The sequence below is a fragment of the Flexivirga alba genome (genome assembly GCF_042661025.1).
Taxonomy (GTDB): Bacteria; Actinomycetota; Actinomycetes; order Actinomycetales; family Dermatophilaceae; genus Flexivirga; species Flexivirga alba.
This window is the reverse complement of the sequence record NZ_JBHSWH010000001.1, coordinates 397,781-452,729: the sequence shown is the minus strand read 5'-3', so window position 1 is coordinate 452,729 and position 54,949 is coordinate 397,781. Positions and strand designations below refer to the sequence as shown.

Sequence of the window (54,949 nt, the reverse complement as noted above, 5' to 3'; positions counted from 1 at the left end):
CGACGGGTGAACAGCAGCCCGACACCGGCGACCAGGGCTAACAATCCGATGAGGCCTCCGCCGGAGGTCCATCCTGTGTCGTCGTGGGCCGCGTTGATGCCTGCCCAGGCGCCGCCGGCGAAGACCGCGACGACGAGATAATGCGGCAGGGCGAGCAGCCACCACTTCACCAGCACCAGGCCGCGCGAGAGCGACTCGGGGTAGGCGACCTCAAGACGCGCGGGGTAGTCCGGGACGTCCTTAAGAGTAAACGGCGGGTAGTGGTCCGTGCCGAGCGCGCTGTAGCTGTAGAACCCCAAGCGCCAGGTCCAGCGCAACACGCCGACGTTGAAATTGAACAGCGGTCGCGGGTAGCGGCGGGTGAACAGGATCGCGAAGAACGCGACCGCGCTCACGACCGCGAACCCGATCCAGAGAAAGAACAGCACGACGAGGTGCGGGACCGCCAGCAGCCACTTCACCAGCCAGAGCCCGCGGCTGAGGTGGGGCGAGAGCTCGCCCGTGAGCCGAAGCGGATACGGGGGTGCGCTGGCATCCATGAGGAACCTCTTTTGCCGACCCAAGCAGGGGCCGGGTGCTGTCGCCGCGAGGCCGTTGAGTGACCCGGTGACGACTCGTACAATACACGCTATTATTGTCGCGTCATGATTTTCGTGAAAATCATCAGGAGAGCGATCCCGCGTGACTATCCCGGAGCCCGAGAACAAGGCCAGACCGTGGGCCTTTCTCACCAACCACGCGCATGTGCTGCTGTGCATCGCGCGCGACCCTCAGATCCGGGCCCGCGACATCGCCGATCAGATCGGCATCACCGAGCGGGCCGCGCAGCGGATCCTCGCCGACCTGATCACCGCCGGCTACGTCACGCGCACCAAGGTGGGACGCCGCAACCACTACACGATTGACCTCCGCGGCCACCTGCGCCACCCCATGCACCGTGACCTATCGGTCGGGACCCTGCTCCAAGTCCTGAACACAGATCCGGCTGCGGGACCCGGTTGATCCGTCAACCATGTCCCACAATGGGATCGGAACATTCGGAGCCTAGGACTCGGGTAGGTGCTCACGTCGGGCTCTACTCGCGCCGACGTCTCCGAAGTAGTGCGCGAACACGTCGTGCACGCTTTGCGCGTCTACTGGCGATCCTTGCTCGACGAGGACTGTGACCTCGGGGTCGTACTCGTCGGCTGGAGCACCGGCACCGAGCAAACCAACGGGATCTTCGCCATTCACAACAGCGCGGACGGCCAGGAAGTACGCAGATGGCATCGATGCAGGATCGCTGACATCGACCGGTTGTGCCAACAACGTCCGATTGCTCGGCTCCGTCTCGATCAACGACCGCCTGAATTCGCCGATGGCTATTCGGGGAGTTGGGCCGACGCGACGACGCGTCGTAGTTTCCGGTGCAGCGCAGCCCACCTGGTGCCCTCGTGGGCGAGGTCGTCGACGGCTGAGTCGGGTGCGGTAATCGCTGCCGCGCGCTCATAGATGGTCAGCTGACGCTCGAGCCAGCCCGGTCGCTCTGCGATGACATCTACTCGTAGGCCGGTGGACTCCAGTAACTCGCCCACGTTCGGTGGGAAGCGTGCTGGGGCGTCCTGGCGACCTTCCCACGTTGTGAGGACGAACCGGCCTCCGGGGCGCAACACTCGCGCTGCTTCCACGATGAGCGCGCGTGGGTCGTCCAGTAGCTGCACCACGTCGACACTGACCACGGCGTGCGCACTGTCCGCGGGTAGCCCAGTCGCCGCAACATCGGCGACGAAAAAGGCGGCGGTGGCGTGTGGAAAGAGCTGTCGCCGGCACCGGGCGTCGGTGATGGCGACAGTCGAGGAATCGATTCCGACCAGGCCACAGCAACTGTCGGCGGCGAGCCACAAACCTGGTCCTCCGCGTCCACAGCCCAGGTCGACCAGTGTTTGCCCTGCGTGCAGCTGCAGCAGGTCGGCCAGTTCGCGCATCCCGGACATCGGCACGAACGAGAAGGGTCCAATTTCGGGCGGTAGTCCATCGCCGAAGAGTTTTGTCGAACCCTTCTCGTCAATGGGACGGGGCACACTCGTCGTCAGGGGTGCCACCACCAGTGGCGCGTAGGTTGATGCAGGTGCGCCCTGTTGTCACCTCAGCGGCCCAGCCAGGCCACGCCAACGAGGACGCTGTCGCCCTCGGACCAGGAGTAGCGGTGCTGGTCGATGGCGCCGGGCTTCCGGCGCACCTGCGCAGCGGGTGCACCCACACGGTGAGCTGGTATGCCCACGCGTTGGCCGACACCTTCCGCGACACTCTCTCCCACGCAGACACCGACACTCGCACCGCCTTGGCGCGGGCACTCCGGCAAGTCGCGGCACGCCATGGGCCAGGCTGCGACCTGGACCGTGGGTCGCCCAGTGGCACCGTCGCCGCCTGGCGGATCGGCGCCGACGCCGTGGAGTACCTCGTGCTTGGCGACGCGTCCATCATCCTCACCGGCCCCGGCGGGGACGTCAGCGAAGTCACCGACGATCGGCTCGCCACTGTCACCGAACCGATCATCGCCAGCCGCGTGAGACATCGGGTCGCACGAGGTCTGGCAACAGCACCGAATGACCTGCGCGAGGCGCGCCGGGCCGCCGTGGAGATGACCCGCAACAAGGCGGCCGGGTTCTGGTGCTGCCACCACGAACCGGCGGCCGCCGGGCATGCGATCGTGCGGACACTTGCTCGCGCCCAGGTGGCTTCTCTCGTCGCCGCTTCCGATGGCGCCACTCGCGGTTATCAGCTGCTGGGCATCCATACGGTTCAGGATGTCGCACGACTGGCCGCCAACGGCGCCGGGAAGACTGTGATCGGCGCCATCCGGGCCGAGGAACAACGAACCCGCCTGCTGACCGATCAAGGGATGAAGAAGCACGACGACGCAACCCTCGTGGCAATAACCGTTACGGCCACCAGCCGGTGAGACCAGCCGGCCAGTCACCTCGGTCACCCCTTATGACGGTCTGACATTACCCGGCCATGATCACTATGTTGTGTTCGTGACGTCAGGTGATTCTCAGATGACAGCTGGTTCCAGCGGCGGGGATTCGAGTCAGCCATGGACGGATCTTGCTTCTGACTACGAGCAGGCACGAGCCAGGGAGGATTCGCTGGACCGGCTCGTCGAGTGGCCGGCGCAGCGCGACTTGCTGGGTGATGTCGCTGGACTGTCGGTGCTGGATGCTGGTTGTGGCAACGGCGGCAAGGCCGCCGAACTGGTCGTAGAGGGCGGCGCGGTCGCGTCGGTCGGGGTCGATATCAGCGGCAACTTCATCACTGCACCACCAACAGGCCTGGACCTCATCCAGGGTGACCTTTCCGACTTGGCCTCGGTCCCCGGGCTTGCTGATCGCCGATTCGATCGCATTTTGTTCCTGCAGTCGTTCGGGTACGCGAAGGATTCTGTCGGAGCGCTGCGAACGGCACGGTCGATGCTCGCCGACGATGGGTTCATCCTGCTGACCCGGACTCAACCGATCCGATACGCGATCGAGCGCGCCGAGAAAAATGGAAGCTCACTGGGCGAGGAGTATTTCTCCACGGGATCGTTCTCATACCAACACAAGGGTTGGAACGAGGAAGCCAAGCTCACGAAGCGGCCGTACACCATGTCGGACCTGATCAACATCTTCAGCGCAGCGGGCTTATGGATCGAGACTGCGGTTGAACCCCAGATGGCAGACGAACTCCGCCAGCAATATCCGCACAAGCAAGCAGTGCTGAACAAGTACCTCGGCATCCTCATGTTCAAACTCAGACCATTACCGGACTGAGCCTCTTGAGATCGGCCCGCTGCTTCTACACCGTCGGCCAAGTGCCTGGGACGCGGCCGTGCTACGGCACACGAGGCGACCACCTCGACAACGCCTCGCCGGTCATTCAGGCGCTCCAGCATCCGGGACTCTTAGTCTGCGGAGACGCTCACTGAGCCATGCGCTGCCGCTGATCGGTTTCACGCGGCTATTGACACTGAACAGCAGTTGGCGGGACTGCACCGCATTGGCTGAATTCGATGTTCATCAGGGTGCGTGAGATGGGTGATCTGGTGGGTGGTGGGTGTCCTGGTGGGGCGGGCGGTCTGCTGCTGGCGGTGAGTCCGCCGGTCAGGGTGTAGGTTTCGCCGGCGTCACCACCGACGAGGTGGTCGGGGTGTTCTTTGTCGTAGTTGCAGCGTTCGCAGAGGCCTTGGCCGTTGCGTTCGCTGGTCGCCCCGCCTTTCGCATGGGAGGTGATGTGGTCGGTGTGGGCGATGGGTGCGTCGCAGTAGGGGGTGCGGCAGGTCCGGTCCCGTAACCGGATGAAGTCAGCCAGGAGTCCGGTGTAGCACCGGGAGGCGGACTCCATGCCGATGAGGTCGCCGGTGCCGGGGTAGGCGAATAGTCGCCGTATCCGGGCCGCTTTGTCGGGGTGGTCGGTGATCCATTCGCGGGCCAGGTCGGCCGGGATCGGCCCGTACCCGGGTACCTCGGCGCGGGTGTCGCCGGTCAACGCGTCCAAGGGCAGGATGAGGTTGATGTTCACGCCCGTCCCGTCGGCTGGTGTGCGGCCGGTGACGCGCTCGACAAGGGTGTCGGCCATGACCTGCCCGCGAGGATGCTCGGTCGTCGCGGTGGCGTCGGCTTGGGCTTTGAGTGCCGCGAAACACGCCACCCCGTCCTTGACCGGCAGCAGTGCGGTCAGCCAGGTCATGCAGTCCGGGGCGGGTCGCAGACTGACCCGTCGTTCGGATTCGGCGTGGGCGCGGCGGGCGGTGGCCGCGGCCGGGTCGGCCTGGTAGGCGGCGGCGTGGGCTGCGGCGATCAGTCGCCGGTGGGACACGGTCCCCAGGTCGCCGGCGATCGCGGTGTCGACGCGGCCCCGGTCTTCGCGGGTCAGGTAGGCGGTGGCGGCGACCAGGTCGGTGGCGTCGCGTTCGGTGATCACCCCGGCGGCAAGCGCCGCGAAGGTGCAGGGCATTTCTTCGACGACGGCGTGTGCCAGGCCCAGCAGTCGGGAGCCCAGGTGCGGGGCGGACCGGCGGGCCAGCGCGATGTCGGAGCCGACTTTGCGGGCGGTGGTGGCGCGGTTGATCCCGCGGGGCAGGTCCCGTTGTCGTTGTTGGTGGTGGGCTTGGACGGTGATGCGGGCTTGGCGGGCGGTGATGGCGTTCTTGGCTTCCTCCAACGCCCGCGCTTCGGTCAGCAGGTCTTCCAGGGTGTCGGCGGTGATGGCTTCGTCGAGCCGGTCGTGGAAGGCACGCACCGCCGACGCATTGAACGCGCACTCAGCACGTTCAATCGTATCGGTTCTTGTGTCGTCCATGTGTTCGAGTATACCCGAATTCCAAGCAACTGCAACACTTTTCGGGAACGAGTGTTATCCACATCCCCTCTCGATGCGCCGGATTGCGAGAGGGATGTGGATAACTCGACAGGTCAGTTCTTAGGCGTCAGCCCGAGCAGTTCGAGAGCCTGGGCGAGCGATGCCTCCGGGGTCTGGTGGGCGTGCACGACGACGCCGGCCTCGTCCGGTTGCAGCGGCTCCAGAGCCTCCAGCTGAGACGGAAGCAGCGACGGCGGCATGTAGTGACCGGTCCGTTTGGCGAGCCGCTCCTCCAGCACCTTCTGCGGAACGTCGAGGTAGACGAAGCGCACGTTGTCGCGGCCCTCGCGCAGCAGGTCGCGGTAGGTCCGCTTCAAGGCGGAGCAGGTGACGACAGCGCTGCGACCGTCGCGCTCGTGCTCGTCGATCCAGGTGCCGATCGCGTGCAGCCACGGCCAGCGGTCCTCGTCGGTGAGTGGCACGCCCGACGCCATCTTGTCGACGTTGGCCTGCGAGTGGAAGTCGTCCCCTTCGGCATACAGCCAGCCCATCGCGTTGGCGATGCCCTCGGCCAGAGTGGTCTTCCCGGAGCCGGAAACCCCCATCACGATCAGGAACTGGGCTGGGCTGTCGGCGTCGCTCATTCGGACACTCTAACCAGGGTGGGTTTCGATACGGCCGCTCGTTCCTCGCGGCCTACTCAACCACCTTGGAGCGGTCGCTCGTTCCTCGCGGCCTACTCAACCACCTTGGAGCGGTCGCTCGTTCCTCGCGGCCTACTCAACCACCTTGGACGGCCGCTCGTTCCTCGCGGCCTACTCAACCACCTTGGAACAGTCGCTCGTTCCTCGCGGCCTACGGGGCCAGCTAGGACGGAAGCCGAAAGCGTTTACGCGGGAGCGGCTCGACCAAGCCGTCCTCGATCAGCGAGACGAGGCAGCGATCCCGCTGGCCGCCGTCGTGCCAGACGATGTCGAGGTCGGCGCGCGGCACCGGGCCGGGTGCGTCGCGCAGCACGGCCAGCAACTTGCCACGCACCTGGCGATCGGTGCCGTGCCACTTCTGCGCCTTCTTACGTGGCCCGTCGTGCTCCGGACGACCAGCGAGCACCCACGCGCAGCGGGAGGCCGCCGGACAGCTGGCGCAATCCGGAGTGGCCGCCTTGCAGACGAGCGCCCCCAGCTCCATGACGGCGACGTTCCACCGTGCCGCACGCTCGTCGTCCACCGGCAGCAGGCTCTCGGCGAGCCGGGTCTCCGCGGCGCTCAGGCTCGGCGCCGGGTGTCCGTCACCGCTCACCAGCCTGGCCTCGACCCGGCGCACGTTGACGTCCACGACCGTCGCGCGGATGCCGAACGCGAACGCCGCAACAGCCGCCGCGGTGTAGCTGCCGATGCCCGGAAGTGCCTGCAACTGCTGCAAATTCGCTGGTATGGCGCCAGCGTGCTCGCCAGTGATCGCGGTGGCCGCACCGTGCAGGCGCAGCGCCCGGCGCGGGTAGCCGAGGCGCCCCCATTCACGCACTGCGTCGCCGGGTGCGGCAGTCGCAAGTGCGGAAGGCGTCGGCCAGAGCTGCATCCATCGGCGCCATACCGGCTCGACCCGGGCGACCGGAGTCTGCTGGAGCATCACCTCCGAGACGAGCACCGCCCAGGGCCGGTCAACCTCGGGCCACGGCCACTCGTCGGCCGGCACGCGCCAAGGCAGATCGCGAGCGTTCTCGTCATACCAGCGCAGGATCGTGTCGTGCAGGGCCTCGACTTCTGCCATATGTGGGGTGCTCAGACGTAGCGCTCGAGGATGCTGCTCTCGGCCAGGCGGGACAGACCCTCGCGCACGGCACGGGCCCGACTCTCGCCAACTCCTCGACCGCCATCAGGTCGTCGAAGTCAGCGGCGAGCAGCTTCTGCAAGGTGCCGAAGTGGTCGACGAGCCGGTCGACGATCGCGCCGGGAAGCCGTGGGACCTTGGTCAGCAGGCGGTAGCCGCGCGGGCTGACCGACTGGTCGAGCATCTCGCCGATGGCTGAGAAGCCCGCAGCGCGAGCACCGGCCGACAGGTCAAGCAGCTCGGTGGCGGTCATCTCGCCGAGCCGGCTGATGGCGTCCTCGACGTTCATGTCGGAGCGGTTGGAATCGACGTAGTCGCGCACCACCAGCTCACGGTCGTCCCGCAGCCCGCCCACCAGCTCATCCAGCTGCAGCGAGATCAGCCGGCCGTCGGTGCCGAGCTCGATGACGTATTCGCTGATCTCCTCGCTGATCCGGCGAACCATCTCCAGTCGCTGCAGCACACTCGCGACGTCGCGGACGGTGACCAGATCTTCGATCTCCAGCGCCGACAGCGTGCCGGTCACTTCGTCCAGCCGTGACTTGTAGCGTTCGAGGGTCTGCAACGCCTGGTTGGCGCGCGACATGATGGCGTTGGAGCCCTCGATCACGTGGCGCACGCCTCCGACATACAGCGCGATGATGTGCATCGACTGGCTCACCGAGACGACCGGGAAGTTGGTCTGCTTGGCGACGCGTTCGGCCGTGCGGTGCCGGGTGCCGGACTCCTTGGTCTCGATGCTCGGGTCGGGCATCAGCTGCGTCCCGGCGCGCAGGATGCGGGACACGTCGCTGTTGACGACGATCGCGCCGTCCATCTTCGCCAGCTCCCGCAGCCGGGTCGCGGTGAACTCGATGTCGATGGGGAAACCACCGGACGACATGTCTTCGATGACCGCGTCGTGGCCGATGACGATGAGTGCGCCAGTGCGCCCGCGCAGGATCCGCTCAAGGGCATCGCGCAGGTCGGTGCCGGGGGCGACGGCTGCGAGGGTCTCGCGGAGGATGACTTCGGGGGTGCGACTCACCACGTCAGTGTAGGTGTGGCCGATCCTGCCGGGCTGCCACGACGCGTGCGCGCCACCTGTCGAATCGGTGTGTTTCAGCTGTTCACGTTGTCTGTCGCGCCTCTTCCCTCGGCTGCGCGCCTCGCTCGCGCCTCGCTCGTGCCTCGCTCGTGTGCTCGCCTCGATCGGCGCTCACTGGTATGGCGATGGCGCGGGTCGCCGCGTGCACGTCACGCACCTCGATCACGCGCATCCCCGCCGGGGCGGTCTCGGTGCCCATCGAGCCGGCCGGCACGATCGCCCGCTTGAAGCCGATGCGGGCGGCCTCGGCGAGTCGGCGCGGCACGCCGCCGACACCGCGCACATCGCCGGCCAGGCCTACCTCGCCGACCGCGAGGGTGCCCAGAGGCATCGGGCAGCCGTCCTTGGCCGAGGCCAGCGCGAGGGCGATCGCCAGGTCGGCAGCCGGCTCGGAGAGCTTTGCACCGCCGACCGTCGAGACGTAGCAGTCGTCGTCACGCAACCGGACGCCCGCCCGGCGGTCGAGCACGGCCAGGATCATGGCGGTCCGAGCGTTGTCGACGCCGTTGGTGGTGCGCCGCGCCGAGCCGCCGTTGCCCGGCACGAGCAGCGCCTGCACCTCGGTGACCAGCGGCCGGCGGCCCTCCAGGGTGACCGTCACACAGGTGCCGGGGACCGGCTCGTCCATCCGGGACAGGAAGAGTCCGCTGGGGTCGGGCAGGCCGGTGATGCCCATGTCGGTCAGGTCGAAGCAACCGACCTCGTCGGTCGGGCCGTAGCGGTTCTTGACGGCGCGGACCAGCCGCAGGCGGGAGTGTCGCTCGCCCTCGAACTGCAGGACGACGTCGACCAGATGCTCCAGCACGCGAGGCCCAGCGATCGAGCCGTCCTTGGTGACGTGGCCGACCAGCAGGGTGCCGATGCCCTGCCGCTTGGCGACCTGGATGATCGCGGCCGCGACCTCGCGCACCTGGCTGACGTTGCCCGGAGCGCCGTCGACCTCCGCCGACGCGATGGTCTGCACGGAGTCGATGATCAGCAGGTCCGGCTGCAACTTGTCGATCTGCGCCAGCACGGTGCCCAGGTCGGTCTCGCTGGCGAGGTAGAGGTCGCGCGCCAGCGCTTCGATGCGCTCACCACGCAGCCGCACCTGGGCCGCTGACTCCTCACCGCTGACATAGAGGACGGTCTGACCGTCACGCGCGGCGCGGGCCGCAACGTCGAGCAACAGAGTGGACTTGCCGATGCCCGGCTCGCCGGCGACCAGCACCACTCCGCCGGTCACCAGGCCGCCGCCGAGCACCCGGTCGAATTCACCCACGCCGGTTGGGCGGTGCTGCGCCCGGCTCGCGTCGACCTCGCCGATCGGCAGCGCCGGCCGCTCGATGGTCACCGCCGGAGCGGTGCGCACCGACTGCTGACCGACTTCGGTCACCGTGCCCCACGCCTGACACTCGCCACACCGGCCGGCCCACTTGATCGCCTGCCAACCGCACTCCGTGCAGCGGAACGTCGCGGCCGGTGCCTTCTTACGTGTGCTGCTCGCCATACGCCGGACTCTAGAGGTGGCCTCCGACATACGGCTCAAGGTGTTCGGGTAGCTTAGCCTCGCCTAACTCACCCTAAGGATGTTCATGTCCCTTTCCAAGACCCTGGTCCTCGGCCTCATCGCCGGCGCGACCATCCTGCTCGGTATGCCGCTGGGCCGCCTGCGCTCGCCGGCGCTCGCCACCCGATCCCTGCTCAACGCCATCGCCGTGGGCGTGCTGCTGTTCTTGTTCTGGGACGTGTTGTCCGGGGCGTGGGAGCCGATCGATGCCGCGCTCGTCGACGTGCATGCCGGCAAGGGTGGAGTCGGCTCGGCGATCGGCTACGGCGTGCTCTTCGCCGGTGGTCTCGCAGTCGGCCTGCTCGCGCTCGTCGGCTACGAGAGGTGGATGGGCCGCAAGGCACAGTCCACCGAACACGGGCTGCATCCGATGCAGCTGGCGACGCTGATCGCGGTCGGCATCGGCCTGCACAACTTCGCCGAAGGACTGGCGATCGGCCAGGCAGCGGCCACCGGCGAGATCGCCATGGCCACCCTGCTGGTCGTCGGCTTCGCCTTGCACAACGCGACCGAGGGGTTCGGCATCACGGCACCGCTGGCCGCCGATGTCGACGAGACCGGCCGGCGCCGGCTGCCGACGTGGGGCCGGCTGCTGCTGCTCGCACTGATCGGTGGCGGACCGACGTTCGTCGGCACCTGGGTGGGGCACAGCTTCACCAGTGCCGCGGTGAGCGTCATCTTCCTCACCCTTGCTGCCGGTTCGATCCTGTATGTCGTCATCCAGCTCATCGGGGTCGCCGCCCGCACCCGCCGCACGGACCTGCTCGCCTACGGCGTGTTGATCGGACTCGCCGCCGGGTTCCTCACCGACGCGATCGTCTCCGCCGGCGGCGCGTGATTCGTCAGTACCTGCGCCAGCGCACGAAGACCGCGTAATCGACACCGGTGCGCTCGTGTTCGGCGAGGATCCGGTCTGCGTGCTCCGGCGTGAATTCGATCTGCACGACGGCCTCGAAGTCGGCGCGGGTCGCGAACTCCCACCGCATCGCGACCGGCGCCGAGGTGAAACCGACTCGCCGCCAGAAGCGCTCCACGCCCACCGGGTCGTATGACGGCAGCGCTCGCCGGAACCACGACCCGAAAGTGGACTGCGACGCGTCGTTGTCGATGACGAAGGCGACGCCGCCGGGGCGCATCACCCGCTCGAGTTCGGCAAGGCCCGGCTCGCAGCCGGCACCGAAGAAGTACGCCCAGCGTGCGTGTGCGACGTCGATCGGATCTGCTTGCACCGGAAGGGCTTCCGCGCCGCCGGCACGCACCTCGACGGATGCCTCGATGCCGTCGCGCAGCACCCGGTCCTGTGCCGCCGCGACCAACGGCGGATGTGGCTCGACACCGATCACCGACCGCGCGGTGCGCGCGAAGAACGGAAGGTGGAAGCCGGATCCGCAGCCGACGTCGAGCACGTCGGCGTCCTGCCAGTCGCGCACCTGTCGCATCGCCGCCCAGATGGCGCCGTCCGGGTCCACACCGCGGTTCTCGGTCTCGTAGGTGTCCGGAGAGTTCCAGATGTTCGGGGACGGGATCGCCGGGAACGGCGAATCCGCTTGCGTCACTTGGCTTTCCGCGACTTCGTCTGTGCCTCGGCCGCCTCTTCGGCCAGCAGCGTCGCGGGGTGCACGTAGAGCGGCAACAGCGCCCGCCCGCCCGGGCCGGCCTGCCGCAGCGCCGTCGCCTGCATGAGATGCGCCTCGCAGCGGCGGGCCAACTCGTCATACGCGCTGTCGCCCATCAGGTGCCGCAGCTCGCCCTCGTTGGAGATGTAGACCGGCGAACTACCCACGTGCGCCTCAGGATTGCCCGAGCAGTACCAGTCGAGGTCGTGCCCGCCGGGGCCCCAGCCGCGGCGGTCGTACTCGCCGATCGAGATCTCCAGGTATGACGTCTCGTCCGGCTGTTCCACCGTGCGGTAGGTGCGTCGGAGTGGCAGCTGCCAGCAGACGTCCGGCTTGATCGTGTGTGGCGGGACGCCGGTCAGTATGGCGTGCTGGTGCAGGGCGCATCCGGCGCCGGCAGGGAAGCCGGGACGGTTGTGGAAGATGCAGGCGCCGTCGACCACCCGCGTCTTCCAGTCACCGTCCTCCTTCTCGCGCCAGCCGTCCTTGGAGTGGCCCTCGTCGTAGTACTGCCACTCGTCGGCGCCGAGCTCCCGGACCGCGGCCTTGACGTTCTTGAGATCGTCCTTGTCGGAGAAGTGCGCCCCGAGGGTGCAACAGCCGACGTCCGGGGCGTCCTCGTAAATGCCCTGGCAGCCGGCGCCGAAGATGCAGGTCCACGATGACGTCAGCCACGTCAGGTCGCAACGGAAGCGTTCTTCGGCGTCGTCCGGGTTGTCGAACTCGACCCAGGTCCGGGGAGTTTCCAGCGCTGTCTCGACCACGGCGCCATCGTAGGTCGGAAAGTTACCGGTAGCGTTACAGCCATGCGGCTCGGTGTGATCGACGTGGGATCCAACACGGTCCACCTGCTTGTGGTCGATGCACACCCCGGTGCCCATCCACTGCCGGCAACCTCCCACAAGCGCGAGTTGCGCCTGTCGGAGCACACGCTCGCGGACGGCTCGATCTCGCCGGACGGGATCGCGCAGCTGACGACCTTCGTGCACGAGTGCCTGTCCATCGCGGACGACCAGGGCTGCGAGGACCTGCTTGCCTTCGCCACCTCCGCGATCCGCGAGGCGCCCAACGGCGACGACGTGCTCTCACAGGTGCATGCGGCCACCGAGGTGAAGCTGGAGGTCCTGTCGGGCGCTGACGAGTCACGACTGACCTTCCTCGCCGTACGCCGGTGGTTCGGCTGGTCGGCCGGCCGCCTGCTGGTGATCGACATCGGCGGTGGATCGCTGGAGTTCGCGGCCGGCATCGACGAGGAGCCCGACGTGGCGCTCAGCCTTCCGCTCGGGGCCGGCCGGCTCACCCGGGACCTGCCCGGCGACCCGCCGCTGTCTGCTGACCTGAAGGTGCTGCGCAAGCAGGTGCGTTCCGACATCGCACGGGTGGTCCGGGACCTGCACAAGGTGGGCATTCCGGACCGGGTCGTCGGCACCAGCAAGACCATCCGCTCCCTGGCCCGCGTGCTGGGCGCGGCGCCGCGGGGTGACGGCCCGCGCGTCGAGCGGGTCCTCGAACGTGAAGCACTCGGCGAGCTGGTGCCGCGTCTTGCCGAGATGACCTCCGGCGAACGCGCAGCGTTGCCAGGCGTTTCCGCCAGCCGCGCACCTCAGCTGCTGGCCGGCGCGATCGTCGTCCACGGAGCAATGGACGTCCTGGATGTCGAGTCGCTCGATCTGTGCCCCTGGGCGCTGCGGGAGGGCGTCATACTGCGTCGGCTCGACTGGCTCGGCGCCTGATGGCTCCCCGACTCACCCTTCCGCAGGGGCGCATCGCGCTGTCGACCTCGTCGGTCTACCCCCTAGGCGTCGTCGACGGCTTCGCGATGGCCGAACGTCTCGGCTACGACGGTGTCGAAGTGATGATCTGGACCGATCCGGTCAGCCAGGAGTCCGGCGCGCTGCGCAAGCTGGTCGACCATTACGGCATACCCATCGTGTCGGTTCATGCGCCGACTCTGCTTCTCACCCAACGCATCTGGGGCCCGGAGCCGTGGCCGAAGATCGACAACTCGGTCGCGTTGGCCGAGGAGGTCGGTGCGCAGACCGTGGTGGTCCATCCGCCCTTCCGGTGGCAGCGCGAGTATGCCGCGGAGTTCACCGAGGGCATCGCGCAGCGCAACACCCGGACCGCCGTTCACATCACGGTGGAGAACATGTTCCCTTGGCGGGCGCGTGCCCGTGAGATGCAGGCCTACCTGCCCGGCTGGGACCCGGTCGAGCTGGACTACGACCACGTCACGCTCGACCTGTCGCACACCGCGACGGCCGGCTCGGACGCGATGCAGATGGCCGAGGACCTCGGGGACCGGCTGGCCCACATCCACCTCGCGGACGGCACCGGATCGTTCAAGGACGAGCACCTGGTGCCCGGCCGCGGCTCGCAGCCGTGCGCCGACCTGCTGGAGTCCCTGGCCGGCCGTGGCTACACCGGCGATGTCGTGCTCGAGGTCGGCACCCGCAAGCATTCGGCGGAGCAGCGCGAGCTCGATCTCGCCGAAGCACTCGCGTTCGCCCGGTTGCACTTCGCCGCGCCCGCTGCACGCTGATCACTGCACGGGGTCGCTCGGCAAGGTTCGGCCGTTGCGCCATACGCTCGGATTCCGCCCGCTGTCAGTGAAGGAGCACCCCGTGATCGACCCCAGCGCAGCATTGCGACAGGGACTGCTCGGCCTGAGCCGCAGTGATTCCGTGCGCCGAGTGGTCGAGCGCACGCCGGTCAGCCGTTCGGCATTGCTCCGCCTTGTCGCGGGGGAGGACACCGAATCCGGCGTGACCGCTGCCACCGACCTGCTGGCGAGCGGGCGGCTCGCTACGGTCAGCTTCCTCGGGGAGGAGACCGTCGACGTCGCACAGGCGAGCCGCAACCGGGACGCTTACTTGGCCGTGCTGCGGGCACTGCAGGGGAGGGCGCGACGAAGGGCGGCGCCGCCGAGGTCAGCATCAAGCTGAGTGCCGTCGGTCGGGGGCTGCCCGAGGACGGCGAAAAGATCGCACTCGACAACGCCCGGCAGATCTGTGAGGCGGCCGCCGCTGCCGGCACGACGGTCACCATCGACATGGAGGACCGCACCGCCGTCGACTCGACTCTCGGAGTCGTGCGCGACCTGCGGGCAGATTTCCCGTGGGTCGGTGCGGTGTTTCTGGCCGACCTGCGCCGCACCGAGGCGGACTGTCGTGATCTGGCAACCGCCGGCAGCCGCGTTCGCCTGTGCAAGGGGGCCGCCTACCCGCAGCCGGATTCCGTTGCCTACCAGGACAAACAGGACGTGCGACGGTCCTACGTGCGCTGCGCGAAGGTGTTGCTGGAGGGCAACGGTTACCCGATGCTGGCCACCCACGACGCCGACATCATCGACATCAGCCGATCGCTGGCCGACAAGGAGCTGCGAGCGCCCGAATCCTTCGAGTTCCAAATGTTTTTCGGCATCCGGCCGGACGAGCAGCTGCGACTCGCAGAAGCCGGGCACCGGCTGCGCGTCTACGTCCCGTATGGCGACCAACGCCGCTGGTACAGCTACGCCATGCACCGAATGGCCGAGCGTCCCTCCGACACGATGCCCTTCCTACGTTCCGGCTCCACGAAAGGTTGACCGAGATGCCCGAAACTGCTGAGCAGTCAAGCGAATTCGTGGGGAAGCGCATCGCGTTCCTCGGGGTCGGCATGATGGGGGAGGCGCTGCTCGCCGGGCTGGTCCGAGAAGGCCGACCGGCCCAGATCGTCGTCTCCGACCACAGCTCTGACCGGCAGGCCGAAGTCGCCGAGAAGTATGGCGTCCAGGCCGGCTCGGTCGCCGAAGCCGTCGCGGGCGCGAGCAGGGTCATACTCGCCGTGAAGCCGAAGGACATGAGTGCGCTGCTCGACGAGGTGGGCGCTCACCTGGAGTCGGACGCCCTGGTCATCTCGGTGGCGGCCGGCCTCACCACGGCATACCTCGAGGAGCACCTGCCCGCGGGCACCCCGGTCGTGCGGGTCATGCCCAACACCCCCGCGCTGGTCGGCGAAGGTATGTCGGCGGTCAGCGCGGGCACGCACTGCGAGGAGAGCCAGCTGGCGGAGGCGCAAGCGCTGCTGAGCTCGTCCGGCAAGGTGATCGCGGTGCCGGAGAGCCAGCTCGACGCGGTCACCGCGATCAGCGGCAGCGGCCCGGCATACGTCTTCTATGTCGTGGAAGCGATGGTCGAGGCCGGTGTGCTGCTCGGCATCACCCGCGCCACGGCGACCGAGCTCGTCGTCCAGACGCTGTATGGCGCCGCGACCATGCTCAAGGAGACCGGTGATCACCCGACCCTGCTGCGCGAGCGGGTGTCCAGCCCCGGCGGCACCACCGTCGCGGCGCTGCGGCAGCTGGACGACCACAAGGTTCGGGCGGCGTTCGTGACCGCCATGGAGGCGGCCGCTCGGCGCTCTGCGGAGTTGGCATCCGGACAGGGCTGAAGACCAATCGTTATCGACCCAGCCCCCTCCGTTCACCGCACCTCGTGACCGCCGACGAGCGATACATGGGAGAGTTGTGCCCATGACTGACATCACGGTGCGCGCCCTCGGGGATGAGGACTGGCAGGTTTACCGGGACGTTCGACTGACGGCCCTGCGCGAAGCGCCCGACGCCTTTGCGGCGTCGGTTTCGCAGGAGGAGAAGTTCGACGACGAGCTGTGGCAGGCCCGCCTGAAGCGGTCCCGCCGCCTTGTCGCCGAAGACGGCGGCAAGGTCGTCGGAGTCGTCTCGGTCGGCAGCAAGCCGGAGAACAACGACGACAGGGTCAGTGAGCTCTTCGGCCTCTGGGTCGACCCGGAGCTGCGTGGCAAGGGTGTCGCCTGGAAGCTCGTTGACGCCGGCGTGCGGCAGGCCCGCCAGGACAACTTCGACTTCGTCCTCTATTGGGTCGGCACCGACAACGGTCGTGCCGTCGCCTTCGCGTCCAGCTTCGGTTTCCGCCCGACCGACGGCCGACGACCGATGCAGAGCTCGTCCTCCGACGACGGAGATGTCTCCGAGAACGAAATGGCGATGGTCTACCCGCTGGGCGACGACCCGGGCGCGGTGCCGAGCTCGGTGCTCTGAGCGACCCTGCCGTGACCGCCGCCGACCTCCGCGTGCGAGTCGTTTGGGGCGAGGAGTTGTCGGCCTACAACTTCGGCTCGCAGCACCCGATGAACCCGATCCGGCTGGACCTGACGGCCCGATTGTGCCGTGAGCTGGGCGTTTTCGACGCTCCGGGTCTCGAGGTGGTGGCGCCGTCGATGCCCGGCGGCAGCGATGCGTTCCTGTCCTGGGTGCACAACTCGGACTACATCGACGCGGTGCGTGCCGCGTCGGCCGACCCGTCGGCGGCGGATCCGGCATACGGCTTGGGGACCGAGGACGACCCGGCCTTCGCCGGCATGCACGACGCGGCGTCGTTGATCGCCGGCTCGACGGTACGCATCGCCCAGGACGTATGGCGCGGCGAGATCGACCACGGCGTCAACTTCTGCGGCGGCCTGCACCACGCGATGCCCGGGAAGGCATCCGGCTTCTGCATCTACAACGACGCCGCACTCGCCATCCAGTGGCTGCTGGACAACGGCGCCGAACGCGTCGCCTACGTCGATGTCGACGTACATCACGGTGACGGGGTCGAGCGTGCCTTCTGGAACGACCCGCGGGTGCTGACCATCTCGATCCACGAAACCGGTCGAGTCCTGTTTCCTGGCACCGGTTTTCCCGGCGACGTCGGCGGCCCGGATGCAGAGGGCAGCGCGGTCAATATCGCACTGCCACCCGGTGCTCGGGACGCCGGCTGGCTGCGCGCGCTGCACGCCGTCGTGCCGCCGCTGCTGCGCGAGTTCGAGCCGCAGGTGCTGGTCACCCAGCAGGGCTGCGACTCCCACTACGCGGACCCGCTGGCGCACATGGCCCTGTCGATCGACGCACAGCGCACGGCATACCAGACGTTGCACGAGCTCGCCCACGAGCTCACCGGCGGGAAGTGGATCGCGCTAGGCGGCGGCGGCTACGAGCTCATCGATGTCGTTCCGCGCGCCTGGACCCACCTCACCGCCATCGCCGCACACCGCCCGATCGATCTGGAGACCGAGGTTCCTGCCGTATGGCGCGAGCACGTCCAGCGCACCTTTGACCGGCCCGGGCCGCCTCGGATGGGCGACGGGCAGGCCGAGAACGGTCACGTCTGGTGGCGCTCCTGGGAGTCCGGCGTCGACCCCGACGACGCCATCGACCAGTCGGTCCTGGCGACCCGGGAAGCAATTTTCCCCTCGCACGGCCTCGACGTGTGGTTCGACTGAACCGTCTTTCGTCACACCCGTAACGCCCGAGACATGCGGCTCAGCGGGAAGATCGCCACATTTTTCTCACCTGTATCGGCGTGTCAGGTGGACTTTTCGCACACTCAGACTTTCCACAGACACTCCCGACCCTCTATCGTTGCCCAGCAGAACACCTGTGAGACGCCCGGAGCGACTTGCAGCTCGGGTCGACATCTGTGTCGTAGGAGAAGGGTTGGCAACTGCCATGACCGAAGAGCGCCAGCCTGGCGAGGTCACATTCATGACCGTGGCCGAAGTCGCCGCCATCATGCGGGTGTCGAAGATGACGGTCTACCGGCTGGTGCACTCGGGCGAGCTGCCGGCCGTGCGGGTCGGTCGATCCTTCCGCGTGCCCGAGGACGCGGTTTCCGAATATCTCAGCCAGTCCTACATGGGCACTGCCTGACCACAGCAGTCCCAGCGACCGCCCTCGATTCGTCGGCGGTCCCAGCCATGGCGTAGCCTTGGGCGGCGGATCGCGTCCCACTGCGGACGCGATACATCGAGGCTTCGCGACCGGTAGGGCGCCACAGCCCACCGGTTCCATTCAGCAGATTCAGGAAGAGCGTACGCATGGGTTCAGTCGTCAAGAAGCGCCGTAAGCGGATGGCCAAGAAGAAGCACCGCAAGCTGCTTCGCAAGACGCGTCACCAGCGTCGCAACAAGAAGTAAGCGCTACGGCGGCCGCAGGTCGCCCAAGGCCGACGCACGAGCCCCGGACCGTTTTGCACGGCACCGGGGCTTCGTCATACCGCGACGCATGTTGCGCACATGTGGGCCGGATAGAATCGCAGCGGAGCCACGTGTCACAGAGGAGGGTCAATGGGTCGGGTTGTCCTGGTCACGGGTGTGTCCCGGCTGGTGGGCGGTATGACGTGCCGCGCGCTCGCGGCCGACCCGACGCTCGAGCGCGTCATCGCGATCGACACGGTCCCACCGTTGCACAGCCTCGGCCGCGCGGAATTCATCCGGGCCGACATCCGCAACCCGATCATGGGCAAGATCCTCGAGCAGGAGAAGGTCGACACGGTTCTGCATCTGGGCGTCATCATGACGCCCAAGCAGGCCGGCGGTCGCACCCTGCAGAAGGAGATCAACGTCATCGGCACGATGCAGCTGCTCGCCGCGTGCCAGAAGGCCGACTCCGTCGAGCGACTCGTCGTCAAGTCGTCGTCCTCCGTCTACGGTGCGTCACCACGGGACCCGGCGATGTTCACCGAGGACATGGGCGCCCGCCGGAACCCGACAGGTGGTTTCGGCCGCGACTCGGTCGAGGTCGAGACCTACGTCCGTGGGCTCGCCCGGCGCCGACCCGACATCGGCGTCACCACGCTGCGTATGGCGAACCTCGTCGGCCGGGGCTTGCGCACGACGTTCTCCGAATACTTCGCATTGCCAGCGCTTCCGGTGCCGCTGGGGTTCGACGGCCGATTCCAGGTCCTGCACATTGATGATGCCGTCGCTGTGCTGCAGCGAACGGCGAACGCACAGGACCTGTCCGGCACGATCAATGTCGCAGGTGACGGCATGCTCACCGTGCGACAGGCCGCCCGCATCGCGGGCAAGCCGGCCATCCCGGTGCTCGCACAGTCCGCGTCGGTGATGCAACAGCTCAGCGGAATGCTCGGTGGCAGTGGTGCTTTCGACGCCGAGCAGATGCAATTCCTGCAATTCGGCCGCGGCATGGACACCACTCGCATGCGCACCATGCTCGACTTCACGCCGGAGCACACCACCCGAGACGCGTTCCGCGAAGTCCTGGGCGCACCCGGCCGTCGCCATGCCGCCAACCTGGGAGAAGCACGTGTCTGAACCCGCCAAGAAGGCCCCGGCCAAGAAGTCCAGTCCGGCCGCCAAGAGCGCCGCGAAGAAGACTGCGGCCAAGAAATCCCCTGCGAAGAAGGCAGCCCCGGCCAAGAAGACTGCCCCGGCGAAGCAGCCCGCTGCCAAACGGCCCGCTCCGGCGCCGGCGGCAAGCCCACGCCATACCCATGCTGCGGCGAGCACCCGCCCGTCCCGCAAGCACATCGGCGCAACCGCGCACCGCACTTCTGCGCATCACGGCGAGCACGCGCCATCCGGCAGCGTGCCGTCGCTGCGGGTCGTGCCCGACCCGCCGGAGGTCGCGGAGCCGATCGCGAGCGCGTCCGACTTCGAGGGTGTCGTCAATGTCCTGGTCGAGGGTCTGCGTAAGGCCGGCGGCCTCGTGGGCATCGAAGGCGACGATCTCGAGCGTCGCATCGCGCAGGCGCTCGCGTTCTTGCGCCGCCGGATGACCGGCGACTATGAGATCGACGACTTCGGCTTCGACAAGGAATTCACCGACCAGGTCTGGCTGCCGATGCTCCGGCCGCTCTACAAGCGGTGGTTCCGCGTCGAGGTCCGCGGCATCGAGAACATCCCGGACGAAGGCGCCGCGCTGGTCGTCGCCAACCACTCCGGCACCCTGCCGATCGACGGCCTGATGACCCAGGTCGCCATACATGACGAGCACCCGAAGCACCGGCATGTGCGGATGCTCGGTGCCGACCTGGTCTTCGAGTCGCCGCTGATCGGTGAGCTGAGCCGCAAGTCGGGCACCACGCTGGCGTCCAACCCGGACATCGAGCGGCTCTTCGCCGCGGGCGAGTTGGCCGCCGTCTATCCCGAGGGATTCAAGGGCGTCGGCAAGCCGTTCTCCGAGCGTTACAAGCTGCAGCGTTTCGGCCGCGGCGGCTTCGTGTCCGCCGCACTGCGCGCCGAGGTGCCGATCATCCCGTGCGCGATCGTCGGCGCCGAGGAGATCTTCCCGATGATCGGAAATGTCAAAGGGCTGGCGCGGACGCTCGGCTTCCCCTATTTCCCGGTGACGCCGTTCTTCCCGCTGCTCGGCCTGGCCGGACTGATCCCGTTGCCCAGCAAGTGGATCATCGAGTTCGGTGCCCCGGTCAACACCGACACCTACGGCGCCGCGGCCGCGGATGACCCGATGCTGGTCTTCGACCTCACCGACCAGGTCCGCGAGACCATCCAGCAGTCGCTGTATTCGCTTCTGCTGCAACGTCGTTCGGTGTTCTTCTGAGTTCCTTCGGTATGTCACAACCCCGCATCGAGCTCATCGGCAAGCCCGACTGCCACCTGTGCGACGACGCGCGTGCGGTCATCGAGCGAGTCTGTGCCGACACGGGGGAGAGTTTCGTCGAGCGGAACATCCTCGACGAGCCGGAGCTGATGGCGTCATACGCCGAACAGATCCCGGTCACCCTCGTCGACGGCAAGCAGCACGACTACTGGCGCGTCGACGAGCAGCGGCTGCGCAAGGCGCTCTCGCGGCGGCGGAAGTTGTTCGGCAAGCGCTGAGCGCGCCCGATCACGCGTCGAGAGGTCAATAGACGCTGCGAGAGCGCCGTCGCACGACATCCATCGACCTCTCGGTGGATGTAGTCATGCGTCGCGGCATACGTCGACAATGAGGCCGCCTGGGCCCCGCAGGTATGCCGCTTGCGTTCCCCAATCCGTGGTGAGCGGTCCCTCGTTTGCGCGAGTGGCCGAGGTCGAAACTGCGAGAGCGGAGCACGTCACTTCATGGCTGAGCCTCGCCGAGGAGGTAACGCCACTTTTCGGGCCGATGCCGGACTTCGAGCAGCACGTACGCCGGGGCATTGCGCGCGGCACCGCTTTCGTCGTCACGCACGGCAGCGTCGTAACTGGGGGAATGTTGCTCAGCCGGGACGACAAAGCGCACCACATCAATTGGCTCGCGGTTCGCCACAGTGCGCGCAGACAGGGAATCGGTGCCGCGCTGGTTCGCACCGCGCTTGAGCGTTGGCCAGAAGGGGACGTCGGGGTGGTCACGTTCAGTCGTGAGGTCGATGGCGGTGACCCTGCCCGTTCGCTATACCGAGGACTCGGCTTCGTCGATCACGGGGCCACTGGCTTGGCGCCGGACGGTAGTCCGCGTGACCTGTTCACGCTGGAGCGCTGAGCGGGCCCGATCACGCGCCGAGAGGTCAATAGACGCTGCGAGAGCGCCGTCTCACGACATCCATCGACCTCTCGGCATGGGTCGGCGTCGCCACTGGTCGGCACTCAACCGCCCAGCCCGCGAGACGGGCGTTTCAACCGCCGAGACCGTTGTCGCAGCAGGCGTTGACACCGCGCCGACGAGGCCACTTCGCTACCACGAGCACCGTCGGCAGGTGAGGCCGCCCCCGTCTAGCACTTTTGTCAGGAATTTGCGACTTTGTGCCCGCGTTCACAAAGACCTACAGTCAGGGGGTCATTGATCCTCTGTGGCCGGCGTTTGGTATACGCCTGTCCCGCAGCGCATGGAGGAGTCGGAGCGCATTGAGCACCGCATCGGCCGCCCGCCGGGAGATCCCGGAAGCCACCGTGGCCAGGCTACCTCTCTATCTACGCGCGTTGCGGAGCCTGGGAGCCCGTGGAGTCGAGGTCATCTCCTCCGAGGCGCTCTCCGAAGCAGCAGGTGTTCGCTCCACCGGATTGCGCAAGGATCTCTCCCACCTCGGTTCGTATGGCGTGCGCGGCGTCGGGTATGACGTCGGCCGTCTCTCCGAAGAGATCTCCCGCGAGCTCGGCCTGCATCACGACTGGTCCGTCGCCATCATCGGCATGGGCAACCTGGGTCATGCACTTGCGGCATACGGCGGGTTCGCGACGCGCGGTTTCAGCGTCCGGTGGCTGGTCGACGAGGACCCGGCAGTGATCGGCACCGAGATCGCCGGACTGCAGGTCATCGATTTCGCCGACCTGGCCAAGCAGGCGCCCGAGAGCATCATCGCGGTGCTGGCCACCCCGCCGCACGCGGCGCAGCAGGCGGCCGACCAGGCGGTCGCGCTCGGGGTGCGCTCCATTCTCAACTTCGCCCCGTGCGTGATCACCGTCCCGGACGGTGTTGAAGTCCGCAAGGTCGACCTCGCGACCGAGCTCCAGATCCTCGCCTTCCACGAACAGCGTGGTCGGGATGGCGAACTCTCCTCAAGGCATTTCGTGTCGAAGGACTCGGGGTCCGCGCGAAGTATCGGAGCGACGAAGGAGCGGAGAACTTCGTGGGGTGAGGCGCCGTGAGCAGCCTCATCGTGATCGGTATGTCGCACCGCACGACCGGTGTCGATCTTCTCGAGCGGGTCGTGCTGACCGGGGAGCAGGCCGATCGGCTGGTCGACTCCTCGACCTCAACGAGCATGTCAATGCCAGCGTCGTGGTCTCCACCTGCAACCGCGTCGAGATCTACGCCGATGTCGAGACCTTCCACGGCGCGGTCACCGGCATCACCGAATCCCTCGCTGCCACAACCGGTTTGGCGGTCGGGCAGCTGCGCGATCACCTCTACGTGCACTTCGAGGACCGCGCCGTTGCGCACGCCTTCCAGGTCGCCTCCGGCCTCGACTCGGTCGCCGTCGGTGAGGCACAGATCCTCGGCCAACTACGCGAGGCACTGCGCGCCGCGCAGGACGGCGGACATCTGGACCCGTCGCTGTCGGCACTCATGCAGCACGCGCTGCGGGTCGGCAAGCGGGTCCACACCGAGACCGACATCGACACCGTCAGCCGGTCCCTCGTGGAGCGGTCGCTGGTCGTCGCGCAGTCCACTCTCGGCGAGTTGGGCGAGCAGCGTGCGCTGGTCGTCGGCGCCGGGGCGATGAGCGGCCTGGCGGCACACACCCTGGCCCGTGCCGGTGTCGGCCACCTCACCATCATCAACCGCACGCCGGGCAAGGCTGATCGCCTCGCGCAGGCGACCGGAGGAGTCGCGCGCGACTGGGCCGACCTGACGGCGGCCGTCGCGGACGCGGACCTGGTGATCTCCTGCACCGGCGCCGTCGGGCACGTGCTCGACGTCGACAACGTCGCTGCCTCCGAAACTCCTACTCTGCTGGTCGATCTCGCATTGCCTCGCGATGTGGACCCGCGGCTGCTGACCGTGCCCGGCATCGCCCTGGTCTCCCTCGAAGACCTCAGCGCGGCAGTCGCCGAGGATGCCGAGAAGACCCAGGTGACAGCGGCGCACGATCTGGTGAGTGCGGAGGTCGCGGAGTTCCTCGTGGCCCGTCGTGCCGCTGCCGTCGCACCGGCTGTCGCCGAGTTGCGCAAGCGCGCAGCCGATGTGGTGGCCGCCGAGTTGACTCGCCTCGACCAGCGCGCCGACCTGTCCGAGCACGACGCAGCGCAGGTGCAGATGACCGTGCACCGCGTGGTGGAGAAGATCCTGCACACGCCCACCGTGCGCATCAAGCAACTCGCCGGCGAGGAGCAGGGCGGCCAGGACTACGCCGCACTGCTGCGGATGCTCTTCGACCTGGACCCGCACGAGACCCGTGTTGCGCAGATTCCGCACGGTGAACCCGCAGGGGGTGAGTCGCGATGAAGATTGTCATCGGCTCCCGGCGCAGCAAGCTCGCGCTGACCCAGACCGGCCTGATCGCCGACGAGTTGCGCGCGCTCGGTCACGACATCGAGGTCGTCGAGATCGTCACCGAGGGTGACACCAACCGTGCTCCGCTCACCCAGTTGGGCGGCACCGGTGTGTTTGCCACCGCCATACGAAATGCGTTGCGCAACAACGAGATCGACCTGACGGTGCACTCCCTCAAGGATCTGCCGACGGCGCCGGCTCCCGGTCTGACCATTGCCGCCATACCTCCTCGTGAAGACGCACGCGACGCGCTGATCGCCCGCGACGGACTGACGCTCGGTGAGTTGTCGCCCGGCGCTGTTGTCGGTGGTTCGCCGCGTCGCGCGGCTCAGCTTGCCGCGCTCGGACTCGGCCTCGTGACCCGAGAGGTCCGCGGCAACATCGACCGCCGGATCGACTACGTCCGTCATGGCGAGCTCGACGGCATCGTGCTGGCCCGCGCCGGTCTGTCGCGAGTCGGCCGCCTTGACGAGATCACCGAGACGATCGACCCATTGCAGATGTTGCCCGCGCCCGGCCAGGGCGCCCTGGCGCTCGAGATCCGCGCCGACGACACCGCCTTGTATGACGTCGTGCGAGGACTCGACGACGCAGACACCCGCGCTGCGGTCACCGCCGAGCGAGCCGTGCTCTCTCGGCTCGAAGCCGGCTGCTCGGCTCCGCTCGGCGCGCTCGCGGAGATCAGCGAGGACCTCGACGGCAGCCTCGAGATCTCATTGCGCGCATTCGTCGGTCGCACCGACGGCACCTTCGACCTGCGGCGGTCACAGACCGGACCGTTCGACCATCCAGAACAACTCGGTCACGACGTCGCGGAGTTACTGCTCGCCGATGGGGCGCTGGAAGCGTTCACATCGGATGGGCAAGCACCAGAGCCGACACCCGGCGGACTCTTACCAAGGGACGCAGATCCCGTCACCGTCCAACACCCCCAGCGCCGCGGAGCGTGAAGAAGTGAGCACAACAAAGACCCGCAAGACCCTGCCTCAGGTTGCCTTCATCGGCTCCGGGCCGGGTGACCCGTCACTGATCACCGTCCGGGCGGCCAAGTTGCTGCGCGCGGCCGACGTGATCATCATCGACCAGATCGCCCGGGAGGACTTCGTCGCGGAGTTCGCCCGCGAAGGAGTCGAGATCGTCGACGCCGGTCACGGTGAAACGGGGCAGACCCTCACCACCGCGTCCCGCGCGAAGCTCGTCGTGCGCACCGCGAAGGCGGCCGCTCGCGCCGACGACACGGCCGGACTGGTCGTTCGCCTGATGGACGGCGACCCTGCCACCTTCAACGGTCTGGCCGAGGAGTCGGTCGCCTGCCACAAGGCCGACATCGCCTTCGAGATCGTGCCGGGCGTCAGCGCGGTCAGCGCGGTGCCGTCATACGCAGGCATCCCGCTGGTCGGCAGCGGTGCGCGCACAGTGCACGTGCTGTCGGCCGCTGACGACAAGACCGACTGGAGCAGTGCCGTCGCGAACGACGCCACCGCCGTCGTCCTCGGCACCGCCGAGTCGGTCCCCGCCGGGCTGGCGAAGCTGCTGGCCGCCGGCCGCAGCGCCGAGACCCCGGTGTCGTTGAGCACCGAAGGCACCACCATCCGTCAGGCGACGCGCGTCACCACCCTCGGCGAGGTCGCCGGTGCGCTGAAGTCCCAGCCGCTGACCGGCCAGGTCGTCGCGGTCGTCGGCTCGGTCGTCGGCCTGCGCGAGCAGTTGTCCTGGTGGGAGACCAAGCCGCTCTTCGGCTGGAACGTCCTGGTGCCGCGCACCAAGGAGCAGTCCGGCACGATGACCGACCGCCTCGCATCGCACGGCGCGGCGAGTGACGTCGTCCCGACCATCAGCGTGGAGCCCCCGCGGACCCCGCAGCAGATGGAGCGCGCGATCAAGGGCCTGGTGACCGGCCGCTACGAGTGGATCGGTTTCACTTCCGCCAACGCCGTTCGCGCGGTGCGCGAGAAGTTCGTCGAATTCGGTTTGGACGCAAGGGCATTCGCCGGTCTGAAGATCGCAGCAGTCGGCGGCGTGACCGCCGAGTCGCTGCGCGAGTGGGGCCTGGAGCCCGACCTCGTGCCGAGCAACGAGCAGTCCGCCAAGGGCCTGCTCGAGGACTGGCCGCCGTATGACGACGTGCTCGACCCCATCAACCGGGTCTTCCTGCCGCGCGCCGACATCGCCACCGACACGCTGGTCGCCGGGCTGCAGGACATGGGCTGGGAGGTCGACGACGTCACGGCATACCGGACCGTGCGCGCCGCTCCGCCGGCACCCGAGGTACGCGAGGCGATCAAGACCGGCAAGTTCGACGCGGTGTGCTTCACGTCGAGCTCGACGGTGCGCAATCTGGTTGGTATCGCTGGGAAGCCGCACGCCACCACGGTCATCGCCTGCATCGGCCCGGCCACTGCCAAGACTGCCGAGGAACACGGCCTGCGCGTCGACGTGCTGGCCGCGGAGCCGAGCGCCGAAGCGCTGGTCGAGGCGCTCGCGGACTACGGCCGGGGCCTGGCGCTGACCGCAGCCGAGAACGGCGACCAGGTGCGTCGTCCGAGCGAGCGGAAGGCTTCGTCGCGGCGCAAGGCCAAGGCTTCACGATGAGCCCCAGGCACAGTGCAGCGAGCGGGAACCCGTGGGCCTTGCCCGCGGGTTCCGCCCGTCCGCGGCGGCTGCGGACCACTCCGGCGATGCGCCGGCTGGTCGCTGAGACCCGGCTGAATCCGGCCGACCTGGTGTTGCCGATGTTCGTCAAGGAGGGCATCGACGCCCCGGTCCCGCTGCAGTCGATGCCGGGCGTCGAGCAGCACACGCTGGACTCGCTGGTCAAGGCCGCCCGTGAGGCGGTCGACGCCGGCGTCGGTGGGCTGATGATCTTCGGCGTGCCGGCGCAGCGTGACGAAACCGGTTCTGGCGCAACGGATCCCGACGGCATCCTGAACATCGCCCTGCGGCGGCTGCGGGACGAGCTCGGCGACGACACGGTTCTGATGTCGGACCTGTGCCTGGACGAATTCACCTCCCACGGGCACTGCGGCGTGCTCGACTCGCAGGGACGCGTCGACAACGACGCCACCCTGCAGCGGTATGCCGAGATGGCGATCGCGCATGCCGAAGCAGGCGTGCACCTCGTCGGCCCGTCCGGGATGATGGACGGCCAGGTGGGCGTCATACGGCGCGCTCTTGACGAAGCGGGGCACACCGACGTCGGCATCCTCGCGTATGCCGTGAAGTACGCCTCCGCGGCATACGGGCCGTTCCGCGAAGCGGTCGAGTCGGCGCTGGACGGCGACCGGCGCACCTACCAGCAGGACTCGGCCAACCGCACCGACGCGTTGCGCGAGCTGCGGCTCGACCTCGCCGAGGGCGCCGATCTGGTGATGGTCAAGCCCGCGCTGCCCTACCTCGACATCCTGCGTGACGTGCGCGAGGTCAGTGACGTGCCCGTTGCGGCATACCAGGTCAGCGGTGAGATGGCGATGATCGAGGCGGCCGGCGCGAACGGCTGGATCGACCGCGACGCCATGGTCCTGGAGTCGCTCACCTCGATCAAGCGGGCCGGCGCGCAGATCATCCTGACCTACTACGCGACCGAGGTCGCCCGCCACCTGCAAGGCGCCTGACTCGGCGAAGGGGGATCCAGCCGGGGGAGGGCGGCAAACGAAAACGCGAGCGGGACCAGGCACTCGGGGGTGTGCCGGTCCCGCTCGCGCGGTTCGTGGGCATGACGTCGCTCAGGCTGTCACACCTGAGGGAGTATGGCGCTCAGGCCTTGACGAACTCGAGGTCGAGGATGATCTTGACCTTGTCGCCGACGACCACGCCGCCGCCCTGGAGCGGCATCTCGATGTCGACGCCGAACTCCTTGCGGTTGATCTCGAGCGAGGCCTCGAAGCCGGCGCGGGTGCCACCCCACGGGTCGGAGCCGACGCCACCGAACTCGACGTCGAAGGTGACCGGCTTGGTGACGTTCTTGATGGTCAGGTCGCCGGTCAGCTCGGTCTCGGTGACCTTGGTCGACTTGAAGGTCATCGTCGGGTAGGTCTCGACCTCGAAGAAGTCGTTGGTCCGCAGGTGGTTGTCGCGGTCGGCGACGCCGGTGTTGATCGAGGTCATCTTGACCTCGGCCTCGACGCTGGAGTCCTCGAGCGTCTCACCGACGGTCAGGGTCGCGGTGAACTCGTCGAACTTGCCCTTGACCTTGCTGACCATCAGGTGGCGGACCTGGAAACCGAACGCGCTGTGCGCTGCGTCGATGTTCCAGGTGCCGGTGGCCAGGCCGTCGAGCGTTGTGTTGGTGGTGGTGGTGGTGGTGTTGCTCATGATGCTCCTCAGCGGTTCGGTTGTGTGTGGAAGTCTTGGGGTGGTCGCCGTGCTCGGCAGCCAGTATGCACAACACTAGTTGAGATTTCAATTATTCCCGTGCCCGAAGATGACTTTCCGACCTATGAGGCTTGTTCTGCGTCTGCGTTGCGAGTCGCAAGCTCCCTGCAACGCCGACGCATCCCAAGCTTCCTGTGTCTGTCCCGAATGAACTTCTATGCTGAGCAGGTGTCCGAGATCGATTCCGCCCCGCTGTGCCCGACCACGTCGGTAGCCGATGTCCCGTGGTTGTCCGATGACGAACAGCGCGCGTGGCGTGCCTACCTGCGCGGCAGCCGCGCGCTCGAGGCCGTCTTGGACGCCGAGCTGCAGGACCTCGGTATGTCGCTCGCCGAGTACGAGTTGCTGTCGATGCTGTCCGAGGCTCCCTGCCAGGAGATGCGGATGAGTCGTCTCGCCGATCAGACTGTGCAATCGCGCAGTCGGGTCACCCACACCGCCACCCGGCTGACCCGGCGTGGCTGGGTCGAGCGCAGGCCGGCGCCGGACGACGGGCGCGGCATACAACTGAAGCTGAATGACGAGGGGCTGGCGGCAGTTCGGTCCGCGGCTCGGGTGCACGTCACCGGCGTCCAGGAGCATCTGATCCGGCAGATGGACCCGGCGTTGTTCCAGTCGCTCGGCGCGGCGATGCTCAAGGTACGCACGCACCTGCTGGGCGCGGAGTGCGACAACTACAACCCGTAGGACTTCGCGTATCGCCGCCTGAGACAATGCTGGTATGACGAGTACGCCCTCTGCGCAGGACCGGATGCAGGACCGGATGCAGGACCGCATCACCCGCGACGACGCCTCGGCAGCTCTGCTGCAACGAGCACGCGATGTCACCCCCGGAGGCGTCAACTCCCCGGTGCGCGCGTTCCGGGCCGTGGGCGGCACTCCGCGCTTCATCGCTTCCGCGAAAGGTCCCTGGCTGACCGACGTCGACGGCAACCGTTACGTCGACCTGATCTGCTCCTGGGGCCCGATGATCCTCGGGCACGCGCACCCCAGCGTGCTGGAGGCCGTCCAGCAGGCGGCGACCAAGGGATTCAGCTTCGGCACGCCCAGCGAGAACGAAGTCGCGCTCGCCGAGGAGATCGTCTCGCGCGTGGCTCCGCTGGAGCAGGTGCGGCTGGTCAACAGCGGCACCGAGGCCACCATGTCGGCGCTGCGTCTGGCGCGCGGTGCGACCGGTCGCAGCACCGTCGTGAAGTTCGCCGGTTGCTACCACGGGCACGTCGATGCACTGCTCGCCGCAGCCGGATCCGGCGTTGCGACCTTCGCACTGCCCGACTCCGCGGGCGTCCCTGCGTCAGCCGCTCACGAGACAATCGTGTTGCCCTACAACGACATTCAGGCCGTCGAGACGGCCTTCGCCGAGCACGGTGACGAGATCGCCTGCGTGATCACCGAGGCGTCCCCGGGCAACATGGGCGTCGTCCCGCCCGCGCCCGGCTTCACCAGCGCGCTGCGCCGCATCACCAAGGAGCACGGCGCGCTGTTGATCTCCGACGAGGTGATGACCGGCTTCCGTTGTTCGGCCGCGGGTTGGTACGGCCTGGAGGGTGAGCCCGAGGGTGGCGCTCCGGACCTGTTCACCTTCGGCAAAGTGATGGGCGGCGGCTTCCCGGCGGCGGCCTTCGGCGGCAGCGCCGCGCTGATGGCCAACCTGGCGCCCGACGGCCCGGTCTACCAGGCAGGCACCCTCTCCGGGAACCCTGTGGCAACAGCCGCCGGGCTCGCTACCCTGCGTGGCTGCACGCCCGAGGTCTACGACCGGATCGACGTCGTCGCGCACGCGATCGCCGACGGCGCCTCCGCGGCCCTCAGCCAGCACGGCGTGCCCCACACGATCCAGTGGGCCGGCTCGATGTTCTCCGTCTTCTTCCGCGATGGCGCGGTCCGCAATTACGAGGACGCCAAGGCACAGGACACCGCGGCGTTCAGCCGGTTCTTCCAGTCGATGCTCGAGCAGGGCGTGCACCTGCCGCCGAGTTCGTTCGAGTCGTGGTTCGTCAGCGCATCGCACGACGATGCCGCGGTCGAGCACGTGCTGCAGGCACTCCCGGCGGCGGCTGCCGCGGCTGCCGATGTCTGAGAAAACGACACAGCTTCCGATGCGACACTCCGAGCGTGATTTTCGTATGGCGTCCCACGGGCGGCACCGATGACTGAAACCGTTGTGCACCTCGTCCGTCACGGGGAGGTCGACAACCCCGATGGGGTTCTGTATGGCCGGATGCCGGGCTTCCACCTGTCGCAGCTCGGCCGGCAGATGGCGCAGCGCACTGCGTCATACCTCGCTGAGCGGGACATCGCCCACCTCGTCCTCGCCACTGGAGCGCGCCCAGGAGACGATCGAGCCGCTCGCCGAGGCGCTCAAGCTGCCGGTCACTCTCGACGACCGGGCGATCGAGGCGGGCAACGACTTCGAGGGTCTGACCGTCGGCAAGAACCCGAAACAGCTTCTCAATCCTCGCTTCTGGGGCAAGCTGACCAATCCGCTCAAGCCGAGTTGGGGTGAGCCGTATGCCGAGATCGCCGAGCGCATGGAGGCCGCCACCCGCGACGCCCGAGCCGCGGCCGAGGGCCACGAGGCGGTCATCGTCAGCCACCAGCTGCCGGTCTGGATCGCCCGCGAACACTTCGAGGGCAACCGCCTCTGGCACGACCCACGGCGTCGGCAGTGCACCCTCGCGTCGGTGACCAGCGTCATCTTCGACGGTGACCGCTTCAGCCGTGTTGAGTATGCCGAGCCGGCGCGTGACCTGCTGCCCAAGGCGACGGAAGCTGCCGGTTCGGCGATGGGCAAGTCATGAAAACCGTTACGAACCGGAGGTTTTCGGCGCTCGCGCTGGCCTGTGTGGCGACCCTCGGCCTAGCCGCGTGCAGCAGCGACGGCAAGTCGATCACCGACCAGGCCAACCAGGGCTCGGACAAGAATTACCTAGCGGGCGACGGCACGCTGGCGCAGCTCGCACCGGCCAAGCGCGGTAAGCCGGTGACGCTCTCCGGCAAGCTGCTGGACGGCAAGCCGTGGTCGACCAAGGATCACGCGGGCAAGGTCATCGTCGTCAACGTATGGGGTTCGTGGTGTCCGCCGTGCAAGGCCGAGACCCCGGACCTGCAGAAGGCGTGGACCCAGCTGCAGAAGAAGGGCGTCGTGATGGTCGGCGTCGACCGGCAGGAAGGCCCGCAAACCGCCGCGGCGTTCCTGAAGTCGGCCGGCGTGACCTACCCGTCGTTACAGGACGACGGTGGCGCGGCACTCGTCGCATTGCAGGGCAAAGCGTCGGCAACCCCTCGACGCTCGTGCTCGACCAGCAGCATCGCATCGCCGCGCGTGTCTCCGGCCCGACCACGACCGCCACCCTCGTCGGCCTGGTCAACGACGTCATGAGCAAGGGTTGATCGACCTCAGATGATCTCCGACGCCGCACAGACCGTTGCCACGGGCAGCCTGCCGATCGCTGTAGTCCTGGCGCTCGTCGCGGGCGTGGTCTCCTTTGCATCGCCTTGCGTATTGCCTTTGGTGCCAGGCTTTCTCGGTTATGTCACCGGCCTGACCGACGAGCAACGCAAGACGCGGCTGGTGACCGGAGCACTGCTCTTCGTGCTCGGGTTCTCGGTGGTGCTGGTCAGCGTCGCCGCGGCATACAGCTGGGTGGTGAACCTGCGCTATTTGCACCAGGACGTGATGATCCGGGTGAGCGGCGTCATCGTCATACTCCTGGCGTTGGTCTACCTCGGCTTCATCGGCCAGCGCGGCATACCGGTGCGGTGGAAGCCGTCCGCCGGGCTCGTCGGTGCGCCACTGCTGGGTGCCGTCTTCGGCCTCAGCGCGAGCCCCTGCGTCGGCCCCGTGTATGGCGCAATCCTCAACCTGGCCAACCCGATCGGCGACTCGGGGGCGTCCCGCGGAGTGCTCCTCGCGGCGTTCTACTGTCTCGGGCTCGGCATACCGTTCCTCCTCATCGCGGCCGGCTGGTCACGCGCTGAGACCTGGTCGCGCTGGCTGCGCGACCACCACCGTCCGATCCAACTGGTCGGTGGAATCCTCATGCTGGTCGTCGGTCTGATCATGGTGTCGGGGCAGTGGTTGCACCTGATCTCCTGGATCCAGATCCGGCTGACCGGCTCCGACACGTTTGTTCCGGTGATCTGATTGACGAGTACCAAGACGACTACGGACACCGGCAAGGCGAAGCCCGGCCGCAAGCCGTTGGTCAAGGCACCCAAGCTGGGCGTCCTCGGCACACTGCGCTGGCTCTGGCGCCAACTGACCTCGATGCGCACCGCGCTCTTCCTGCTGCTGCTGCTCGCGGTGGCTGCGGTGCCGGGCTCGATCTTCCCGCAACGCAACATCGACGCCGGCCGGGTCGCGACCTACCTGCAGGACCACACGACCACCGGACCCTGGCTCGACAAGCTCAGCATGTTCGACGTTTACGGCGCGCCGTGGTTCGCAGCCGTCTACATCCTGCTGCTGATCTCGCTGGTCGGGTGTGTGCTGCCGCGCTGCCTGGTGCACGCCAAGGCGCTGCGTTCGCCGCTGCCGCGGGTGCCCAAGCGACTGTCGCGACTGCCCGCGACCGCAGAACGCACTGTCGACGCCAGCACCGCCGACCTGGTCGAAGCCGCACGAGAAACGTTACGCCGCAAGGGATATCGCGTGCGCGTCGACGACGAGGTCGACGGCGAGCAGGCGGTGACCGCCGAGGGTGGCCGGCTGCGGGAGACCGGCAACCTGCTCTTCCACCTCTGCCTGCTCATCCTGGTGCTCGCCGTCGCCGCCGACCATCTGATGGGCTGGCGCGGTGACGTGATCGTCCCCGAGGGCAACGACTCCTTCGTGAGCGCGGTCGGCAGCTACAACACCCTCGATCTCGGGCCGTGGGTCAATACCAACGACATCAAGCCGTGGACGATGAAGGTCGACAAGCTCGACGTGACCTTCGAGAAGAACGTTCCGAAGAACTCGCCGCAGTTCGGCCAGCCGCGTGACTTCGTCGCCTCGGTGACGACCCAGCCCGACCCGAACGGCAAGTCCACCAACCGCACCCTCGCAGTCAACGACGCGGTCAAGCTGGACGGCACGTCGGTCTACCTGCTCGGCAACGGCTACGCGCCGGTGATCACCGTCAAGGACCCCAAGGGCAAGGTGCTCTACCACCAGGCCACACCGTTCCTGCCGCAGGACAACGCCTACCGCTCGGTCGGCGCGGTCAAGGTGCCGGCCGCCTCACCCAAGGAGCTCGGCTTCTTCGGGTTCTTCCTGCCGACCGCGACGTTCGACAACAAGATGGGCCCGATCTCCACGTATGCCGGGCTCGACAACCCTGAGCTGGTGCTCGGCGCCTACCAGGGCCAGCTCTTCCCGGACGACTCGCCGCAGTCGGTCTACACCCTCAACACCCAGAAGATGACCCAGGTCATGGAGGGGAAGACCCCATGGCGTGGGGTCGTGAGACCGGGCCAGACCCTGAAGCTTCCGGACGGCACGACCATCTCGATGGACAAGAGCATCCCGCGCTGGGCCGGCCTGTCGGCCCGCTACGACCCCGGCAAGGGCACCGCACTCACGTCGGCGTTGATCGGCCTGCTCGGGCTGATCATGTCGATGACGCTGCGCAGGCGGCGTATCTTCTTCAAGATCCGCACCGCGAACGGCGGGCCGGACGACGATGACAACACTGACGCGACACGTGACGCGTCGGCAGCCCCGCAGGGCGACCGGCGTAGTCTGATCACCGCTGGTGCACTCGCCAAGGGCGAGGATCCGCGCCTGCAGGTCGCGCTCGACGCTCTCCTCGACGGTGTCGAAACACGACTCGGAAACACCCTCACATCTCAGGCAGGTACGGCTCGATGATCACGCTCACGCCCTCCATCTCCTTCGACTGGGGCGGCCACGCCACCGACGTCGGGCTGTCCAACCTGTCCAACAACTTCCTCTACGCCTCGGCGGTCGTGCTCGCGCTCGCGATGATGTCGTTCGCGCTCGACCTCGCCGGGCACCCCGGCCGGATGGCGCGCGCCGCGGAAGCCGCTGAGACGTCGGCCGGTGCGACAGCCGAGGCCGCGGCAGGCAGCGGCGGCACCACGGTGCTCGAGCGGACCTCGGAGAAGACCCCCGCCATACCCGAGAAACGGCAGTGGGCCGGCATCGGTATGTCGCTCTCTTGGCTGGGCATGCTGCTGCTGGCGGCCTGTGTCGTGCTGCGGTCGGCGTCGGTGGGGCGCCCGCCGCTGGGCAACATGTACGAATTCGCCATCGTCGGCGCCTTCTTCGTGATGGGCGCGTTCCTGGTCTGGAGCCTGAAGAGCGACGTGCGTTCGCTCGGCATCTTCGTGGTCGGCCCGACGCTGCTGACCGAGATGCTGGCCGCGCTCGTCTTCTACACGGCGGCCAGCCAACTGCTGCCGTCGCTGAAGAACTACTGGCTCAGCATCCACGTGACCGTGGCGATCCTGTCGGTCGCGTTCTTCACGATCGCGTTCTCCACGACGATCCTGTATTTCGTCCAGAAGTGGCGCGAGGACATCCACGACACGAAGTTCACGTTCATGGACGCCGTGCCGGGCTCCGAGGTGATGGACCGCACGACATACGGGCTGCTGATCATCGCCTTCCCGCTGTGGACCTTCACGGTCATCGCGGGCGCCATCTGGGCGCAGAAGGCGTGGGGCCACTACTGGGGCTGGGACCCCAAGGAGGTCTGGTCGCTCGTCATCTGGGTCGTCTACGCGGCCTACCTGCACGCGCGCGCCACCGCCGGTTGGAGCGGTAAGAAGGCCGCCTACATCGCGCTCGCCGGCTTCGGCTGCGTGCTGTTCAACTTCTGCGTCGTGAATATCTTCATCGTCGGTATGCACTCGTATTCAGGTATGTGATGATCCGCTACACAGTTCTGCGACTGCTCGTCTTCGTGGTCGCCCTGCTCATCCTGTTCGCCGTCGGACTGCGCGGTTGGGGCCTGTTGATCCCCGCCGCCCTGGTCTCGCTCGTCGTGTCGTTCTTCGCGTTGCGCGGGCCGCGGGAGCAGTTCGCCGAGCAGATCCAGCACAAGGTCTCCGAGCGTCAGGAACGCGCCGCGGCATACCGCAGCGCCGAGGACGACGACACCGACGACGAGTGACCGCGCTCGTCCGTTAGCCGATTAATCGCTCGCCTCGGCCGAGATGCCGGCACCGATCGCGATGAGCTGCTGTATGACGTGCCGCACGGCCGCTCGCTCGGCGCGGTCGCGGCGAGCCATCACCAGCACCCGGCGGGCACTGTCGACGTCGCGCAGCCGCAGCAGTCGGACCGCCGGGTTCGGGCGGGTGGTGAAGCGCGGTAGCAACGCGATGCCGACGCCGGCGGCGACCAGGGCCTCGGCCAGCCGATTGTCGCGGACCTCCTGGACGACCTCGGCCGATCGGCCGGTCACCCGCTCGACCCGGTCCAGTAACGTCCGGAACGGATAGCCGGGCGGAGTCGCCACCCACGGCTCCCCGATCACTTCGTCCGGCCGCAGGCTGCGTCGCCGGGACCAGCGGTGGTCGACGGGTATGGCGATGTCGAGCGGCTCCCGGACTACTTCGCGGATCACCAGCCCGCGCCGGCGCGGTGCCGTCGCGCGCACGGTGTGACCGATGACCACATCGTGATCGTCGGCGAGGCCGGCGAAATCCTCCTCGGCCACATCGACATCCGCCAGGCGTATGTCGACAGGCACCTCGCGCAGCGCCGTGAGCAGCCGCGGCGCGAGGAATTCGATCGCGCTCGGGAGCGCGGCGATCCGCACCTCCCCGGCGACCTCGCCACGGAATTCGTCCAGCCGGGACTGCGCACGCGCGAGCGCAGTCTCGACGTCGAGCGCTGCGTCGGCCAGTAACCGGCCTTCGTCGGTGAGCCGTAGGCCGCGCCCGTCGGCCTCGACGAGACGAACGCCGAGATCGCGCTCGGCGGTGCGCAACTGCTGGGAGACCGCCGACGGTGTGCGCCAGGTGGTGGCCGCGACCGCCGCGACGCTGCCACGATCCCGCAACTCGCGCAGCAGGGTCAGATGTCGCAGCTCCATGAAGGAAGCCTAAAGAATCGCAATAGAAAATGTTGCTGGACCTGTTGAATGAATTGACGCAGCATCTCCCCATGCCGATTCGTCACCGCCTGCTCGCCGGGCTCGTCGCAGTGCTGTGGGGCCTGAACTTCTTGGCGATCCACGCGTCTCTCGAGCAGTTCCCGCCATACTTCCTGGTTGCCCTGCGTTGGACGCTCATCGCGGTGCCGACCGTCCTGCTCGTCCCGCGGCCGCAGGTGCCGTTGCGGTGGCTGCTCGGTTACGGCCTCGGGTTCGGCGTGCTGCAGTTCGCGTTCCTCTACAGCGCGATGGACGCGGGTATGCCGACCGGACTGGCCTCGCTGGTGCTGCAGAGTTCGGCACCGTTCACCGTGCTGCTCGGCGTGCTGGTGGGGGAGCGCCTCACCCCGACGCGTGCCCTGGGCGTGGTCGTTGCTGTCACCGGTCTGGTGATCGTCGGGTCGCAGCGGGTCGGAGGTGCCGCCTGGTGGCCGTTCGTGCTGACGCTGTGCGGTGGGCTCGGCTGGGCGGTCGGCAACTTGTCGAGCAAGCTGGCCCGCCCGCCGAAGCCGTTGCATCTCACCTTGTGGATGACGGTGGTGCCGCCGGTGCCGATGCTCGGCCTGTCGCTGCTGGTGGAAGGCCCGCGGCAGATCGTCGACTCGGTCGCCACTTCCGGCAGTGCGTGGGCGGCCTGGACCGGCCTGCTCTATACCTGTGTGCTGGGCAGCGTCGCGGGCAGTGGGATCTGGACCTGGCTGATCGCTCGGCACCCGGCGAGCACCGTCGCGCCATACTCAATGCTCGTGCCGGTGGTCGGGCTGAGCGCCGCCTGGATCGCGCTCGGCGAGCGTCCCGGCAACATCGAGCTACTCGGCTGTGCGGTGGTGGTTTCCGGCGTGCTGCTCACCTCGAGGACGCCGGGCCGGCCGGTGAAATCTGCCTCGGCGGTCGGCCCGGGAGAGGAGACTGCTCACAGGAAGCACACAACTGCCTCCGCGGTCCTGCATCGGTGACGGCGCGAACATGAGGTCAGTCGAACTTCAGGAGCCCGCTATGAAACGCCGTCTCGTTGCCGCCACCGCGGCGCTCGCCGTCGCCACCCTCGTCCCCGCCGGCGCATTCGTCGCGGGCGAGAACATGTCCAATCGCGTCACCGTGTCCGGTGCCGCGCCGTCGGTGACGATCCCCAGCAGCCCCAGCCCGAGCAGTCCATCCACCGGTTCGTCGGGCAACGGCAGTAACGGGAACGGCGGCAGCAGCGGGAACGGCAGCAGCGGGGGGAATGGCGGTAGCAACGGAAGTGGGGGCTCGAGCGACGGCAACGGCACCAACCCGTGGTCGCAGGCGACGACCAGTCAGACCTCGGGGACGCCGGTGTCCTCGTGGCCGGGAGTGGTCATGGTCGACACCGTCCTGCCGGGCGGTGAGGGTGCCGGCTCCGGCATCGTCCTGACCTCCGACGGAATCGCCCTGACCAACTATCACGTCGTCGACGGCTCGACCTCCGTCCGGGTGAAGGCCTCGAACGGTTCGACATACACCGCGAAGGTGCTGGGCTTCGACGAGTCACACGACGTCGCCGTGATCAAGCTGGAGGGCGCGAGCGGGCTGAAAACGGCATCGCTGGACACTGGCGCCGCGGTGCTCGGTGAGAAGGTCACCGCGGTCGGCCAGGGTGGTGGACAGGGCACGCTCTACAAGACCAGCGGCACCGTGACCGCCACCAACCAGCAGATCACCGCGTCGGACGGCGGCAGCGGCGCGTCCGCGGAGAAGCTGACCGGGCTGCTGGAGACCAACGCGCAGATCGTTCCCGGCTATTCCGGCGGTGCTTTGGTCAACTCCAATGGCCAGGTCATTGGCATGGACACCGCGGCCTCGTCGACCTCGCCGATCACCGGTTACGCCATCACGTCGTCGGCGGCGATGAAGATCGCCACCCAGATCGAGAACGGCGCGAAGTCCTCGGCCGTGCACGTCGGCAGCCGCGCGGCGTTGGGTGTCGAGATCAGCACCCAGTCGTCGAACGGGTATGGCGGCAGCGCGACCGGTGCCTCGGTCGTCGCCGCCACGTCCGGCGGTGCGGCCGCCAGGGCCGGTATCACTGCAGGCTCGACGATCACCGCGATCGACGGCAAGCAGGTGACCAGCCCGACGAACCTGACCGACGTGCTTGACCAGAAGTACCCCGGCGACAAGGTCTCGGTCACATGGACCGATGCGCAAGGCCAGTCGCACACCGCCACCGTCACGTTGGGCACGAGCCCGGCGAACTGACGGCCACGGCCGGAGCAGCTCCGGCAGCAGACTCGGGGTCACGGTTTTCCTCCCCTTTCCCGTTGACCCCGGACCAAGAAACCGCCCACCGTCGGCCAGGACGGTGGGCGGTTCTGCGTGTCGCGATCTTGTGTGAGGCGGTCAGCGGCTGAGGACCAACCCGAGGCCGAAGAGCACGCCATACGCCAGGATCGTGATGCCCGTGGTGGCAAGTGGCGGGATCAGGTCGCGGCCGGTGGCGCCCTTGCTCACGGTCTGCACGGAGCGGGCTGAGGGGGCCAGTCCGATCAGCGCGATGATCGCCCACGGCCGTTGTATGGCGGACACGACGACAGCGACCAGCGCGACCGCGAACATCGCGGTGAACAGGTTGCGAGTGGCGGCGTCACCGATCCGCACGGCGAGTGTGCGCTTGCCGGAGACAGTGTCGCCGGGGATGTCGCGCAGGTTGTTGACCACCAGGATCGCGCAGGCGATCGCGCCGATCCCGACGGCCGCGGCGACCGCGCTCAGGTCGACCGAGCCGGCCTGGGTGTAGGTCGTGCCGAGGGTCGCGACCAGCCCGAAGAAGACGAAGACGAAGACCTCGCCGAGTCCCAGGTAGCCGTAGGGGTGCTTGCCGCCGGTGTATTTCCACGCGGCGGCGACCGCCAGCACGCCGGGGATCAGCAGCCAGAACTTCCCGGAAAGCGCCACCAGCGCCAGGCCGCACACGCCGGCAGCTCCGAAGCTGAGGAAGGCCGCGGCCTTGACGCTCGGCGGTGTCGCCAGTCCTTGGCCGACCAGGCGCACCGGGCCGACCCGTGCATCGTCGGTGCCGCGGATCCCGTCGGAGTAATCGTTCGCGAAGTTGACGCCGATCTGCAGCAGCAGCGACACCAGCAGCGCGAGCAGCGCGTAGCCGGGGTTGCCGTCTCCGAGCGCGTAGGCCGCCCCCGTGCCGGCGGCGACAGGTGCGACCGCGACGGGGAGGGTGCGTGGGCGGGATCCGGCGATCCATTCGTTGAGCGTGGCCATGAGCGTGCGTTGTGACTTTCGAGGAGGCGGGCGGCCGTCTTTGCACGCGCCGCACTAGTGACCCAGAGTCTGCCATCCCGGGGCCGTTGCCAGCGCCACTCGGTCCGGCTTGCCGGGCCCGCGCAACGGCATCTCGTCAACCAGTAACAACCGTTTGGGCAATGCGTATGACGGCACGTGATCCCGCAGGTGTTCGCGGATATCCTGCAGCGACACCGCAGTTCGAGCTCGTATGGCGAGAGCTACCGCCTCACCCCACTCGTGGTCGGGCAGGCCGAGAGCGACTGCTTCGAGCACCTCGGGGTGCAGTGTCGCGGCGGATTCGACGATTCGGGGCGCCACCTTCATCCCGCCGGTGTTGATCAGGTCGTCGATGCGGCCGATGACGTGCAGGCGCCCGCCGCGCCATACGCCGAGGTCATCGGTGCGGAAGGTGCGGGTGCCGTCGTCTTTGTGGCCGAACGTTGCCGCGGTCAGGTCGGGGTCGCCGAGGTAGCCGGAGGCGATCGTGGTGCCGCACAACGTGATTCGGCCGTCGTCTGCAAGTTCCACGCTGGTGCCGCCGAGTGGTACGCCGCTGTAGACGCAGCCGCCGGCAGTCTCGCTGGACCCATAGGTGGTCAGCACGGTGACACCGGCGTCGGCCGCTTCGGCGAGCAGGCCAGGATCTGCTGCCGCGCCGCCCAGCAGAATCCCGTCGAAGCGCGCGAGGGCTGCGCGTGCTTCAGCCCCGGCGTCCAGCAGGCGGCGCAGTTGCGTTGGGACCAAGGCGGTGTAGTGGCGGTCATGGGTGAGTTCGCCTGCGGCCGCGATGAATTCGGCAATGTCGAAGTGGGGAGTGCGAGCGGCACGGTGCCGGCGCGCACCGAGCGGATCAGCACCTGCGTCCCCGCGATGTGCTGCGCGGGCATCGACAGCAACCACTGGCCCGGCCCGCCGAGTCGGTCGTGGGTGGCGTCGGCGCTGGCGATCAGCGCGTCCCGGGTGAGCATGGCGCGCTTCGGGGTGCCGGTAGAGCCGGACGTGCCGACGACCAGGGCGAGACCCTCGGGCAGCGGAGCGGCCGGATCGAACACGGGCGCAACGCCGTCGGCATACGGTGCGATCGCCGGGCCGCTCCCATCGAGAGCTGCGGCAAGTGCCGTCCGGTAGTCGGTGAGGTCGTCGGCTTCGACGGCGAACGGCTGCAGGTCTGGCACCCACCCAGCGTAAGTGTCCCGGTTGCCGCTCTATCGTGAACGTCGAGCGATGCCGCGAGCATCGGTGACTTTCGATCAAGGAGAAGTGCGATGACCCGTCCGATCGCGGTGGTGACCGGTGCGAGCAGCGGGATCGGCCGGGCGACCGCCCGCAAGCTGGCAGCCGAGGGCTTCGAGGTCGTGTGCGCTGCGCGTCGGACCGAGCGGGTCGAGCAGCTCGCGGCCGAGATCGACGGTCGAGCGGTGACCTGCGACGTCACCAAGGCCGACGACGTCGCGGCGCTCGCGGCAGCGGCTGGTGACCGGGTCGCGCTGCTGGTCGCCAATGCCGGTGGAGCCATCGGCGCCGAATTCATCGCGGACGCAGACCTTTCCGAGTGGCGTGCGATGTACGAGACGAACGTCCTCGGTGTCGCCGCGACGATCCAGGCGCTCCTGCCGGCGCTGACCGCGGCGCGCGGCACGATCATCACCATCGGCTCGGTCGCCGGCATGGTCGCCTATGAGGGTGGTGCGGGCTACTGCGGCGTCAAGGCCGCCGTCCACTCGCTGATGATGTCGCTGCGCCTGGAGCTGTGGGACCAGCCGGTGCGCGTCTGCGAGATCGACCCCGGGATGGTCGCGTCCGACGAGTTCTCGCTCGTGCGTTTCCACGGAGACGCCGAGAAGGCCGCCAATGTGTATGCCGGAGTGCGTAATCCGCTGACCCAGGAGGACGTCGCGGACTGCGTCGCCTTCGCCGCCACTTGTCCCGAGCACGTCAACATCGACCAACTCGTCGTCCGTCCCCGCGCCCAGGCCGCCGCGCACAAGCTCTACCGCGAAGACGCCTAGCTCCCGGCCCCACCTGACCGACAGGACAGGCAATTACCGACGGGACAGGGAAAACCTGCCCGAATCGGGCCGAATCGGGCGTTTTCCCCTGTCCTCTCGATAAACGGGTGTCCTGTCGGCGAAATGGGTGTCCCGGTCGGCAGATGGGTGTCGCGAGGTCCCGCGTGGGCGGTCCATTCTCCGACCGGGCATAGTGGCAGTGTGCAGACTGACGAGGTCCTGGCCATGCTGCAAGAGATTTCCACCGCGGTGATCGAGCCTCGCTTCCGGGCTCTCACCGAGGGCGAGGTGATGGAGAAGAACCCCGGTGATCTGGTCACGGTGGCCGATCGGGAGGCCGAGGTGGAGATCACCAAGCGGCTGGTCGCGGCATACCCGGACGCTCTGATGGTCGGTGAGGAAGCCGTTTCCGCCGACAACTCGGCGCTGCACGCGGCCGGTGACGTGGACCACTGGTTCACGATCGACCCGGTTGACGGCACCCGCAACTTCGTGCACGGCTCGCAGGACTACGCCGTGATGGTCGCCGAACTGCGCGGCCGCGACGTCGTCCGCAGCTGGATCTGGCAACCGGAGCACAAGCTGGCGTATGTCGCAGAGCGTGGCGCCGGTGCCTGGTGTGGCGATCGGCGGTTGGAAGTGCCGACGCGTGATGAGCAGAACCCACGGGGGCGCACGTCGCGTCGTGCGATGGTCGGCACCGCGCTGGGCGAGCTGTCACCGCTGGTGCTGACCTGGGCAAGCTGCGGGATCGACTATCCCAAACTCGCCGAAAACGCCTGTGATTACGTGCTTTACGGCTCGGTCATGCCCTGGGATCACGCCCCGGGGTCGCTGCTGGTCGCCGAGGCCGGTGGCATCACGACGTATGACGACGGCGCGGCATACGACCCCACGACGACTCGGTCACCGCTGGTTGCGGCGGGCAGTGCGGCGATCTCGGCCACCGCACTCAAGGCGTTGGACGGCACTCAGCTCTGACGGCTGCACAGGGGTGGCCGAGTCACCGAATGCATTCCTATGCCTCCGAATTCAGCTCGCTGATTGCTCCGAAATCCGGTGGGCGGAGAGCGTGTAGTCGCGCATCTCCCGACCCGTCGTGAGGATCCCGGCAATGGCGAGGATGGAGGTCAGGCCGCCGAGCGACATCGCCGGACCGGCGCCGATCACGCTGCCGACGGCACCCGCCCGGAAATTTCCGAGGTTGGGTCCACCGATGCCGACGACCTGCTCCAGCGCACTGAGTCGGCCACGGAAGCGATCCGGAGTCGCTGATTGCACGAGGGTGGTGCGGCTGGTGACCGACCACGTGTCCGCCGCTCCGGCGATCGCCAGCATGCCCAGGGTGATAAGGAGCAGGTGCGAGGCGCCGGCGACCACGAGAGTCGCGGCCCAGGTCATCGAGCAGGTCACCATCACCAGTCCCGGGCGCGAGCGGTGGGTGATCACGCCGCTGAGCGCCGAAGCCGTCACGCCGCCGACCGCGACCGCGGTGGTGAACCAGGCCAGGGTTTGGGCGCCGCCATCGAAACGGTCGTGGCTGAGCGCCGGAAAGAGGGCGAACGGCATGGCGAGCACGGTCGCACCTAGTGGTGTGTCTCGCAAATAAATAGTGGCATTCGCTGTATTCTTGCTTCATGAGCGCACCTGCAGCCCCGCCGTTGCTGCTGTCGGATAGTCAGCGGGCCACTTTGGAACAGTTGTCCCGGTCTCAGACTGCTGCGCATCGGCAGGTGCAGCGGGCGAGGGTGTTGCTGCTGGCGGCGGATGGTGTTGCTAACACACGAATCTCGGCGGAGGTCGGGGTGACGCCGGTGACGGTGCGGGCATGGCGGGCGCGGTTCGAGGAAGAGGGGTTGGCCAAGCTGGGGCAGGTCCGTCAGGGACGCGGTCGCAAGGCGAGCATCAGCGAGGAGCAGGTCAAGGCGATCGTGCACGACACATTGCACACCAAGCCCGCGGGGCAGACGCACTGGTCGTGCCGCACGATGGCTAAGCATGCGGGCGTGAGTTCGGCGACGGTGCAACGTATTTGGCACGACCTGGGGATCAAGCCGCACCGGGTCGACACGTTCAAGGTCAGCAACGACTCGCGGTTCGAGGAGAAGCTGACCGACGTGGTCGGGTTGTACCTGAACCCACCGGCCAAGGCGGTAGTGCTGTGCCTGGATGAGAAATCCCAGATCCAGGCGCTGGACCGCACCCAGGCATCGCTGCCGATGATCAAGGGCCGCGGTGCGACGATGACTCACGATTACAAACGCAACGGCACGACCACCTTGTTCGCGGCGTTGAACGTGCTCACCGGCGAAGTGACCGGGCGCTGCTTCGACCGGCACCGGCACGAGGAGTTCCTGAAGTTCCTGAAGGTCATCGACGCTGAAGTGCCCACAGGGCAAGCGATTCACGTGATCCTGGACAACTACAGCACTCACAAGCACGCCGACGTTCAGCGTTGGCTGACGCGGCACAAGCGGTTCCACCTGCACTTCATCCCGACCTCGTCGTCCTGGTTGAACCAAGTCGAACGCTGGTTCCGCGACCTGGACGTCAAGGCGATCCGGCGTGGCAGCTTCAACTCGGTGCCCGATCTGATCGCCGCCATCGAGGACTACCTGCAGGCCAACAACGAGGATCCGACTCCGTTCGTATGGACCGCGACCGCCGAGTCGATCCTGGCCAAGGTCACCCGCGCACGCCGCAAGCTCACGGAAGTAGTTAATCAATGACGAGACGGACCACTAGGTCGCACAGCAACGCACCGCGAACCACGGGCGCCCTTGCCGCGAAACGGAATCCGGCCATCGCAGCGCTCAGGCCGCGGTCGGCGGAGGCGTCCTCGGGCGGTCGTCGTAGGCCGCGCAACCCCGCAAGGGCGACGACAAAGGTTGCGGCATCGATCAGGAAGCAGATGGGCAGGCTGAACGCGGTGGCGACCAGTGCCGCCAGGACGGGCCCGACGAGCATCGACACCTGAAAGGCCAATGATGTCAACGCGTATGCCGCCGCCAACTCCCCGCGACCGACCACCGAGGGGGTGAGGGCTCGCCGCGCCGGACCGGCCAACGAGCCGAGTGCGGCAGCCACTGCGGTCAGGGCGATGAGCAGGCCGACCTGCTCCTCGAAGACCGCCCATGCCATCGCCAGGCTGGTGAACAGCTGACCGACGGTGGCGCGACGGGCGAGCGAGGCCCGGTCCACCGAGTCGATGAACATCGACCCGGCAAGCGCGATCACGATCAGCGGGACACCCGATGCCAGCCCCAAAAGGCCCACCATGAAAGAGGATCCGGTGAGATGCCAGACGGCATACATGGCGGCGAAGCTGTTGAACTGACCACCGATCGCCGAGACGGCGCCGCCGATCCACAGTCGCCGGAAGGCCGGGCTGGTGCGTAGCGGGGTGATGTCCGTGAGGACCTTCACGAGTCCGCGGCCTTCCGCAGCTGTTTCGACAGCGCTTCTTCCAGGCGCTCATAGAAGGGCCGCTCGGCCAGTGCGGCGTTGATCGCCTCGACTGCGCGCATGATCGGCTCTGCGATCTCGTCATCCAGGGCGCGTAGTACCGACTCGGTCGAGCGCCACTCGGCGCGCACCAACGGAGCGATGTCCTCGCCTGCGGGGGTCAGCGAGACGATCCGGGTGCGGGCGTCCTCACCGGGATCGACGCGGACCAGGCCGTCGCGGGTGAGCCCGCTGATCGTCTGGCTCATCGCGGAGTGGGAGACCTCGCGGTCGATCGCGAGGTCCTTCACCGACATCGGGCCGAAGCGGGAAAGTGCGATGAGTGGTCCGACGGATCGGCTGCGAACCGACTTTCCGCGGGATGTGTAGAGCTTCTCGATCTCCTGGTCCAGCGCGTGCATCAGCTGGAAGAGGGGGCGGTAGTAGCTGCTGTCGAGCAGGTCCTGATCAGGCATCCGACAAATGTAACAGGGCTTATATAAATTGCCAACGCCGACCGGGTAGCGGCCGAGGTGCGACGTCGCGTATCGAGATCAACGCCCTACTCCGGGATGCCGGGTCCCACCACTTCGAGGCCGTAGCGCGGCCCGACCTCGGCCCACTTGGGCAGCTCGACCTCCGGGGTCTGTCCATCTGCGCCTGGCAGGCGGCGCTCGGCGGCCGGGATGCCGACTTCGTCATACAGGCTCATCAACCCGCCGGGTGTAGTGAACGCGAGGAAGCGCGCGGGCGACTCGCCCCGGATGCGGAAGGCGTGCGGGAGGCCTTCGGGCAAGTAGATGAACGATCCCGGGCGCAGCTCGTAGGTGGTGTCGCCGGCGCGGTAGGTGATCTTGCCGTCGAGGACGTAGAAGGCCTCGGCTTCCTTCGTATGGCGGTGCAGCGGCGTTGCGATTCCTGGCGGTTGGGTCACCACCGAGATGCCGAGTCGCCCCTGGGTGTCGCCGGCGCCGACGAGGTGCTCGAAGAGTCCGCCCATCGCCCAGGTCGCCGGTCCCTCGCCCGGCTCTCGAAGCACCACTTGATCGTTCATGACGCGACCTCTCAATTCGGCCGAATTGACTTCGGCTCAATTGCTACAGTAGGCAGCATGAAGGAACCCGTCAAGAGGCGATACTCCTCACCGCAACGCGAAGCCCAAGCAGTCGAGACGCGTCGGGCTGTGCTGGTCGCGGCGCGCGAGCTCTTCGAGGAGCGCGGGTATGCCGCCGTCGGAGTCGGGGAGGTCGCCACGCGTGCCGGCGTCAATCTGGACACCGTCTACCGCTCGGTCGGACGCAAGCCGCAACTCCTGCTGGCGGTCATCGACCAGATCCTCGGATCGTCGGACCAGGTCTTGCCCGCCGAGCAGCGCGACTACGTGATCGCGATCCGCACGGCGACCACCGCAGAGGAGAAGCTGCGCACGTATGCCGACGCGCTCGGCACCCTCATGCCGCGGCTCGCCCCACTTTTCGCGGCTCTTCGTGAAGCGGCGTCGGCCGACCCGGAGTGCGCCGCGCTGGACCGGCAGATCGATGACCGTCGTGCGGCGAACATGCGGCTGCTCGCTGCCGACCTACGCACGACCGGGCAGGTTCGCCCCGAGCTTGACGATGACCGGGTGGCCGACCTGATCTGGTCGACCAACTCCTCCCAGTGGCACGATCTGGTGCGCTCACGCGGGTGGACGGCCGGGGAGTATGCCGATGCCTTGTGCGACCTGTGGTGTCGGGTGCTGCTGTCGCGTAGCGAACTCTGACGGTTGGATTCACGATCGACGGTCGAATTGCGGCGTCACTCGTGAATCCGACCGTCAGGGTTGAGGGAGATGTCCGTGACACGCAGTAACTCGCTCGCGCCACCACTGCTGCCGATCGGCGGGCGCTCGGTGCTCGGCGAGCAACGCGTCGTCCGGAGTTGGTCGGCGTACGACGAGTGAGCCGCCTTGCGGCACAAGCGAATCCGTCACCACATCACCGGCCATGAGCTCCAGGGTGCCGAGTCCGCAGGCGAACGGTAGCTCCGGCAGGGCGGCGGCCAGTGCAACGCCGGCAGCGATGCCGACCGAGGAGTCGATCGCGCTCGACACCACCGTGGGCAGGCGGGCGTCGGTCGCGATGCGCAGCGCACTCCTCACGCCGCCGAGCGGGGCGACCTTGATGACCGCGACGTCGGCAGCGCCGAGTCGGGCGACCCGCAGCGGGTCCTCCGCCTTGCGGATCGACTCGTCCGCTGCGATGAGAACGTCGATACCGTTGCGGGCCAACAGTTTCCGCAGCGCGACGAGCTCCTCGACGGTCGCGCAGGGTTGCTCGACATACTCCAGCCCGTATGGCGCCAGCGCCGCGATCGCACCGGCGGCGTCGTCCACCGACCAGCCGCCGTTGGCGTCGACCCGCACGAAGGCATCGGCGCCCATCGTGTCCCGCACGGCCGCCACGCGGGACACGTCGTCGGCCAAAGCCTGTCCGCGCTCGGCGACCTTGACCTTGGCGGTGCGGCAGCCGTCATACCGGGCGAGCACGGAAGCGACCTCCGATGCGTCGACTGCGGGCACGGTCGCGTTGACCGGCACGGAGGATCGCACCGGTTCCGGCCAGGATCCCCACGCCGCATCGATCGCGGCGCCGAGCCAGCGGGCGGCCTCGGGGGCGCCATACTCGAGAAACGGTGAGAACTCGCCCCACCCGGATGGCCCTGCGAACAAAGCGATCTCGCGGTGCAGCACCCCGCGGAAGCGGACCTGCATCGGGATGCTGACGACATGCATGGCGTCGAGCAGGGTGTCCAGGGATGGTGTGGCGGTCACGACATACGACGGTAGTCATACCCTTGGCCGGGTGAGTGAGCAGCGTCAGATCAGTGAAATCTTCGACGACAGTGCGTGGGAGACGGTCGAAGGATTCGACTTCACCGACATCACCTACCACCGGTGCGTGCGGCCCGGACCGGAGCAGGGCACTGTGCGCATCGCGTTCGACCGGCCCGAGGTGCGAAACGCGTTCCGGCCGCACACGGTTGACGAGCTCTATCGAGCGCTTGACCATGCCCGCATGACGCCGGACGTCGGTTGTGTGCTGCTGACCGGCAACGGTCCGAGCGCCAAGGACGGCGGCTGGGCGTTCTGCTCCGGCGGTGACCAGCGCATCCGCGGGCGCTCGGGATATCAGTATGCCGAGGGCGAGACCGCCGACACCGTCGACGCCGCGCGGGTCAAGGCGCAGGGCGGCCGGCTGCACATCCTGGAAGTGCAGCGACTGATCCGCACTATGCCGAAAGTCGTTGTCGCAGTAGTGAATGGCTGGGCCGCCGGTGGCGGACACTCACTGCACGTCGTGTGCGACCTGACGATCGCAAGCCGCGAGCACGCGCGCTTCAAGCAGACCGATGCCGACGTCGGGTCGTTCGACGCCGGGTACGGCTCGGCATACCTCGCGAAGATGGTGGGGCAGAAGAACGCCCGCGAGATCTTCTTCCTCGGCCGGTCGTACGACGCCGAGGCGATGCAGCGCATGGGCGCCGTCAACATCGTCGCCGACCATGCCGACCTGGAGAAGGAAGCGTTGCAGGTCGCGGCGGAGATCAACGGCAAGAGCCCGACGGCGCAGCGGATGCTGAAATTCGCGTTCAACCTGACCGACGACGGCCTGATGGGCCAGCAGGTATTCGCCGGCGAGGCGACCCGGCTGGCCTACATGACCGACGAGGCCGTCGAGGGCCGCGACTCGTTCCTGGAGAAACGCGACCCCGACTGGTCGCCGTTCCCCTGGTATTTCTGAGCCGTATGGCATGGCGGCGCAAGATCCCGGAGACCGACTTCGCGCGGGTGCAGCGGTGGTGTGAGTCGAAGGTGCCATCGCGTACCCGACACGAGGTGCGGATCGAGTGCCACATCCGCGGCACCCACGTGACACTGTGCGAGTCGCGGCCGAACTGGAGCGCTGACGGCGGGTGGATGCACCGGAAGTTTTTCCAGTTGCGCTATTTCGAGGAAGAGCGTGAGTGGGGGCTCTACTCCTACGCCTGGCGCACCGGCCGATGGCATCGCTACCGGCGCAATGGCGGGTACTACTCCGGGTCGATGGCGCTGACGCTCGATGAAGTCGACTTCAACTCGGGGCGCATCTTTGAGCCCGACCGCTTCTGAGATGTCAGCGAACTCGCCCGCCTCCAGGTCACGCGGACCGGGTTCGGAGCCGTTTCCCTGCTACTTCCAAGGCTGGGACGATAGTTCTTGGTCGGTGACTACCGACGGAAAGATGCGCTGGCTGGGCCGCTGGGGTCTGGTCGGTCTTCTCGTCGCGGTGATCATCGGGGTTTTGGCGCCGGTGATCGGGGGCACAGTTCCGCCGGCGCCTACGAGCGCGTGCGGCTGGAGCCGGGCGCGTCGGTGCCGCTCTCGGCGGACCACGTGGTGGAGCTCGACAGCGGCGACGGGACGACCCGCATCGGCGGCTGCTCGATCACCGGGCCCGCGGACTGGTCTCACCAGATCGTCGTCACGGGCCGGACGACGACCTTCAACACCGGCGCACAGGGTGACTATCGGATCACCTGCCAGGGCGGGGCGGTCGAAGTCGAGGATGGCGCGGGCGCGCAGCATGCTGCGGACCCGACGCCGCATCAGAGTCACGACGCCACAAACCTCATGTACCTGCTCGCCGGAGTCGTCGCACTGGTCAGCCTGGGAGTCCTGATCGCGGCCGCCCGAGCCGGCAACCGGCGGGGCACCTCAGCCGGACCGGACCGAACCAAGGCAGAGGCGGACGAGCCGAAGGCATTCTGACCCTCGATTGACCGGCATACCTACGCATCGAGGGGCCTAGCAAATCAGGCGCAATCCGTACGCCGCTCAATGCAGGGGTATGCCGGTCAATCTCGGGGAATCAGGGTTGTCGGCGGTGCGGGGCGAGGGCCTGCCCCAGTAAGGACCCGAGTTGCGCCTGCTGGTGCTCACTGAGGTGCCCGAAGAATTCGTCACCCTTGCGCGCCCGCGCCCGCTCGATCCGTCTGCGCAACGCCCGACCCTCGTCGGTCAGCGCGATCGTGACCGCTCGCCGGTCCGTCGGGTCGGGGAGCGGCGGACCAGGCCGCGCTCCTCGAGCGCGTCGACCACTTCGGTCGCCGAGCGCGGGGCGATGTCGAGATGCGCCGCGATGTCGCCGAGCCGTAGCGGCCGGTCGCAGTGCCGGCTGATCACGCCCAGCGCACGCGATTGGCTCGGCGTCAGCCCGAAGGGCTCCAGCTCGCCCATGGTCGACCGTCGCAGCGTGCGGGCAGTCCGCATCACCAGCTGGGTCAGCGACGGCTCGTCCTCCGGGGCCGGGCCGGGTTTGTTCGGCATACGGGAATTGTATGGCGGTCGCCGCGGTTACAGCAATGTGAGGTAACCTCACTAATACTTGATTGAAAGGCAGGTGCTGCCTGTGACAGCCCCCACCACCTTCCCCGGATCCCCGGGCGTCCGTCCGCAACCCGGAACACCCGATGGCGAACGCGAGCCCGGCCACCAGAGCCGCGGCGCCGGCCGTCGCAAGAACCCCGCTGACGTCGCCCAGCTCGAGCAGCATCCCGTCCCACTCCGCCGCATCGCCGCACTGTTCGGCCCGCACCGGCGTCCGCTCGCCATCGTCACCGCCATCATCGTGGTCAGCTCGTTGATCGGACTGGTCACGCCGTTCCTGACCAAGCACCTCATCGACGACGCGATCCCGCACCAGAACGTGCGGCTCCTTCTCTTCCTCGTCGGCGGCATGCTGGCGATCACCGTGACCACGCAGGCGCTCGGCGTCATACAGACCTGGCTGTCGACGAAGATCGGCCAGCAGGTCATGCATGGCCTGCGCACCGACCTGTTCAGCCACTTGCAACGCCTGCCGCTCGGCTTCTTCACCCGCACCCGCGGCGGCGAGGTGCAGTCCCGGCTCACCAACGACGTCAACGCCATGCAGGGCGTCGTCACCAACTCTGCGACCTCGGTCGCCACCAACATCACCACCGCGGTCGGCACCGCGGCCGCCATGGCACTGCTGTCCTGGCGGCTGTCACTGCTGAGCCTGCTTGTCCTGCCGCCGGCCATCTGGCTGACCCGCCGCGTCGCCCGGCTGCGCCGCACCATCCAGACTCGCGCACAGCGGGCGCTCGCCGACATGCAGACCCAGATCGAGGAGTCGCTGTCGATCAGTGGCGTGCTGCTGGCCAAGACGGTCGGCTCGGGTCCCGTTCTCTCCCAACACTTTCGGGACACCTCCGCGGAGCTGACCGAGCTCGAGCTGCAGTCGCAGATGGCCGGTCGCTGGCGGATGGGCACCATGGCGATCGTCTTCTCCGCCATACCCGCGCTGATCTATCTGGCCGCCGGACTCCCGGCCACAAGCGGCGGTATGACGATCGGCACGCTCGTCGCGTTCACCGCGTTGCAGTCCGCTTTGTTCCGCCCGATGCTCGGCGTCCTCAACGTCGGCGCCGAGGTCGTGACCTCGATGGCGCTCTTCAGCAGGGTCTTCGAGTTCCTCGACATGCCGGTGACGATCGATGACCCGGAGAACCCGATTCCCGTCGACCCGGCGACCGCCCAGGGCGACGTCACACTGACCGACGTCACCTTCCGGTATGACGGAGCCGACCGCGACGCACTCACCCACATCGACCTGGAGTTGCCCGCCGGCAAGCAGGTCGCACTCGTCGGCGCGACCGGCTCGGGCAAGTCGACCCTCGCCGGGCTCGTCTCCCGGCTGCACGACCCGAGCGGCGGGTCGGTGCGCATCGACGGTGTCGACCTGCGGGACATGACCCTGCAGAACGTCTCCGACCTGGTCGGTGTCGTCTCCCAGCAGAGCTACCTGTTGCACACCACGATCCGCGAGAACCTCCGCTATGCAAGGCCGGACGCGACCGACATACAGATCGAGCAGGCGGCCCGCGCCGCCCAGGTCCACGACCTCATCGAGGCGCTTCCGGACGGTTACGACACGCTCGTCGGCGCTCGCGGCCACCGCTTCTCCGGTGGTGAGCAGCAGCGCATCGCGCTGGCCCGGACCATCCTGCGTGACCCGGCCGTGCTGGTGCTCGACGAAGCGACCAGCGCGCTCGACAACGCCACCGAGCGTGCTGTGCAGGACGCGCTGGACGAGGTCAGCCGTGGCCGCACGACGCTGACGATCGCACACCGGCTGTCGACGATCCAGGGCGCCGACCTGATCGTCGTGCTCGACGGTGGCCGCATCGCCGAGCGCGGCACGCATGACGAGTTGCTCGCGAGGGGCGGGCGCTACGCGACCCTGTGGAACTCCCAGGCCACCCGGCACGCCAGCCAGATGAGTTGATCCGGTGGACGTGGTCACTGGCCGCGTGATCTGATCACGGCGCACCGTCACTGCAGCCGCTCGGAGTCCCGTCATGAACCTGCCCGCACGCCGCGGCCTCGCCCTGACCATCATCGGTCCGATCCTGATGCTGGTCCTCGCCCCAGCCGTCCTCGGCATCGGCATCTGGCGTGGTGTGGTGGCAGGCAACGCCGGCCTCGACCACTACTCCTGGATGGACGTCGGTCAGACGGCCCAGATCAGCGGTGTCGGATCGCAGTCGATCGTGGTCTCCGACAACGGCGCATCGTCGTCGGTCGACTGCAGCGTCGACGGGCCGTCGGGGCCGGTCGACATCTATCCCGTCTCGTATGGCGACGGCTCGATCGCCGCCAGCTCCTACCTGGAGATCGCAGAGTTCGACCCCGACGTGCCGGGCGCCTACCAGGTCGATTGCGCCGCGGACCAGGTCAAGGTGCTTCCGACCCAGGTGCTGGACGATGCCGACAACGCCTTCGGGCTGCGGATGCTCATCGGATTCGCTGCAGCCGGAGTGTGTTTCGCGATCGGTCTCACGCTGCTGATCGTCGGCATCGTCAAGTTGGTCAATTCGGCGAATGACCGGCGTCGGGCGCTGTGGCCGCAAGCCGGCTACGGCTACGGCTACACCGGTGGCTACGGATATCCGCAGCAAGCTCCGCCGACGGGTGACCCGGACGACCCCTACGCCAGACCCTGAGCGATCAGGAACCCTCGTGACGCCGGGTCCGTCCACTACACAGCGGTGGACGACTCGGACACGTCATGCTGTGATCGAACGAACCCGTTGCCAGCTCGGAGGAACCCATGCCACTGCCCAAACGACGAGGTCTCGCGCTGACCATCATCGGCGCGATCCTGATGCTCGTCGTTGCGCCCGCTGCCGCGGGCATCGGCATCTGGAAGGGTGTCTCGGGTGGCATGAACGCTGTGAGTGACACGGCCTGGGTCGAGCCGGGCGGCAAGGTGCATGTCACCGGCGGCGAGGACCAGACGATCCTGGTCGAGGGTCGCTACAGCACTGGCGAGTCGCTGCCCAGCTGCGACGTCACCGGACCCGACGGGCAGCCGGTCACCGTCGACGAAAGCACCGCCCGACTCTCGATGGACTGGGGCGGCACCGCCTACAGCCGCGCGGGCACCTTCAAGTCGTCCGGCGCCGGCGACTACAGCATCGATTGCAGCGGCCACCGCGCCAAGGTCCTCAGCTCGAGCGTCGCCAACGACGTCGCCCGTCGCGTGCTGGTGCCGCTCGGGATCGGTCTCGGCATCGGCGTGCTGGCGTTCCTCGCGGGCGTCGTGTTGCTGATCGTCGGCATCATCAAGCTGGTCAACTCCGGGCGCGAACGCGCTCAGGCAAGGGTCGCTGCGGCGGGCTGGCCGGGTGGGCCGCAGGACCCCTACCGCCGCTGATCTGAGCCCTTGGCTATCGTTCGCGTCGTGTATGACGCAGGGCGCCTCGTGGTCGGATTCGACCTGGACATGACACTCGTCGACTCCCGGAAAGGGATCGTCGGCTGCATGCAGCGCGTGCTCGATGCGCGTGGCGTGGCCGCCACCGATGAGCAGTTGTGGCCGCTGATCGGCGCACCCTTGCTGGACAATCTGGCGCTCTTCCTGCCCGACGACCAGGTGGAGTCCGCGGCCGCCGACTACCGGGCCGACTACCTCGTGCAGGCGATCGAAATGACGGTCCTGCTGCCCGGCGCTCGCGAGCTCGTTGACGCCATTCATGACGCCGATGGCACGGTGCTCGTAGTCAGCGCCAAGAACCCGACGGCCGTCAAGGCAGTGCTGGAGCACGTCGGGATCAACCCGGACATCGTGGTCGGCGATCTCTTCGGCCACGACAAGGCGACCCCGCTTCAGGAGCATCGGGCCACGGCATACATCGGCGATCACAGCGGGGACATGCACGCCGCGAACACCGCCGGAGTCCGCGCGATCGGTGTCGCAACCGGTCCCACGGACCCCGAAGCGCTGCGCGAAGCCGGCGCCGATCTGGTGGTTGACGACCTGGGCGACCTGGTGTCGCGGCTGGACGAGCTCACCGCGGTCTGACCGGCTCCCGACTCCCGCGCGGCGCGACGCCGTCGTCCACAGGGCAAACGATTCGATTGAATCGCCGCTCACACGTTAATCTTGCGCGGCAAGCAACGTCACGAGCGCTGCTTCCCCACGAACAACATCACGCAACAATCACGTAGGAGTCACGGTGCCTTCCGGCAAGGTCAAGTTCTTCGACTCGGACAAGGGTTTCGGGTTCGTCTCCGGCGACGACGGGCAGGACG

General features: G+C 67.7%; 63 protein-coding genes and 2 pseudogenes (2 of these 65 cut by a window edge). 44 read left to right on the top strand and 21 right to left on the bottom strand.

Features of this window, described 5'->3' with window-relative positions; all coding sequences use genetic code 11:
* On the bottom strand, positions 1–539 hold the 5' portion of the coding sequence (locus tag ACFQDH_RS02225; RefSeq protein ID WP_382398051.1) for a DUF4389 domain-containing protein. It extends 184 nt beyond the left edge of the window; the window shows 539 of its 723 coding nt (coding positions 1–539); it begins with the start codon at positions 537–539; the stop codon falls past the left edge of the window.
* A gap of 142 nt (positions 540–681) precedes the next feature.
* Here ACFQDH_RS02225 and ACFQDH_RS02220 point away from each other — a divergent pair, with 142 nt between their 5' ends.
* Positions 682–1,002, top strand: a complete 321-nt coding sequence (locus ACFQDH_RS02220) for a helix-turn-helix transcriptional regulator (RefSeq protein ID WP_382398049.1) — start codon at positions 682–684, stop codon at positions 1,000–1,002.
* 42 nt (positions 1,003–1,044) lie between these two features.
* Here the strand turns inward: ACFQDH_RS02220 and ACFQDH_RS02215 are convergent, their stop codons facing one another.
* Positions 1,045–1,269 (bottom strand): hypothetical protein, encoded by a 225-nt coding sequence (locus ACFQDH_RS02215; protein WP_382398047.1) that lies wholly within the window; start codon positions 1,267–1,269, stop codon positions 1,045–1,047.
* A 92-nt stretch (positions 1,270–1,361) separates the two neighbouring features.
* A complete protein-coding gene (locus tag ACFQDH_RS02210) occupies positions 1,362–2,084 on the bottom strand; it encodes a class I SAM-dependent methyltransferase (protein ID WP_382398045.1) in 723 nt (240 codons plus the stop codon).
* A 23-nt stretch (positions 2,085–2,107) separates the two neighbouring features.
* Between ACFQDH_RS02210 and ACFQDH_RS02205 the strand changes: the two genes are divergently transcribed.
* Together ACFQDH_RS02205 and ACFQDH_RS02200 are read left to right on the top strand one after the other, a co-directional pair.
* Positions 2,108–2,941 carry a protein phosphatase 2C domain-containing protein gene (locus tag ACFQDH_RS02205; protein WP_382398043.1) on the top strand — a complete coding sequence of 278 codons (834 nt, stop codon included), beginning with the start codon at positions 2,108–2,110 and terminating at the stop codon, positions 2,939–2,941.
* A 97-nt stretch (positions 2,942–3,038) separates the two neighbouring features.
* Positions 3,039–3,791 carry a class I SAM-dependent methyltransferase gene (locus tag ACFQDH_RS02200; protein WP_382398042.1) on the top strand — a complete coding sequence of 251 codons (753 nt, stop codon included), beginning with the start codon at positions 3,039–3,041 and terminating at the stop codon, positions 3,789–3,791.
* A 187-nt stretch (positions 3,792–3,978) separates the two neighbouring features.
* Here the strand turns inward: ACFQDH_RS02200 and ACFQDH_RS02195 are convergent, their stop codons facing one another.
* The 5 genes and pseudogenes from ACFQDH_RS02195 to radA form a co-directional block, all read right to left on the bottom strand.
* Positions 3,979–5,319 (bottom strand): HNH endonuclease, encoded by a 1,341-nt coding sequence (locus ACFQDH_RS02195; protein ID WP_382398041.1) that lies wholly within the window; start codon positions 5,317–5,319, stop codon positions 3,979–3,981.
* A gap of 113 nt (positions 5,320–5,432) precedes the next feature.
* Positions 5,433–5,963, bottom strand: coding sequence for a gluconokinase (locus ACFQDH_RS02190; RefSeq protein WP_382398040.1), 531 nt, complete (start codon positions 5,961–5,963; stop codon positions 5,433–5,435).
* A 223-nt stretch (positions 5,964–6,186) separates the two neighbouring features.
* On the bottom strand, positions 6,187–7,089 hold the full coding sequence (locus tag ACFQDH_RS02185; protein WP_382398038.1) for an HhH-GPD family protein: 903 nt from the start codon (positions 7,087–7,089) through the stop codon (positions 6,187–6,189).
* Positions 7,090–7,100: 11 nt separating this feature from the next.
* Positions 7,101–8,179: pseudogene (gene disA, locus ACFQDH_RS02180) on the bottom strand (DNA integrity scanning diadenylate cyclase DisA).
* Between the two features lie 79 nt (positions 8,180–8,258).
* The gene (radA, locus tag ACFQDH_RS02175; RefSeq protein ID WP_382398036.1) at positions 8,259–9,725 is read right to left on the bottom strand and encodes a DNA repair protein RadA; all 1,467 of its coding nucleotides are present in this window, start codon (positions 9,723–9,725) and stop codon (positions 8,259–8,261) included.
* 85 nt (positions 9,726–9,810) lie between these two features.
* On the opposite strand from radA, the gene ACFQDH_RS02170 reads away from it, so the two are divergent.
* On the top strand, positions 9,811–10,623 hold the full coding sequence (locus ACFQDH_RS02170) for a ZIP family metal transporter (protein ID WP_382398034.1): 813 nt from the start codon (positions 9,811–9,813) through the stop codon (positions 10,621–10,623).
* Between the two features lie 4 nt (positions 10,624–10,627).
* Here ACFQDH_RS02170 and ACFQDH_RS02165 read toward each other — a convergent pair whose 3' ends face one another.
* Together ACFQDH_RS02165 and ACFQDH_RS02160 are read right to left on the bottom strand one after the other, a co-directional pair.
* Complete coding sequence (locus tag ACFQDH_RS02165; RefSeq protein ID WP_382398032.1) at positions 10,628–11,341, bottom strand: class I SAM-dependent methyltransferase; 714 nt, start codon at positions 11,339–11,341, stop codon at positions 10,628–10,630.
* Positions 11,338–12,165 carry a DUF3109 family protein gene (locus tag ACFQDH_RS02160; RefSeq protein WP_382398030.1) on the bottom strand — a complete coding sequence of 276 codons (828 nt, stop codon included), beginning with the start codon at positions 12,163–12,165 and terminating at the stop codon, positions 11,338–11,340. The genes ACFQDH_RS02165 and ACFQDH_RS02160 overlap by 4 nt, the downstream gene beginning before the upstream one ends.
* Positions 12,166–12,207: 42 nt before the next feature.
* Between ACFQDH_RS02160 and ACFQDH_RS02155 the strand changes: the two genes are divergently transcribed.
* The 18 genes from ACFQDH_RS02155 to hemB all read left to right on the top strand — a co-directional run bounded on the left by ACFQDH_RS02155 (position 12,208) and on the right by hemB (position 27,730).
* Positions 12,208–13,134, top strand: a complete 927-nt coding sequence (locus tag ACFQDH_RS02155) for a Ppx/GppA family phosphatase (protein ID WP_382398028.1) — start codon at positions 12,208–12,210, stop codon at positions 13,132–13,134.
* Complete coding sequence (locus tag ACFQDH_RS02150) at positions 13,134–13,943, top strand: sugar phosphate isomerase/epimerase family protein (RefSeq protein WP_382398026.1); 810 nt, start codon at positions 13,134–13,136, stop codon at positions 13,941–13,943. The genes ACFQDH_RS02155 and ACFQDH_RS02150 overlap by 1 nt, the downstream gene beginning before the upstream one ends.
* Positions 13,944–14,025: 82 nt before the next feature.
* Positions 14,026–14,346, top strand: coding sequence for a hypothetical protein (locus tag ACFQDH_RS02145; RefSeq protein ID WP_382398024.1), 321 nt, complete (start codon positions 14,026–14,028; stop codon positions 14,344–14,346).
* Positions 14,337–14,987: a proline dehydrogenase family protein gene (locus ACFQDH_RS02140; protein ID WP_382404797.1), complete on the top strand. Its 651-nt coding sequence runs from the start codon at positions 14,337–14,339 to the stop codon at positions 14,985–14,987. Before ACFQDH_RS02145 ends, ACFQDH_RS02140 begins: the two co-directional genes overlap by 10 nt.
* 5 nt (positions 14,988–14,992) lie before the next feature.
* Positions 14,993–15,832 (top strand): pyrroline-5-carboxylate reductase, encoded by an 840-nt coding sequence (gene proC / locus ACFQDH_RS02135; RefSeq protein ID WP_382398022.1) that lies wholly within the window; start codon positions 14,993–14,995, stop codon positions 15,830–15,832.
* 82 nt (positions 15,833–15,914) lie between these two features.
* Entirely contained in the window at positions 15,915–16,460 is a 546-nt protein-coding gene (locus ACFQDH_RS02130) for a GNAT family N-acetyltransferase (protein ID WP_382398020.1), read from the top strand.
* A gap of 89 nt (positions 16,461–16,549) precedes the next feature.
* The gene (locus ACFQDH_RS02125; protein ID WP_382404796.1) at positions 16,550–17,683 is read left to right on the top strand and encodes an acetoin utilization protein AcuC; all 1,134 of its coding nucleotides are present in this window, start codon (positions 16,550–16,552) and stop codon (positions 17,681–17,683) included.
* A gap of 226 nt (positions 17,684–17,909) precedes the next feature.
* Positions 17,910–18,110, top strand: a complete 201-nt coding sequence (locus tag ACFQDH_RS02120; RefSeq protein WP_382398018.1) for a helix-turn-helix domain-containing protein — start codon at positions 17,910–17,912, stop codon at positions 18,108–18,110.
* Between the two features lie 167 nt (positions 18,111–18,277).
* Positions 18,278–18,376, top strand: coding sequence for a 30S ribosomal protein bS22 (locus ACFQDH_RS02115; protein WP_082775156.1), 99 nt, complete (start codon positions 18,278–18,280; stop codon positions 18,374–18,376).
* Between the two features lie 150 nt (positions 18,377–18,526).
* Positions 18,527–19,516 (top strand): NAD-dependent epimerase/dehydratase family protein, encoded by a 990-nt coding sequence (locus ACFQDH_RS02110; protein ID WP_382398015.1) that lies wholly within the window; start codon positions 18,527–18,529, stop codon positions 19,514–19,516.
* Positions 19,509–20,765, top strand: coding sequence for a lysophospholipid acyltransferase family protein (locus tag ACFQDH_RS02105; protein WP_382398013.1), 1,257 nt, complete (start codon positions 19,509–19,511; stop codon positions 20,763–20,765). Before ACFQDH_RS02110 ends, ACFQDH_RS02105 begins: the two co-directional genes overlap by 8 nt.
* 11 nt (positions 20,766–20,776) lie before the next feature.
* Positions 20,777–21,043 carry a glutaredoxin family protein gene (locus ACFQDH_RS02100; protein WP_382398011.1) on the top strand — a complete coding sequence of 89 codons (267 nt, stop codon included), beginning with the start codon at positions 20,777–20,779 and terminating at the stop codon, positions 21,041–21,043.
* Positions 21,044–21,227: 184 nt separating this feature from the next.
* Complete coding sequence (locus ACFQDH_RS02095; RefSeq protein ID WP_382398009.1) at positions 21,228–21,668, top strand: GNAT family N-acetyltransferase; 441 nt, start codon at positions 21,228–21,230, stop codon at positions 21,666–21,668.
* Between the two features lie 362 nt (positions 21,669–22,030).
* Positions 22,031–22,771 carry a redox-sensing transcriptional repressor Rex gene (locus ACFQDH_RS02090; RefSeq protein WP_382398007.1) on the top strand — a complete coding sequence of 247 codons (741 nt, stop codon included), beginning with the start codon at positions 22,031–22,033 and terminating at the stop codon, positions 22,769–22,771.
* Between the two features lie 133 nt (positions 22,772–22,904).
* Entirely contained in the window at positions 22,905–24,071 is a 1,167-nt protein-coding gene (gene hemA / locus ACFQDH_RS02085; protein ID WP_382398005.1) for a glutamyl-tRNA reductase, read from the top strand.
* A complete protein-coding gene (hemC, locus tag ACFQDH_RS02080) occupies positions 24,068–25,069 on the top strand; it encodes a hydroxymethylbilane synthase (protein WP_382398003.1) in 1,002 nt (333 codons plus the stop codon). Before hemA ends, hemC begins: the two co-directional genes overlap by 4 nt.
* Positions 25,070–25,073: 4 nt before the next feature.
* Complete coding sequence (locus ACFQDH_RS02075; RefSeq protein WP_382398001.1) at positions 25,074–26,711, top strand: bifunctional uroporphyrinogen-III C-methyltransferase/uroporphyrinogen-III synthase; 1,638 nt, start codon at positions 25,074–25,076, stop codon at positions 26,709–26,711.
* A complete protein-coding gene (gene hemB, locus ACFQDH_RS02070) occupies positions 26,708–27,730 on the top strand; it encodes a porphobilinogen synthase (RefSeq protein ID WP_382397999.1) in 1,023 nt (340 codons plus the stop codon). Before ACFQDH_RS02075 ends, hemB begins: the two co-directional genes overlap by 4 nt.
* 142 nt (positions 27,731–27,872) lie before the next feature.
* Here the strand turns inward: hemB and ACFQDH_RS02065 are convergent, their stop codons facing one another.
* Positions 27,873–28,430 (bottom strand): YceI family protein, encoded by a 558-nt coding sequence (locus ACFQDH_RS02065; protein WP_382397997.1) that lies wholly within the window; start codon positions 28,428–28,430, stop codon positions 27,873–27,875.
* A gap of 228 nt (positions 28,431–28,658) precedes the next feature.
* Between ACFQDH_RS02065 and ACFQDH_RS02060 the strand changes: the two genes are divergently transcribed.
* The 8 genes and pseudogenes from ACFQDH_RS02060 (at position 28,659) to ACFQDH_RS02025 (ending at position 35,611) form a co-directional block, all read left to right on the top strand.
* Complete coding sequence (locus ACFQDH_RS02060) at positions 28,659–29,177, top strand: MarR family winged helix-turn-helix transcriptional regulator (protein WP_382397995.1); 519 nt, start codon at positions 28,659–28,661, stop codon at positions 29,175–29,177.
* 64 nt (positions 29,178–29,241) lie between these two features.
* On the top strand, positions 29,242–30,570 hold the full coding sequence (hemL, locus tag ACFQDH_RS02055; RefSeq protein ID WP_382404795.1) for a glutamate-1-semialdehyde 2,1-aminomutase: 1,329 nt from the start codon (positions 29,242–29,244) through the stop codon (positions 30,568–30,570).
* Between the two features lie 69 nt (positions 30,571–30,639).
* A pseudogene (locus tag ACFQDH_RS02050) lies at positions 30,640–31,291 on the top strand (histidine phosphatase family protein).
* The gene (locus ACFQDH_RS02045; RefSeq protein WP_382397993.1) at positions 31,288–31,872 is read left to right on the top strand and encodes a redoxin domain-containing protein; all 585 of its coding nucleotides are present in this window, start codon (positions 31,288–31,290) and stop codon (positions 31,870–31,872) included. The pseudogene ACFQDH_RS02050 and the gene ACFQDH_RS02045 overlap by 4 nt, the downstream one beginning before the upstream one ends.
* Before the next feature lie 21 nt (positions 31,873–31,893).
* Positions 31,894–32,637, top strand: coding sequence for a cytochrome c biogenesis CcdA family protein (locus tag ACFQDH_RS02040; RefSeq protein ID WP_382397991.1), 744 nt, complete (start codon positions 31,894–31,896; stop codon positions 32,635–32,637).
* A complete protein-coding gene (resB, locus tag ACFQDH_RS02035) occupies positions 32,638–34,344 on the top strand; it encodes a cytochrome c biogenesis protein ResB (protein WP_382397989.1) in 1,707 nt (568 codons plus the stop codon).
* The gene (gene ccsB, locus ACFQDH_RS02030) at positions 34,341–35,366 is read left to right on the top strand and encodes a c-type cytochrome biogenesis protein CcsB (protein WP_382397988.1); all 1,026 of its coding nucleotides are present in this window, start codon (positions 34,341–34,343) and stop codon (positions 35,364–35,366) included. Before resB ends, ccsB begins: the two co-directional genes overlap by 4 nt.
* A complete protein-coding gene (locus ACFQDH_RS02025; protein WP_382397987.1) occupies positions 35,366–35,611 on the top strand; it encodes a DUF4229 domain-containing protein in 246 nt (81 codons plus the stop codon). The genes ccsB and ACFQDH_RS02025 overlap by 1 nt, the downstream gene beginning before the upstream one ends.
* 21 nt (positions 35,612–35,632) lie before the next feature.
* Here ACFQDH_RS02025 and ACFQDH_RS02020 read toward each other — a convergent pair whose 3' ends face one another.
* Positions 35,633–36,538 carry a LysR family transcriptional regulator gene (locus ACFQDH_RS02020; protein WP_382397986.1) on the bottom strand — a complete coding sequence of 302 codons (906 nt, stop codon included), beginning with the start codon at positions 36,536–36,538 and terminating at the stop codon, positions 35,633–35,635.
* A gap of 71 nt (positions 36,539–36,609) precedes the next feature.
* Between ACFQDH_RS02020 and ACFQDH_RS02015 the strand changes: the two genes are divergently transcribed.
* Both ACFQDH_RS02015 and ACFQDH_RS02010 read left to right on the top strand, forming a co-directional pair.
* Positions 36,610–37,554, top strand: a complete 945-nt coding sequence (locus tag ACFQDH_RS02015) for an EamA family transporter (protein ID WP_382397985.1) — start codon at positions 36,610–36,612, stop codon at positions 37,552–37,554.
* 40 nt (positions 37,555–37,594) lie between these two features.
* A complete protein-coding gene (locus ACFQDH_RS02010) occupies positions 37,595–38,818 on the top strand; it encodes a S1C family serine protease (protein ID WP_382397984.1) in 1,224 nt (407 codons plus the stop codon).
* A 141-nt stretch (positions 38,819–38,959) separates the two neighbouring features.
* Here ACFQDH_RS02010 and ACFQDH_RS02005 read toward each other — a convergent pair whose 3' ends face one another.
* From ACFQDH_RS02005 to ACFQDH_RS01995, 3 genes are all read right to left on the bottom strand, one after another.
* A complete protein-coding gene (locus tag ACFQDH_RS02005) occupies positions 38,960–39,835 on the bottom strand; it encodes a 1,4-dihydroxy-2-naphthoate polyprenyltransferase (RefSeq protein ID WP_382397983.1) in 876 nt (291 codons plus the stop codon).
* Between the two features lie 54 nt (positions 39,836–39,889).
* Positions 39,890–40,183, bottom strand: coding sequence for an AMP-binding enzyme (locus tag ACFQDH_RS02000; protein WP_382404794.1), 294 nt, complete (start codon positions 40,181–40,183; stop codon positions 39,890–39,892).
* Positions 40,184–40,455: 272 nt separating this feature from the next.
* The gene (locus tag ACFQDH_RS01995; RefSeq protein ID WP_382397981.1) at positions 40,456–41,034 is read right to left on the bottom strand and encodes an AMP-binding protein; all 579 of its coding nucleotides are present in this window, start codon (positions 41,032–41,034) and stop codon (positions 40,456–40,458) included.
* Positions 41,035–41,124: 90 nt separating this feature from the next.
* Here ACFQDH_RS01995 and ACFQDH_RS01990 point away from each other — a divergent pair, with 90 nt between their 5' ends.
* Together ACFQDH_RS01990 and ACFQDH_RS01985 are read left to right on the top strand one after the other, a co-directional pair.
* Positions 41,125–41,868 carry an SDR family NAD(P)-dependent oxidoreductase gene (locus ACFQDH_RS01990; protein WP_382397979.1) on the top strand — a complete coding sequence of 248 codons (744 nt, stop codon included), beginning with the start codon at positions 41,125–41,127 and terminating at the stop codon, positions 41,866–41,868.
* Between the two features lie 201 nt (positions 41,869–42,069).
* The gene (locus ACFQDH_RS01985; RefSeq protein WP_382397977.1) at positions 42,070–42,849 is read left to right on the top strand and encodes an inositol monophosphatase family protein; all 780 of its coding nucleotides are present in this window, start codon (positions 42,070–42,072) and stop codon (positions 42,847–42,849) included.
* Positions 42,850–42,900: 51 nt separating this feature from the next.
* Here the strand turns inward: ACFQDH_RS01985 and ACFQDH_RS01980 are convergent, their stop codons facing one another.
* Positions 42,901–43,473, bottom strand: a complete 573-nt coding sequence (locus ACFQDH_RS01980; protein ID WP_382397975.1) for an MFS transporter — start codon at positions 43,471–43,473, stop codon at positions 42,901–42,903.
* Positions 43,474–43,505: 32 nt separating this feature from the next.
* Between ACFQDH_RS01980 and ACFQDH_RS01975 the strand changes: the two genes are divergently transcribed.
* On the top strand, positions 43,506–44,597 hold the full coding sequence (locus ACFQDH_RS01975) for an IS630 family transposase (protein WP_382397973.1): 1,092 nt from the start codon (positions 43,506–43,508) through the stop codon (positions 44,595–44,597).
* Here the strand turns inward: ACFQDH_RS01975 and ACFQDH_RS01970 are convergent.
* From ACFQDH_RS01970 to ACFQDH_RS01960, 3 genes are all read right to left on the bottom strand, one after another.
* Positions 44,587–45,294, bottom strand: a complete 708-nt coding sequence (locus ACFQDH_RS01970; protein WP_382397971.1) for an MFS transporter — start codon at positions 45,292–45,294, stop codon at positions 44,587–44,589. The genes ACFQDH_RS01975 and ACFQDH_RS01970 overlap by 11 nt on opposite strands.
* The gene (locus ACFQDH_RS01965) at positions 45,291–45,788 is read right to left on the bottom strand and encodes a MarR family winged helix-turn-helix transcriptional regulator (protein WP_382397969.1); all 498 of its coding nucleotides are present in this window, start codon (positions 45,786–45,788) and stop codon (positions 45,291–45,293) included. The genes ACFQDH_RS01970 and ACFQDH_RS01965 overlap by 4 nt, the downstream gene beginning before the upstream one ends.
* An 86-nt stretch (positions 45,789–45,874) precedes the next feature.
* Positions 45,875–46,366 (bottom strand): cupin domain-containing protein, encoded by a 492-nt coding sequence (locus ACFQDH_RS01960; protein ID WP_382397967.1) that lies wholly within the window; start codon positions 46,364–46,366, stop codon positions 45,875–45,877.
* A 57-nt stretch (positions 46,367–46,423) separates the two neighbouring features.
* On the opposite strand from ACFQDH_RS01960, the gene ACFQDH_RS01955 reads away from it, so the two are divergent.
* On the top strand, positions 46,424–47,074 hold the full coding sequence (locus ACFQDH_RS01955; protein ID WP_382397965.1) for a TetR/AcrR family transcriptional regulator: 651 nt from the start codon (positions 46,424–46,426) through the stop codon (positions 47,072–47,074).
* Positions 47,075–47,128: 54 nt separating this feature from the next.
* Here the strand turns inward: ACFQDH_RS01955 and ACFQDH_RS01950 are convergent, their stop codons facing one another.
* Positions 47,129–48,124: an o-succinylbenzoate synthase gene (locus ACFQDH_RS01950; protein ID WP_382397963.1), complete on the bottom strand. Its 996-nt coding sequence runs from the start codon at positions 48,122–48,124 to the stop codon at positions 47,129–47,131.
* 31 nt (positions 48,125–48,155) lie between these two features.
* On the opposite strand from ACFQDH_RS01950, the gene ACFQDH_RS01945 reads away from it, so the two are divergent.
* The 3 genes from ACFQDH_RS01945 (at position 48,156) to ACFQDH_RS01935 (ending at position 50,101) form a co-directional block, all read left to right on the top strand.
* Positions 48,156–49,094: a 1,4-dihydroxy-2-naphthoyl-CoA synthase gene (locus ACFQDH_RS01945; RefSeq protein WP_382397961.1), complete on the top strand. Its 939-nt coding sequence runs from the start codon at positions 48,156–48,158 to the stop codon at positions 49,092–49,094.
* Positions 49,095–49,099: 5 nt separating this feature from the next.
* Entirely contained in the window at positions 49,100–49,462 is a 363-nt protein-coding gene (locus ACFQDH_RS01940) for a DUF3024 domain-containing protein (protein ID WP_382397959.1), read from the top strand.
* A 219-nt stretch (positions 49,463–49,681) separates the two neighbouring features.
* A complete protein-coding gene (locus tag ACFQDH_RS01935) occupies positions 49,682–50,101 on the top strand; it encodes a hypothetical protein (RefSeq protein WP_382397957.1) in 420 nt (139 codons plus the stop codon).
* Positions 50,102–50,350: 249 nt separating this feature from the next.
* Here ACFQDH_RS01935 and ACFQDH_RS01930 read toward each other — a convergent pair whose 3' ends face one another.
* Positions 50,351–50,659, bottom strand: coding sequence for a MarR family winged helix-turn-helix transcriptional regulator (locus ACFQDH_RS01930; RefSeq protein WP_382397955.1), 309 nt, complete (start codon positions 50,657–50,659; stop codon positions 50,351–50,353).
* Between the two features lie 82 nt (positions 50,660–50,741).
* Between ACFQDH_RS01930 and ACFQDH_RS01925 the strand changes: the two genes are divergently transcribed.
* The 5 genes from ACFQDH_RS01925 to ACFQDH_RS01905 all read left to right on the top strand — a co-directional run.
* Positions 50,742–52,640, top strand: a complete 1,899-nt coding sequence (locus tag ACFQDH_RS01925; protein WP_382397953.1) for an ABC transporter ATP-binding protein — start codon at positions 50,742–50,744, stop codon at positions 52,638–52,640.
* 73 nt (positions 52,641–52,713) lie between these two features.
* Positions 52,714–53,358: a hypothetical protein gene (locus ACFQDH_RS01920; protein WP_382397951.1), complete on the top strand. Its 645-nt coding sequence runs from the start codon at positions 52,714–52,716 to the stop codon at positions 53,356–53,358.
* Positions 53,359–53,465: 107 nt separating this feature from the next.
* Complete coding sequence (locus tag ACFQDH_RS01915) at positions 53,466–54,071, top strand: hypothetical protein (RefSeq protein WP_382397949.1); 606 nt, start codon at positions 53,466–53,468, stop codon at positions 54,069–54,071.
* A gap of 27 nt (positions 54,072–54,098) precedes the next feature.
* Complete coding sequence (locus ACFQDH_RS01910) at positions 54,099–54,719, top strand: HAD family hydrolase (RefSeq protein ID WP_382397947.1); 621 nt, start codon at positions 54,099–54,101, stop codon at positions 54,717–54,719.
* A 154-nt stretch (positions 54,720–54,873) separates the two neighbouring features.
* A protein-coding gene (locus ACFQDH_RS01905) for a cold-shock protein (protein ID WP_382397945.1) crosses the window boundary here: on the top strand, positions 54,874–54,949 show its start. The gene runs 308 nt beyond the window's last position; only the first 76 of its 384 coding nucleotides appear in the window; the start codon lies at positions 54,874–54,876; its stop codon lies off the right edge, out of view.

Coding starts and splice junctions, on each gene's coding strand:
- ACFQDH_RS02215 (WP_382398047.1), bottom strand. CDS start 1,269: ATGCCATCTGCGTACTTCCTGGCCGTCCGCGCTGTTGTGAATGGCGAA.
- ACFQDH_RS02200 (WP_382398042.1), top strand. CDS start 3,039: ATGACAGCTGGTTCCAGCGGCGGGGATTCGAGTCAGCCATGGACGGAT.
- ACFQDH_RS02195 (WP_382398041.1), bottom strand. CDS start 5,319: ATGGACGACACAAGAACCGATACGATTGAACGTGCTGAGTGCGCGTTC.
- ACFQDH_RS02190 (WP_382398040.1), bottom strand. CDS start 5,963: ATGAGCGACGCCGACAGCCCAGCCCAGTTCCTGATCGTGATGGGGGTT.
- ACFQDH_RS02185 (WP_382398038.1), bottom strand. CDS start 7,089: ATGGCAGAAGTCGAGGCCCTGCACGACACGATCCTGCGCTGGTATGAC.
- radA (WP_382398036.1), bottom strand. CDS start 9,725: ATGGCGAGCAGCACACGTAAGAAGGCACCGGCCGCGACGTTCCGCTGC.
- ACFQDH_RS02170 (WP_382398034.1), top strand. CDS start 9,811: ATGTCCCTTTCCAAGACCCTGGTCCTCGGCCTCATCGCCGGCGCGACC.
- ACFQDH_RS02155 (WP_382398028.1), top strand. CDS start 12,208: ATGCGGCTCGGTGTGATCGACGTGGGATCCAACACGGTCCACCTGCTT.
- ACFQDH_RS02150 (WP_382398026.1), top strand. CDS start 13,134: ATGGCTCCCCGACTCACCCTTCCGCAGGGGCGCATCGCGCTGTCGACC.
- proC (WP_382398022.1), top strand. CDS start 14,993: ATGCCCGAAACTGCTGAGCAGTCAAGCGAATTCGTGGGGAAGCGCATC.
- ACFQDH_RS02130 (WP_382398020.1), top strand. CDS start 15,915: ATGACTGACATCACGGTGCGCGCCCTCGGGGATGAGGACTGGCAGGTT.
- ACFQDH_RS02125 (WP_382404796.1), top strand. CDS start 16,550: ATGAACCCGATCCGGCTGGACCTGACGGCCCGATTGTGCCGTGAGCTG.
- ACFQDH_RS02120 (WP_382398018.1), top strand. CDS start 17,910: ATGACCGAAGAGCGCCAGCCTGGCGAGGTCACATTCATGACCGTGGCC.
- ACFQDH_RS02115 (WP_082775156.1), top strand. CDS start 18,278: ATGGGTTCAGTCGTCAAGAAGCGCCGTAAGCGGATGGCCAAGAAGAAG.
- ACFQDH_RS02110 (WP_382398015.1), top strand. CDS start 18,527: ATGGGTCGGGTTGTCCTGGTCACGGGTGTGTCCCGGCTGGTGGGCGGT.
- ACFQDH_RS02100 (WP_382398011.1), top strand. CDS start 20,777: ATGTCACAACCCCGCATCGAGCTCATCGGCAAGCCCGACTGCCACCTG.
- hemC (WP_382398003.1), top strand. CDS start 24,068: ATGAAGATTGTCATCGGCTCCCGGCGCAGCAAGCTCGCGCTGACCCAG.
- hemB (WP_382397999.1), top strand. CDS start 26,708: ATGAGCCCCAGGCACAGTGCAGCGAGCGGGAACCCGTGGGCCTTGCCC.
- ACFQDH_RS02065 (WP_382397997.1), bottom strand. CDS start 28,430: ATGAGCAACACCACCACCACCACCACCAACACAACGCTCGACGGCCTG.
- hemL (WP_382404795.1), top strand. CDS start 29,242: ATGCAGGACCGGATGCAGGACCGCATCACCCGCGACGACGCCTCGGCA.
- ACFQDH_RS02045 (WP_382397993.1), top strand. CDS start 31,288: ATGAAAACCGTTACGAACCGGAGGTTTTCGGCGCTCGCGCTGGCCTGT.
- ACFQDH_RS02040 (WP_382397991.1), top strand. CDS start 31,894: ATGATCTCCGACGCCGCACAGACCGTTGCCACGGGCAGCCTGCCGATC.
- ccsB (WP_382397988.1), top strand. CDS start 34,341: ATGATCACGCTCACGCCCTCCATCTCCTTCGACTGGGGCGGCCACGCC.
- ACFQDH_RS02025 (WP_382397987.1), top strand. CDS start 35,366: ATGATCCGCTACACAGTTCTGCGACTGCTCGTCTTCGTGGTCGCCCTG.
- ACFQDH_RS02020 (WP_382397986.1), bottom strand. CDS start 36,538: ATGGAGCTGCGACATCTGACCCTGCTGCGCGAGTTGCGGGATCGTGGC.
- ACFQDH_RS02015 (WP_382397985.1), top strand. CDS start 36,610: ATGCCGATTCGTCACCGCCTGCTCGCCGGGCTCGTCGCAGTGCTGTGG.
- ACFQDH_RS02010 (WP_382397984.1), top strand. CDS start 37,595: ATGAAACGCCGTCTCGTTGCCGCCACCGCGGCGCTCGCCGTCGCCACC.
- ACFQDH_RS02005 (WP_382397983.1), bottom strand. CDS start 39,835: ATGGCCACGCTCAACGAATGGATCGCCGGATCCCGCCCACGCACCCTC.
- ACFQDH_RS02000 (WP_382404794.1), bottom strand. CDS start 40,183: ATGAAGGTGGCGCCCCGAATCGTCGAATCCGCCGCGACACTGCACCCC.
- ACFQDH_RS01990 (WP_382397979.1), top strand. CDS start 41,125: ATGACCCGTCCGATCGCGGTGGTGACCGGTGCGAGCAGCGGGATCGGC.
- ACFQDH_RS01975 (WP_382397973.1), top strand. CDS start 43,506: ATGAGCGCACCTGCAGCCCCGCCGTTGCTGCTGTCGGATAGTCAGCGG.
- ACFQDH_RS01965 (WP_382397969.1), bottom strand. CDS start 45,788: ATGCCTGATCAGGACCTGCTCGACAGCAGCTACTACCGCCCCCTCTTC.
- ACFQDH_RS01960 (WP_382397967.1), bottom strand. CDS start 46,366: ATGAACGATCAAGTGGTGCTTCGAGAGCCGGGCGAGGGACCGGCGACC.
- ACFQDH_RS01955 (WP_382397965.1), top strand. CDS start 46,424: ATGAAGGAACCCGTCAAGAGGCGATACTCCTCACCGCAACGCGAAGCC.
- ACFQDH_RS01940 (WP_382397959.1), top strand. CDS start 49,100: ATGGCATGGCGGCGCAAGATCCCGGAGACCGACTTCGCGCGGGTGCAG.
- ACFQDH_RS01930 (WP_382397955.1), bottom strand. CDS start 50,659: ATGCCGAACAAACCCGGCCCGGCCCCGGAGGACGAGCCGTCGCTGACC.
- ACFQDH_RS01920 (WP_382397951.1), top strand. CDS start 52,714: ATGAACCTGCCCGCACGCCGCGGCCTCGCCCTGACCATCATCGGTCCG.
- ACFQDH_RS01915 (WP_382397949.1), top strand. CDS start 53,466: ATGCCACTGCCCAAACGACGAGGTCTCGCGCTGACCATCATCGGCGCG.